This is a genomic window from Shewanella jiangmenensis, from assembly GCF_018596335.1.
Taxonomy (GTDB): Bacteria; Pseudomonadota; Gammaproteobacteria; order Enterobacterales; family Shewanellaceae; genus Shewanella; species Shewanella jiangmenensis.
Window position 1 is genome coordinate 341,514 of record NZ_JAHEPS010000004.1, and the last position, 56,561, is coordinate 398,074.

The 56,561-nt window shown below is 53.3% G+C and carries 53 protein-coding genes and 2 pseudogenes (2 of these 55 cut by a window edge); 29 read left to right on the forward strand and 26 right to left on the reverse strand.

Features of this window, described 5'->3' with window-relative positions:
* From KJI95_RS12550 to KJI95_RS12580, 7 genes and pseudogenes are all read left to right on the forward strand, one after another.
* Positions 1-1,227: the 3' portion of a glycosyltransferase family 4 protein gene (locus tag KJI95_RS12550; RefSeq protein WP_214507544.1), read on the forward strand. The gene continues 6 nt to the left of window position 1, outside the view; the window shows 1,227 of its 1,233 coding nt (coding positions 7-1,233); its start codon lies beyond the left edge, outside the window; its stop codon occupies positions 1,225-1,227.
* Positions 1,228-1,358: 131 nt separating this feature from the next.
* Positions 1,359-2,633: a discoidin domain-containing protein gene (locus tag KJI95_RS12555; protein ID WP_214507545.1), complete on the forward strand. Its 1,275-nt coding sequence runs from the start codon at positions 1,359-1,361 to the stop codon at positions 2,631-2,633.
* The gene (locus KJI95_RS12560) at positions 2,630-3,031 is read left to right on the forward strand and encodes an FAD synthase family protein (RefSeq protein ID WP_214507546.1); all 402 of its coding nucleotides are present in this window, start codon (positions 2,630-2,632) and stop codon (positions 3,029-3,031) included. The genes KJI95_RS12555 and KJI95_RS12560 overlap by 4 nt, the downstream gene beginning before the upstream one ends.
* Positions 3,028-3,897: pseudogene (locus tag KJI95_RS12565) on the forward strand (sugar phosphate nucleotidyltransferase). The gene KJI95_RS12560 and the pseudogene KJI95_RS12565 overlap by 4 nt, the downstream one beginning before the upstream one ends.
* Before the next feature lie 178 nt (positions 3,898-4,075).
* Entirely contained in the window at positions 4,076-5,242 is a 1,167-nt protein-coding gene (locus tag KJI95_RS12570) for a nucleotide sugar dehydrogenase (RefSeq protein WP_214507547.1), read from the forward strand.
* 174 nt (positions 5,243-5,416) lie between these two features.
* On the forward strand, positions 5,417-6,307 hold the full coding sequence (gene galU, locus KJI95_RS12575; RefSeq protein ID WP_214507548.1) for a UTP--glucose-1-phosphate uridylyltransferase GalU: 891 nt from the start codon (positions 5,417-5,419) through the stop codon (positions 6,305-6,307).
* A gap of 352 nt (positions 6,308-6,659) precedes the next feature.
* Positions 6,660-9,737: a glycosyltransferase gene (locus tag KJI95_RS12580; protein ID WP_214507549.1), complete on the forward strand. Its 3,078-nt coding sequence runs from the start codon at positions 6,660-6,662 to the stop codon at positions 9,735-9,737.
* A gap of 112 nt (positions 9,738-9,849) precedes the next feature.
* On the opposite strand, the gene KJI95_RS12585 is transcribed toward KJI95_RS12580, so the two are convergent.
* Positions 9,850-11,436, reverse strand: a complete 1,587-nt coding sequence (locus KJI95_RS12585; RefSeq protein WP_214507550.1) for a glycosyltransferase family protein — start codon at positions 11,434-11,436, stop codon at positions 9,850-9,852.
* Between the two features lie 85 nt (positions 11,437-11,521).
* On the opposite strand from KJI95_RS12585, the gene kdsB reads away from it, so the two are divergent.
* The 3 genes from kdsB to KJI95_RS12600 all read left to right on the forward strand — a co-directional run bounded on the left by kdsB (position 11,522) and on the right by KJI95_RS12600 (position 15,912).
* Entirely contained in the window at positions 11,522-12,298 is a 777-nt protein-coding gene (gene kdsB, locus KJI95_RS12590) for a 3-deoxy-manno-octulosonate cytidylyltransferase (RefSeq protein ID WP_214507551.1), read from the forward strand.
* 366 nt (positions 12,299-12,664) lie between these two features.
* On the forward strand, positions 12,665-14,701 hold the full coding sequence (locus KJI95_RS12595) for a capsule polysaccharide biogenesis protein (RefSeq protein WP_214507552.1): 2,037 nt from the start codon (positions 12,665-12,667) through the stop codon (positions 14,699-14,701).
* A complete protein-coding gene (locus KJI95_RS12600; protein WP_214507553.1) occupies positions 14,698-15,912 on the forward strand; it encodes a capsule polysaccharide biogenesis protein in 1,215 nt (404 codons plus the stop codon). Before KJI95_RS12595 ends, KJI95_RS12600 begins: the two co-directional genes overlap by 4 nt.
* A 41-nt stretch (positions 15,913-15,953) precedes the next feature.
* On the opposite strand, the gene KJI95_RS12605 is transcribed toward KJI95_RS12600, so the two are convergent.
* From KJI95_RS12605 to KJI95_RS12630, 6 genes are all read right to left on the reverse strand, one after another.
* Positions 15,954-16,478 carry an acyloxyacyl hydrolase gene (locus KJI95_RS12605; RefSeq protein ID WP_214507554.1) on the reverse strand — a complete coding sequence of 175 codons (525 nt, stop codon included), beginning with the start codon at positions 16,476-16,478 and terminating at the stop codon, positions 15,954-15,956.
* 218 nt (positions 16,479-16,696) lie between these two features.
* Positions 16,697-17,287 (reverse strand): peptide-methionine (S)-S-oxide reductase, encoded by a 591-nt coding sequence (locus KJI95_RS12610; protein ID WP_214507555.1) that lies wholly within the window; start codon positions 17,285-17,287, stop codon positions 16,697-16,699.
* A 191-nt stretch (positions 17,288-17,478) separates the two neighbouring features.
* Positions 17,479-18,273: a S1 family peptidase gene (locus tag KJI95_RS12615; RefSeq protein WP_214507556.1), complete on the reverse strand. Its 795-nt coding sequence runs from the start codon at positions 18,271-18,273 to the stop codon at positions 17,479-17,481.
* Between the two features lie 74 nt (positions 18,274-18,347).
* Positions 18,348-19,193: a S1 family peptidase gene (locus KJI95_RS12620; protein WP_214507557.1), complete on the reverse strand. Its 846-nt coding sequence runs from the start codon at positions 19,191-19,193 to the stop codon at positions 18,348-18,350.
* A gap of 54 nt (positions 19,194-19,247) precedes the next feature.
* Positions 19,248-20,456 (reverse strand): M56 family metallopeptidase, encoded by a 1,209-nt coding sequence (locus tag KJI95_RS12625; RefSeq protein WP_214507558.1) that lies wholly within the window; start codon positions 20,454-20,456, stop codon positions 19,248-19,250.
* Positions 20,449-20,844, reverse strand: coding sequence for a BlaI/MecI/CopY family transcriptional regulator (locus KJI95_RS12630; RefSeq protein ID WP_214507559.1), 396 nt, complete (start codon positions 20,842-20,844; stop codon positions 20,449-20,451). Before KJI95_RS12630 ends, KJI95_RS12625 begins: the two co-directional genes overlap by 8 nt.
* A gap of 358 nt (positions 20,845-21,202) precedes the next feature.
* On the opposite strand from KJI95_RS12630, the pseudogene KJI95_RS12635 reads away from it, so the two are divergent.
* From KJI95_RS12635 to KJI95_RS12645, 3 genes and pseudogenes are all read left to right on the forward strand, one after another.
* Positions 21,203-21,526, forward strand: a pseudogene (locus tag KJI95_RS12635) (YkvA family protein); the annotation flags it as partial.
* A 304-nt stretch (positions 21,527-21,830) separates the two neighbouring features.
* Positions 21,831-22,877, forward strand: coding sequence for an acyltransferase family protein (locus KJI95_RS12640; RefSeq protein ID WP_214507561.1), 1,047 nt, complete (start codon positions 21,831-21,833; stop codon positions 22,875-22,877).
* An 83-nt stretch (positions 22,878-22,960) separates the two neighbouring features.
* A complete protein-coding gene (locus KJI95_RS12645) occupies positions 22,961-23,530 on the forward strand; it encodes a hypothetical protein (RefSeq protein ID WP_250885801.1) in 570 nt (189 codons plus the stop codon).
* Positions 23,531-23,609: 79 nt separating this feature from the next.
* Here the strand turns inward: KJI95_RS12645 and KJI95_RS12650 are convergent, their stop codons facing one another.
* The 3 genes from KJI95_RS12650 to KJI95_RS12660 all read right to left on the reverse strand — a co-directional run bounded on the left by KJI95_RS12650 (position 23,610) and on the right by KJI95_RS12660 (position 25,729).
* Entirely contained in the window at positions 23,610-24,182 is a 573-nt protein-coding gene (locus KJI95_RS12650) for a YSC84-related protein (protein ID WP_214507562.1), read from the reverse strand.
* 190 nt (positions 24,183-24,372) lie between these two features.
* Entirely contained in the window at positions 24,373-25,263 is an 891-nt protein-coding gene (locus KJI95_RS12655) for a hypothetical protein (RefSeq protein ID WP_214507563.1), read from the reverse strand.
* A 76-nt stretch (positions 25,264-25,339) separates the two neighbouring features.
* Positions 25,340-25,729 (reverse strand): nitrous oxide-stimulated promoter family protein, encoded by a 390-nt coding sequence (locus tag KJI95_RS12660; RefSeq protein WP_214507564.1) that lies wholly within the window; start codon positions 25,727-25,729, stop codon positions 25,340-25,342.
* Positions 25,730-25,995: 266 nt separating this feature from the next.
* Between KJI95_RS12660 and KJI95_RS12665 the strand changes: the two genes are divergently transcribed.
* The 6 genes from KJI95_RS12665 (at position 25,996) to KJI95_RS12690 (ending at position 30,028) form a co-directional block, all read left to right on the forward strand.
* Positions 25,996-26,952: a hypothetical protein gene (locus KJI95_RS12665; RefSeq protein WP_214507565.1), complete on the forward strand. Its 957-nt coding sequence runs from the start codon at positions 25,996-25,998 to the stop codon at positions 26,950-26,952.
* Between the two features lie 154 nt (positions 26,953-27,106).
* Positions 27,107-27,409: a hypothetical protein gene (locus tag KJI95_RS12670; RefSeq protein ID WP_214507566.1), complete on the forward strand. Its 303-nt coding sequence runs from the start codon at positions 27,107-27,109 to the stop codon at positions 27,407-27,409.
* Complete coding sequence (locus KJI95_RS12675) at positions 27,406-27,714, forward strand: DUF3630 family protein (RefSeq protein ID WP_214507567.1); 309 nt, start codon at positions 27,406-27,408, stop codon at positions 27,712-27,714. The genes KJI95_RS12670 and KJI95_RS12675 overlap by 4 nt, the downstream gene beginning before the upstream one ends.
* Positions 27,711-28,688 (forward strand): serine/threonine protein kinase, encoded by a 978-nt coding sequence (locus KJI95_RS12680; RefSeq protein ID WP_250885802.1) that lies wholly within the window; start codon positions 27,711-27,713, stop codon positions 28,686-28,688. The genes KJI95_RS12675 and KJI95_RS12680 overlap by 4 nt, the downstream gene beginning before the upstream one ends.
* A gap of 132 nt (positions 28,689-28,820) precedes the next feature.
* Positions 28,821-29,435 carry a thiol:disulfide interchange protein DsbA/DsbL gene (locus tag KJI95_RS12685; protein ID WP_214507568.1) on the forward strand — a complete coding sequence of 205 codons (615 nt, stop codon included), beginning with the start codon at positions 28,821-28,823 and terminating at the stop codon, positions 29,433-29,435.
* 380 nt (positions 29,436-29,815) lie between these two features.
* A complete protein-coding gene (locus KJI95_RS12690; protein ID WP_214507569.1) occupies positions 29,816-30,028 on the forward strand; it encodes a DUF1107 domain-containing protein in 213 nt (70 codons plus the stop codon).
* Positions 30,029-30,039: 11 nt separating this feature from the next.
* On the opposite strand, the gene zapB is transcribed toward KJI95_RS12690, so the two are convergent.
* Positions 30,040-30,243, reverse strand: a complete 204-nt coding sequence (zapB, locus tag KJI95_RS12695; protein WP_214507570.1) for a cell division protein ZapB — start codon at positions 30,241-30,243, stop codon at positions 30,040-30,042.
* Between the two features lie 180 nt (positions 30,244-30,423).
* On the opposite strand from zapB, the gene KJI95_RS12700 reads away from it, so the two are divergent.
* Positions 30,424-31,926, forward strand: a complete 1,503-nt coding sequence (locus tag KJI95_RS12700; RefSeq protein ID WP_214507571.1) for a Na+/H+ antiporter NhaC family protein — start codon at positions 30,424-30,426, stop codon at positions 31,924-31,926.
* 92 nt (positions 31,927-32,018) lie between these two features.
* On the forward strand, positions 32,019-32,372 hold the full coding sequence (locus tag KJI95_RS12705; RefSeq protein WP_214507572.1) for a RidA family protein: 354 nt from the start codon (positions 32,019-32,021) through the stop codon (positions 32,370-32,372).
* 6 nt (positions 32,373-32,378) lie between these two features.
* Here KJI95_RS12705 and KJI95_RS12710 read toward each other — a convergent pair whose 3' ends face one another.
* On the reverse strand, positions 32,379-32,642 hold the full coding sequence (locus tag KJI95_RS12710; RefSeq protein WP_214507573.1) for a Rho-binding antiterminator: 264 nt from the start codon (positions 32,640-32,642) through the stop codon (positions 32,379-32,381).
* A 218-nt stretch (positions 32,643-32,860) separates the two neighbouring features.
* On the opposite strand from KJI95_RS12710, the gene KJI95_RS12715 reads away from it, so the two are divergent.
* From KJI95_RS12715 to KJI95_RS12725, 3 genes are all read left to right on the forward strand, one after another.
* Positions 32,861-33,589 carry a DUF1223 domain-containing protein gene (locus KJI95_RS12715; protein ID WP_214507574.1) on the forward strand — a complete coding sequence of 243 codons (729 nt, stop codon included), beginning with the start codon at positions 32,861-32,863 and terminating at the stop codon, positions 33,587-33,589.
* Positions 33,590-33,786: 197 nt separating this feature from the next.
* Positions 33,787-35,121 (forward strand): esterase/lipase family protein, encoded by a 1,335-nt coding sequence (locus KJI95_RS12720; RefSeq protein WP_214507575.1) that lies wholly within the window; start codon positions 33,787-33,789, stop codon positions 35,119-35,121.
* A gap of 212 nt (positions 35,122-35,333) precedes the next feature.
* Complete coding sequence (locus KJI95_RS12725; protein ID WP_214507576.1) at positions 35,334-36,875, forward strand: S8 family serine peptidase; 1,542 nt, start codon at positions 35,334-35,336, stop codon at positions 36,873-36,875.
* 213 nt (positions 36,876-37,088) lie between these two features.
* Here KJI95_RS12725 and KJI95_RS12730 read toward each other — a convergent pair whose 3' ends face one another.
* Positions 37,089-38,672 (reverse strand): DUF3300 domain-containing protein, encoded by a 1,584-nt coding sequence (locus KJI95_RS12730; protein ID WP_214507577.1) that lies wholly within the window; start codon positions 38,670-38,672, stop codon positions 37,089-37,091.
* 341 nt (positions 38,673-39,013) lie between these two features.
* On the opposite strand from KJI95_RS12730, the gene KJI95_RS12735 reads away from it, so the two are divergent.
* Positions 39,014-39,820 (forward strand): transporter, encoded by an 807-nt coding sequence (locus KJI95_RS12735; protein WP_250885803.1) that lies wholly within the window; start codon positions 39,014-39,016, stop codon positions 39,818-39,820.
* 164 nt (positions 39,821-39,984) lie between these two features.
* Here the strand turns inward: KJI95_RS12735 and KJI95_RS12740 are convergent, their stop codons facing one another.
* Positions 39,985-40,467, reverse strand: a complete 483-nt coding sequence (locus KJI95_RS12740) for a YkgB family protein (protein ID WP_214507578.1) — start codon at positions 40,465-40,467, stop codon at positions 39,985-39,987.
* A 78-nt stretch (positions 40,468-40,545) separates the two neighbouring features.
* Positions 40,546-40,821 (reverse strand): glutaredoxin 3, encoded by a 276-nt coding sequence (grxC, locus tag KJI95_RS12745; RefSeq protein ID WP_214507579.1) that lies wholly within the window; start codon positions 40,819-40,821, stop codon positions 40,546-40,548.
* 228 nt (positions 40,822-41,049) lie between these two features.
* Here grxC and KJI95_RS12750 point away from each other — a divergent pair, with 228 nt between their 5' ends.
* Positions 41,050-41,898, forward strand: a complete 849-nt coding sequence (locus tag KJI95_RS12750; RefSeq protein ID WP_214507580.1) for an AraC family transcriptional regulator — start codon at positions 41,050-41,052, stop codon at positions 41,896-41,898.
* A 245-nt stretch (positions 41,899-42,143) separates the two neighbouring features.
* Here the strand turns inward: KJI95_RS12750 and KJI95_RS12755 are convergent, their stop codons facing one another.
* The 4 genes from KJI95_RS12755 to KJI95_RS12770 all read right to left on the reverse strand — a co-directional run bounded on the left by KJI95_RS12755 (position 42,144) and on the right by KJI95_RS12770 (position 45,724).
* Positions 42,144-43,163: a transposase gene (locus tag KJI95_RS12755; protein WP_214507581.1), complete on the reverse strand. Its 1,020-nt coding sequence runs from the start codon at positions 43,161-43,163 to the stop codon at positions 42,144-42,146.
* Between the two features lie 215 nt (positions 43,164-43,378).
* Positions 43,379-44,761, reverse strand: coding sequence for an ATP-binding protein (locus KJI95_RS12760; protein WP_214507582.1), 1,383 nt, complete (start codon positions 44,759-44,761; stop codon positions 43,379-43,381).
* Positions 44,754-45,434 (reverse strand): response regulator transcription factor, encoded by a 681-nt coding sequence (locus tag KJI95_RS12765; protein WP_214507583.1) that lies wholly within the window; start codon positions 45,432-45,434, stop codon positions 44,754-44,756. Before KJI95_RS12765 ends, KJI95_RS12760 begins: the two co-directional genes overlap by 8 nt.
* Before the next feature lie 2 nt (positions 45,435-45,436).
* Positions 45,437-45,724: a PepSY domain-containing protein gene (locus tag KJI95_RS12770; RefSeq protein WP_214507584.1), complete on the reverse strand. Its 288-nt coding sequence runs from the start codon at positions 45,722-45,724 to the stop codon at positions 45,437-45,439.
* A gap of 327 nt (positions 45,725-46,051) precedes the next feature.
* Here KJI95_RS12770 and KJI95_RS12775 point away from each other — a divergent pair, with 327 nt between their 5' ends.
* The gene (locus KJI95_RS12775) at positions 46,052-46,885 is read left to right on the forward strand and encodes a choice-of-anchor H family protein (protein ID WP_214507585.1); all 834 of its coding nucleotides are present in this window, start codon (positions 46,052-46,054) and stop codon (positions 46,883-46,885) included.
* A 162-nt stretch (positions 46,886-47,047) separates the two neighbouring features.
* On the opposite strand, the gene KJI95_RS12780 is transcribed toward KJI95_RS12775, so the two are convergent.
* The gene (locus KJI95_RS12780) at positions 47,048-48,232 is read right to left on the reverse strand and encodes a CaiB/BaiF CoA transferase family protein (RefSeq protein WP_214507586.1); all 1,185 of its coding nucleotides are present in this window, start codon (positions 48,230-48,232) and stop codon (positions 47,048-47,050) included.
* A gap of 155 nt (positions 48,233-48,387) precedes the next feature.
* Here KJI95_RS12780 and KJI95_RS12785 point away from each other — a divergent pair, with 155 nt between their 5' ends.
* Positions 48,388-49,473, forward strand: coding sequence for a branched-chain amino acid aminotransferase (locus KJI95_RS12785; RefSeq protein WP_214507587.1), 1,086 nt, complete (start codon positions 48,388-48,390; stop codon positions 49,471-49,473).
* A gap of 86 nt (positions 49,474-49,559) precedes the next feature.
* Here the strand turns inward: KJI95_RS12785 and KJI95_RS12790 are convergent, their stop codons facing one another.
* The 5 genes from KJI95_RS12790 to KJI95_RS12810 are packed head-to-tail and all read right to left on the reverse strand — an operon-like array spanning position 49,560 to position 54,478.
* Positions 49,560-50,618: a hypothetical protein gene (locus KJI95_RS12790; protein WP_214507588.1), complete on the reverse strand. Its 1,059-nt coding sequence runs from the start codon at positions 50,616-50,618 to the stop codon at positions 49,560-49,562.
* 48 nt (positions 50,619-50,666) lie between these two features.
* Positions 50,667-51,407 carry a cupin domain-containing protein gene (locus tag KJI95_RS12795; RefSeq protein WP_214507589.1) on the reverse strand — a complete coding sequence of 247 codons (741 nt, stop codon included), beginning with the start codon at positions 51,405-51,407 and terminating at the stop codon, positions 50,667-50,669.
* 17 nt (positions 51,408-51,424) lie between these two features.
* Positions 51,425-52,558 carry a porin family protein gene (locus KJI95_RS12800; RefSeq protein ID WP_432653799.1) on the reverse strand — a complete coding sequence of 378 codons (1,134 nt, stop codon included), beginning with the start codon at positions 52,556-52,558 and terminating at the stop codon, positions 51,425-51,427.
* Positions 52,559-52,579: 21 nt separating this feature from the next.
* On the reverse strand, positions 52,580-52,948 hold the full coding sequence (locus KJI95_RS12805; protein WP_214507590.1) for a cytochrome c3 family protein: 369 nt from the start codon (positions 52,946-52,948) through the stop codon (positions 52,580-52,582).
* Positions 52,949-52,954: 6 nt separating this feature from the next.
* On the reverse strand, positions 52,955-54,478 hold the full coding sequence (locus KJI95_RS12810; protein ID WP_214507591.1) for a flavocytochrome c: 1,524 nt from the start codon (positions 54,476-54,478) through the stop codon (positions 52,955-52,957).
* Between the two features lie 300 nt (positions 54,479-54,778).
* On the opposite strand from KJI95_RS12810, the gene KJI95_RS12815 reads away from it, so the two are divergent.
* Positions 54,779-55,555 carry a TetR/AcrR family transcriptional regulator gene (locus KJI95_RS12815; protein ID WP_214507592.1) on the forward strand — a complete coding sequence of 259 codons (777 nt, stop codon included), beginning with the start codon at positions 54,779-54,781 and terminating at the stop codon, positions 55,553-55,555.
* A gap of 14 nt (positions 55,556-55,569) precedes the next feature.
* On the opposite strand, the gene KJI95_RS12820 is transcribed toward KJI95_RS12815, so the two are convergent.
* On the reverse strand, positions 55,570-56,561 hold the final stretch of the coding sequence (locus KJI95_RS12820) for an EAL domain-containing protein (RefSeq protein ID WP_214507593.1). 3,493 nt of this gene lie beyond the right edge of the window; only the last 992 of its 4,485 coding nucleotides appear in the window; the start codon falls outside the window, past its right edge; the stop codon is at positions 55,570-55,572.

Consider the following 56,561-nt stretch of genomic DNA (forward strand, 5'->3'; position numbering starts at 1 on the left):
AAACAAAAAATATTAATTATTGCCCATGGTCATCCTGATCATAGCAAAGGTGGTGCTGAAGTTGCGGCATATAATCTTTTTAAGGAATACCAAAATCAGGGTATAGACACTTTGTTTCTGGCAAGAACAGACAAGCCATCTCATGGTGGCTCGGCATTCTCGACCATCAACTCTGACCGGGAAATATTGTTTCACACCTATATGTCAGATTTCTTTTTGTTCCAATCCGGGCATAAAAAGCACATATGGCAAGACTTCAGAGCGCTGTTAAAGCGTTATCAACCAACAGTCGTACATTTTCACCACTATATTCATATGGGGCTGGAGTTGATCAGGGAAGTAAAAAATACCCTACCTGATTGTAAAATAGTACTGACACTGCATGAATACTTGGCTATCTGTGCCAATAACGGCCAAATGGTGAAGCCCGGCAAGCAAATGAAGCTATGCTATAAATCATCACCCGCAGAGTGTGCTCGTTGCTTCCCTGAACGTAGTCCAGCGGATTTCTTTTTACGGGAACAATATATAAAATCGATATTTGAACTCGTTGACATCTTTATCTCACCAAGTTACTTCTTGATTGACCGATACAAAGCCTGGGGGATCCCTGAAAGCAAAATGGTCATGATTGAGAATGGCCAGCCAGAGGTAGAAACTCCGGCGCCAAGGCCGTTGGCCGAAGGCGAAGTGCGTGGACGCTTCGCATTTTTTGGCCAAATCAACCCATTCAAAGGCGTTGATGTACTGTTAGAAGCCTTTAATCTATTACCTGAGGATATCAAACAGCAAGTGCACTTGGATATTCATGGCGCCAACCTGGAAATCCAAACGCCAGAATTTCAGGAGAAGATTAATAAACTGCTGGATGACTTAGGTGATCTAGTCACTATGCATGGCTCTTATGAATCCCATGAAATAGGTCGATTAATGGAAGCGACCGATTGGATGATTATCCCATCAGTTTGGTGGGAGAACTCACCGATTGTTATTCAGGAAGCCTTTAACCATGGTCGGCCGATTATCTGTAGTGATATTGGTGGAATGGCAGAGAAGATTATAGATAGTGAAACAGGGATTCATTTCAGAGCACGGCATGCTATGGATTTGGCTAAGAAAATTGAAAATAGCATCAATGGATGCATTTTTGATTCATTATGTCAGAAAATTCAGAAGCCTTTGACTATAAGAAAATGCAGAGAATTACATGATGAAGCTATTGCATAAAGGTAAGGTTTTTCTGACATGGTTTTAATTGAATTTAATATATGGTGAGTTAAAATGGATGGCAAATATATCCATATATTAGCCTATCACTGTAAATGATGAGTTTTTAAATTTTTTAGATCGGCCTAAACATGACTCAGTATACAATAGATGAAATAAACAAATCCTATGACATTGCTATAGATATTTTGAATGAAAATCCGAGCATTCATTTCAAAGGTGTAATAAGTAATACGCCTCTCACACTAAATGTTAACAGTGAGATGAGGTTTTTACTATTGAGTTTGCAAATAGAAACTTGTTTTCATTTGGACTTTATAAAAATATTTGATGTTAATGGGGAGCCAATACTTAGTAGTGTTCAAACAAAGATAAGTTCTTTTTTCAATGATGATGTAAAACATGCTGGGATAGATCTATTAAATGGACATCCAAACGGAGGTTGTGGATTTCATACGAAAAATGAGCACTCACCTTGGTTTTTTATTGATCTAGGTGAATTAAAGGAAGTAAAAGAGATTCAAATTTTCAATCGCGATGATAAATTTTACCTAAGGGCATTAAGTCTGAAAGTAGATATATCTAGTAATTTATCGCAGTGGACCAATATATACGATGCCCTTGAGAACGTTAAAAAAGTTCCAAATACAGCAGAGAATAAATTGGTTATAGCTTTCCTCGAATCAGATCTATTAATACCAACTAAGATCTCAAATATTCTAAGTGACAAGGGATATTTTAAAGATAGTGATGCCTGTAGAAATCATGTTTATACTTTAGTAAATAAGTTAGTCGAAAAATATAATGTTGCATTGTGCTCTCATGGGTTTGTTGAGACATTTAATTTTTCTTCTGACATTAAGAAAAATATAATATATTCAGAGTTAAGTACTCTTTTATCCTGGTTCAATAATGAATTTAATATCTCGGCGTTTGTTTCTTCAGGGACGCTTTTAGGAATAGTTAGAGATGGAAAATTTATTGACCACGATGATGATGTTGACATCTGTTATATAAGTAATGAAATTGATGAGAGGCTAATTCTTCAAGAAAGAATACAAATTATTAACCTACTGATTGATAAAGGGTGTGAGGTTCAATTTTCGAACGAAGCCCATTTGTGGTGCACAATGCCAAATGGGACTAGTGTCGATATTTTTACCGGTTTCATAGAAGATGGATTTTGTAGTATGAATCCATTTTCAAGAAAATCGATCTTGGCTAATGACATTCTGCCTACAAAACTGTTTTACGTAGACGAGTTCCCTATGTTTTTACCATCAAACCCAGAAGTTGTGCTAGATGCTAATTATGATAATAACTGGAGGGTCCCTGATCCATTATGGAGATTTGATTGGTCGAACGCATATCGAAGTTTTAAATTTTTATACGAGAAGCTATTATGATAACCGTTATTACTTTCGGTACTTTCGATGTTTTTCATGTTGGTCATGTTAATATTTTGCAACGCGCGGCCTCTTTAGGAGATCAGCTAATTGTTGGAGTTTCAAGTGATGAATTGAATTTCAGCAAAAAGCAGCGATATCCGGTCTATCATGAAAGTGACAGAATTAAAATAATTAATGGCCTCAGGTATGTTAATTTTTGCTTTGTAGAGGAATCTCTTGAATTAAAGAGAGAGTATATCTTGAAGTACAATGCAGATATTCTCGTTATGGGTGACGACTGGAAAGGTAAATTTGATTATCTTAAAGATATTTGCGAGGTTGTGTATTTACCCAGAACTCCGTCAGTTTCAACAACTGAATTGATTGAAATAATCAGTAGCACGAAGCAATCATGAAAGCCATAATACCCGTCGCTGGCGTCGGCACCCGTACGTGCCCATCATCGATAATTCGCTGAGCCAATATGTGGTGAATGAAGCGGTAGCTGCTGGTATTAAAGAAATTGTGCTGGTGACTCATTCCAGCAAAAACAGCATTGTAAACCACTTTGATACCAGTTTTGAGCTGGAAGCAACCTTGATGAAGCGGGTAAAGCGGCAACTGCTTGAAGAAGTGCAGGCAATATGCCCACCCTATGTGACTATCATCCATGTGCGCCAAGGGGCATGGGCATGCAATAAACTGCGCCAGAGGTGTCGTCGGCGACGCACCATTTGCTGTATTGCTGCCAGATGTAATTGTGGACGAATACCATAGCGACCTGAAGCAGGACAACCTTGCGAAGATGGTGGCTCGTTTTAAAAAGTCTGGCCACAGCCAGATTATGGTCGAGCCTGTACCGCAAGAATTGGTTTCAAGCTATGGGGTGGCAGATTGTGGCGGCGAATCCCTTACTGCTGGCCAATCCAAACCTATGACTGCCGTGGTAGAAAAGCCTGCATTGGCAGAGGCTCCGTCGAACCTTGCTGTGACAGGTCGCTATGTGCTCGATAAGGCGATTTGGGCATTGCTGGCCAACACCGCCCCTGGCGCTGGCGGTGAAATTCAACTGACAGATGCGATTGCTGCATTAATGCAAAGCCACACCACTGAGGCGTATCACATAGTGGGTAAAAGCCATGACTGTGGCAGTAAAGCAGGCTATATGCTGGCCAATATCGAATATGGCTTGCGCCATAAAGATGCTGCAGATGCATTGCACGGTTTTTTTGCGGTAGCAGTGTCAGGTCGCTCGAAAAATAGCATGAACGGGTATGTATGATTGTAAACGTTTTAACAATTAAGATACGTCAGCGTCAACTTAATAGAATATTGACACTTTCGCTTTAACCGTTGTTGAAATTAAATCTTTTGAATATGTTTTACATTTACCTTTCCCTTCTATTGTCTCGAAGACACAGGTGGCCAGATTACATAATTGATTAGTAAGAGTTACTTCAATGAAGATTGCAATTACTGGGATAGGTTACGTCGGTCTTTCTAATGCAGTGTTATTAGCGCAGCACCATGAAGTCACCGCTGTCGATATAGTGCCAGAAAAAGTGGCCATGATTAATGCCCGCCTTTCACCCGTTCATGACGCCCAAATTGAGCAGTTTTTGAAAGAAAAACCGCTTAATTTGACAGCAACCCTGGACTGGGAGGCGGCCTATCGCGATGCAGATTTTGTGATTATTGCCACCCCGACTGACTATGACGTAGAGACCAACTACTTCAACACCCGCTCTGTCGAAACGGTAATTGGTAAGGTGCTGTCGGTTAACAAGAACGCTGTGATGGTGATTAAATCGACCGTACCCGTAGGTTATACCCAAAAAGCTAAAGCGGCTTTTGCCTCGGATAACATTATCTTTTCGCCGGAGTTTTTGCGCGAGGGTAAGGCGCTGCATGATAACCTGTACCCGTCGCGGATTATTGTGGGTGAGCGCAGTGAGCGCGCCGAAACCTTTGCAAAACTGCTCGCCGAAGGGGCGATTAAAAAAGATGTGCCGGTGCTTTTTACCGACAGCAGTGAAGCCGAAGCTATTAAGCTGTTTTCCAATACCTATTTGGCGATGCGGGTGGCTTACTTTAATGAGCTTGACACCTACGCTGAAACCCATGGCCTCAATAGCCACCAGATTATTGAAGGGGTTGGGCTTGACCCGCGCATTGGCAGTCATTATCACAATCCATCATTCGGTTATGGTGGCTATTGTTTGCCGAAGGACACCAAGCAGCTGCTCGCCAACTATGAGGATGTGCCCAATAACCTGATCCGTGCCATTGTGGACGCCAATACTACCCGCAAGGACTTTATTGCCGACTCTATCGTGAAGCGTAATCCACAGCGGGTAGGGATTTATCGCCTCATCATGAAGGCCGGTTCGGATAACTTCCGCGCCTCGGCGATTCAGGGAATTATGAAGCGCATCAAGGCGAAAGGCATTGAGGTAGTGGTGTACGAGCCTGTGCTGCATCAAGACGAGTTTTTCCACTCAAAAGTGTATAAAGACCTGGCGAGCTTTAAAGCCGACTGCGATGTCATCGTGGCAAACCGTTTAGTAGATGAACTGCTGGACGTGCGGGACAAGGTCTATACCCGGGATCTGTTTGGCTCGGATTGATTGAGGGCGTCTCGCTGCCAGGTAGGTGAAAAGTGCCCGTCTAGAATGTGAGAAAGCTGACAGCATTCAAGCTTGTTTTTTTGACTTGAGTTTTTTTATTTTCCATTGGTGCGGCTTGTGGGGAGTGATACTTATGCTCCCTAAACGCTGAACCAGATTATTTCAGGATTTTTCATGAAAGCCATTATTCCCGTTGCCGGCCTCGGCACCCGTATGTTGCCTGCTACTAAAGCAATTCCTAAAGAAATGCTGCCCATAGTAGACAAGCCACTTATTCAGTATGTGGTGAACGAAGCGGTAGCTGCTGGCATTAAAGAAATTGTGCTGGTGACTCATTCCAGTAAAAACAGCATTGAAAACCACTTCGATACCAGTTTTGAGCTGGAAGCAACCTTGATGAAGCGGGTAAAGCGGCAGCTGCTTGAAGAAGTGCAGGCGATATGCCCACCTGAGGTGACTATCATCCATGTGCGCCAGGGCGAGGCCAAGGGGCTTGGGCATGCAATAAACTGCGCCAGAGGTGTAGTCGGCGACGCACCCTTTGCGGTATTGCTGCCAGATGTGATTGTGGACGAATACCATAGCGACCTGAAGCAGGACAACCTTGCGAAGATGGTGGCTCGTTTTAAAGAGTCTGGCCACAGCCAGATTATGGTCGAGCCTGTACCGCAAGAATTGGTTTCAAGCTATGGGGTGGCAGATTGTGGCGGTGAATCCCTTACTGCTGGCCAATCCAAACCTATGACTGCCGTTGTAGAAAAGCCTGCATTGGCAGAGGCTCCGTCGAACCTTGCTGTGACAGGTCGCTATGTGCTCGATAAGGCGATTTGGCCATTGCTGGCCAACACCGCCCCTGGCGCTGGCGGTGAAATTCAACTGACAGATGCGATTGCTGCATTAATGCAAAGCCACACCACTGAGGCGTATCACATAGTGGGTAAAAGCCATGACTGTGGCAGTAAAGCAGGCTATATGCTGGCCAATATCGAATATGGCCTGAGACATAAAGATACTGCGGATGCTTTGCGTCGGTTGATTGCAGACCAAGCAAAGCAGACTATTTGAAGCTGAGATAAAGACGGTCCAGAAGCGAGTGCCGTTAAAAAGCGCTTAAAGCATACACCACAGAGAACACTGAGGCGCACAGACAGGCACAGACAGGCACAGAGGAAGGTAACAGCAGCAAGCTTCTCTTCGCTTTCTCTGTTCTTTTTGTGCAGCGTTCTTTGCGTCGCGAAGCGCTCCGTGGTGAAAATGCTTAATTGTGCCTTGCTTTCCTTCGTTGGAGCTCAAAGCGAGTGGGCCGAACACCCGAAAAACAACTACTAATTTTGTTTACACACAGTAATATACCCCTCTTTTTTAAAGCGTTGCGCCGCGGCGGTGTAAGCGCAGCAGTGGTTTCCAGGTATCCAGCATGATTTTAGGCATAGCAGCCATCTTCAAAAATGAACATCCCTACATCATTGAATGGCTCGCCTTTCATCGGTTGATGGGCTTTGACCGCTTTTATATTGCAGACAATGAGAGCGATGATGGTTCGTCTGAGCTGCTTAGTGCGCTGCACCATGCTGGATTAATTACCTGCTTACGGTTTCCAACACCTAAGGACAGTGCGCCTCAGTTACCGGCCTATAATCGCCTGCTGAACACCTATGGCCGCGAACTTGACTGGTTAGCCTTTATCGATGCCGATGAATTTATTGTGCCTGAGCCGGGTTGGTCTGTGCGCGATGTGCTGGCCCCCTTGAGCAAAGACCCACAGGTTGGTGCCATTGGCATGAACTGGGCTGTTTTCGGCTCGTCAGGCCAGCAAAAGGCGGGCCCCGAGTTGGTGACTGAGCGATTTACCCAACGAGCATTGAAATCTCTGGGTGTAAATCGTCATATCAAGACCTTGGTCAAACCCGGCAGTTGCCGATTTATGAAGAATCCCCATAAGGCAGCACTGAATAACGGGCAGTATGTGTATGCTGACGGGACTGAGATGGTGTTTGATGCCAAGCATCCTGAAGGTATGAGTGCGAGGGTGAGCTGGGACCGGCTTAGGGTTAATCACTACGTGATTAAATCCTATGAAGAGTTTAAAAATCGCAAACAACCCCGGGGCCGCGCCACCACGAATGTTCAGCGGCTGGATGAGTTTTTTAGCCAGCATGATCTGAATGACGAAGCCTGTGATTGGCTGAAGCCCTGGCTGCCAGCCCTGAGTAAGGAAGTGGACAGCATATTGGCAACCTTGGCGCGACATAAAGGTGGTTCGGGCTTGCTGCCTTGGTTAGGCCGCCGTGGGGCTAGGTTATGGAGCAAGGTTGCACCATCGCCCCTGTTTGAACTGCAGCCTGTCAGTCACCTGTTGCGGGTTGGCGGTAAGTATCAGTGGCGTGTGGTGGGGGAGGACCCCGGCTTCAGGCTTAAACCCTTGGGTGGGTTTCGTGAAGGTTGGTTTATGTTGTCTGCACAGCTGCAGAGCTCTCTGGCACGCTTGGAGGCAAAACTCTATGTAGATTATGGCAGTGGCTTTGTTGAGGCGCAGGCCATTGTATTGCCGTTAACATCGGGTAAGCTGGCCAAACGGGTCGTGTATTTTAAAAATAAGCCCCTCAGTATCCGATTCGACCCGGTTGAACAAGTCTGCTTTTTATCGGTTGAACACTTTTCTCTGAAGCGGCTGACGCCGGGATTTGCCCGTAAGTTGATGCACAAGAAGCTGACTGCCCGTGGTATTGCCGTTAATCAGGGGTGTTCTGATAGGCAGTGGTTGCAGTTGTATGAGCAGTGCTTTCAGCCTGCTGGGCCGCGTATGAGCTATGACCAGTGGCGCTCTGTGCATGAGTCGCCGCCACTGTCGGCGGGTGAAGCTGCAGCCATTATCGCGTCGTTGCCTTTCAGGCCGGTTATTTCGGTGGTGATGGCGACCTATAACATCAGCGACGCATACCTTATCGCTGCAATTGAATCGGTCGTTGGTCAGTCGTATCCCCAGTGGGAGCTTTGCATCGCAGACGACGCTTCTACCGCCGGGCATGTGAGGCCGTTGCTGGAGCAATACAGCAAAAAAGATCACAGGATTAAGGTCTGTTTTAGGGAACAGAATGGCCACATTTCAGCGGCAAGCAACAGCGCGCTTGCTTTGGTCAGTGGGGATTATGTCGGGCTGCTTGATCATGATGACTGCCTGGCACCCGATGCCTTGCTGTCGGTGGTGCAGACCCTTAACCGCCAAAGAAGCGCCCGGGTGATATACAGCGATGAGGATAAAATTGATGAGTCAGGGCAGAGGAGTGAGCCTCATTTTAAACCTGATTGGAATCGTGATTTGTTTTATTCGCACAACTATATTTGTCATTTCACCGTGCTTGAAACGTCACTGATACGGGCTGTGGGTGGTTTTAGAACCGGTGTGGAAGGTAGCCAGGATTATGATCTGCTGCTGCGATGCATTGCCAAAGTAAAAGATGACGAAATCGTTCATATTCCGTCCATTTTGTATCACTGGCGTGCAATACAGGGTTCAACCGCGCTGAGTGGCAGTGAAAAGCGCTACACCCAGAAGGCGGGGGTTGCGGCGTTAAAGAATTTCTTTGAGCCCGTTGGAAGGGGTATCTTGGTTGATGAACATCAGTTAAACAACTGTTACCGGGTGCGCTGGCCTGTGCCAGAACCTAAGCCTCTGGTTAGTTTAATTATCCCGACCCGCGATGGTTATGAAGTGCTTAAGCAATGCGTTGACAGCATATACCGTTTAACGCGCTATCCTAACTTTGAAGTTTTGATCGTTAATAATCAGAGTTGTTGCCCCAAGACTCTGGCATATTTCAATGAACTGAAAGAAAATCGCCTTGCCAGCATCATTGACTTCGATGATGAATTTAATTTTTCAGCTATGAATAACATGGCGGTTAATCAGGCAAGGGGAAGCATTGTTGGATTAATCAACAATGATATTGAGATTCTGAATGAAGACTGGTTAGAAGAGATGGTAAGCCAGGCCGCTCGTCCTGATATCGGTTGTGTGGGGGCGAAGCTATATTATCCCGATGGCCGTATTCAGCATGCTGGCGTAATTCTTGGGATTGGCGGCATTGCCGGCCATAGTCATAAGTATTTTGGCAAACAACATTATGGATACCATTCACGCCTGAGTCTGGTGCAAAACTACTCGGCTGTGACCGCTGCGGCCTTGCTGGTGAGAAAGGACGTTTATCTTGAGGTCGGTGGTCTTGAGCCTGAATTAAAGGTGGCATTCAATGACGTGGACTTTTGTCTTAAAGTCAGGGATGCTGGCTACCGTAATTTATGGACGCCTTTTGCGGAAATGATTCATCATGAATCCGTGAGTCGTGGTTTTGAGGATACGCCGGAAAAAAAGGCGAGATTTTCGACAGAGATCACCTGGATGCAAAATCGCTGGGGTGATAAGTTGCAACGCGATCCTTGTTATAATCCGAATCTAACCTTAACCCATGAGGACTTTTCGTTTCGAGCAGTGTAAATTTGAGATTTTAGGAACGTGCGAATAAGTTATGCCATAGATTAACATGTATCTGCTGTAGCTTAACACAGAGCAAGAATTTGACTTATTCGCATCTGACTTATTTTTATTCTTACTTATTGCTTTTCTCCGCCTGGAGAGTTTCCTTTATTATATTGAAAATTTTCGAGTCCAGCCAAAATTGCTGAGGTGAGCGAAGCAGTTTACGTGTCTTTCTGAACAGTTTTTCAATGTTCGACATGGTAACTATGCTTGCCGATTCTGCTTTAGCAGAAAGCTGAGTTAATATCTCACTTTTCGATTCCGAAGAGATTTTTGTCCAATCGATGTGCTGGCTATCAAAACTTATTATCCACGGTTTTGTTTTTTCTTTTAACTCAGTCAGTTCTTTATGCTGTTTGTGGCATGGATTCAGCATTGTCGCTGGCCATGAATATCCAAATCTAGCTGCGAGTTGCGCATCGAGAAGCCATTCCTCCTCTGAATATTTCAAGGTTTCTTCATGAACTCCGTAAATATTTAATACAGACAGGCGTTCATCTGAAATACTGTCGAATAAGGCTAGAGTTGATGCTTTGTATATCATATCGGAGGCATGTTGGTAACTGGAATAGTCAAGCATCCTTTCCAAAAATGTTGTCCACTCAGCCATTGAGTCTGAAATACAAACTCCCTCGCAATTCATTCTTTGCATATCCGGCAACTGAGACGCGATAACAGGGATCCCCAATAGGCCGCTTTCCCATCCCTTTAGCCCGCTCTTGCATAAATTAAAGTCATTATTCACTAACGGCGCAATGGTAAGCCAGGAGTCGGCAATGAGTGCGGTTAAGTTTTCGAATTGAACCGACTTCTTGAAGGATACTTGTTCTGTGTGTTGGGCGAGTGTTCCCAATGAGATGTCACCAATCAGCTCAAACTTGATTTGTGGATATTTAATTAGAATATCTTCCAACCAGGGCTTTATCAGGTCGAAATCGTGTTGGTGATGGCTCGTGCCGGGGAGGTAACGGATTATTTTTTTGTTGAATCGAATGCTATCCGATATGTTTGGACTGTTAAAAATATGCCTTTTAGGCAGCTTGTTAAAACACACGGATACCTGCTTTTCTGGCATGGATTGCCGAACTTTGTCAGCAAGTGGCTGGGTCGAGCAGATAATGTGTGGGAACAGTTTAAGTGCTTTAAAATAATTGTCGGCAGAATTCTTAATGACTTCTACGCTGAGCTTCCCGGAAAGAATGGCTGGGCTTTCTTTCTCCATATTTGGAGAGAATAAATAATCGTCAATGTCAGCGTAGATATTAAAATTTAACTGGTCGGCCAAGCGAAGGAGATTGATAAGTCCTCGTCCATGTTGTGGGCGGTGACAGATTACATGGGTATAAGTTGATAGATTGATTTTTGATACTTGCGAAATATTTATCGCATGCGTTTTGATTCCCAGTGAATTAAAATATTCTGAGGGATAGATACAGCGATAGCGCACCGATGCGTCAGCATAGTAATTGAGTCCTCTTTTGGAAAAATTAACGAAGAGAATCTTCATGCTTATACCGTCTGGCCGTTGTGGAGGCGGAATGCTATCAAGAGACGGGATAAGCGAGCAATCAAAAATTCCACCTTCTCTGACAAGGCACTCGATTGCGCGGCAGTCATGTTTATGGCTGCTATGTCCGTCTGCCAACAAGGTTACCATAACGGATATCCATGCGGTTGTTCTGCTCTTTGGTGCTGAGTCCACGCGAGATTGATCTCCCGAGGTTAGATTAATAAGGGTCTGTATGAACTTTAAAATTGTTATTCCCGCCCGTTATGCTTCCAGCCGTTTTCCGGGCAAGCCTCTGGCGCTGATAAATGGTCGGCCTATGCTTTGGCACACTTATCAACGGGCGCTGGAGACGGGGGTTACGCCGCAGGATATTGTTATTGCGACCGATGATGCGCGTATTTTTGAGGCTGCGAGTGAGTTTGGCGCGCTGGTGAAGATGACCCGCAGCGACCATGTGTCGGGGACATCCCGCCTGGCCGAGGTGGCGCAGAACATGGGCTGGTCTAGTGACGACATAGTGGTGAATGTGCAGGGCGATGAGCCTTTGCTTGCGCCTGAGCTGATACTGACTACGGCTAAGGTGCTCGACCAGTCTGGCGCCGGTATTGCGACGCTGGCCTGTCCGCTGGTGAAGCTTGACGATGTGGCCAGCCCTAATATCGTGAAGGTGGTGTTCGATAGCCGCGGTAAGGCACTGTACTTTTCCCGTGCGGCCATCCCGCACGTGCGTGATGGTCTGGCCGGCCTGACCATAGATACTGCCAATACTCCCTGGTTTCGTCATATCGGTGTTTATGCCTATCGGGTGCAAACGCTGTTTGACTATCAGTGCTGGGACGGTTGTGAGCTTGAGCGTTTTGAAAGCCTTGAGCAGCTGCGTGCGCTGGTCAATGGCGTGCATATTCAGGTGGCGGTGGTTGATGGTATGCCGGAGCATGGGGTGGATACCCTGGAAGATTTGCTCAAGATAAGCAGCAAGTTTGCGCCGCCAGTGGATTTATCTCGCTGACGGAAAGTGTGTTTCTTAAGGGAAGGTGCGAATAGGTCTTGTGCTTGCTCTGCGTGAGCTTACGGCGGATAGATGCAAGGCACGGCGTGCAGCGAATGGCCCTAGTCCTTCGCAAGCGCTTTGATGTTGAAAGCAGGTAGCGTAGCAGATGCCGCTGTAAGTCACGCCCAGCGGGGCTTTGCTAACAACACCATGTGGGTGTAATTCTGCTTCAGTATGCCTTCACTTGAATGCTTTGACTGGCGTCATGATTTCAGCCAGAGCTGTGCGGGGACCTGTTCGCACCTTCCTTAGAGTAAAAACATGAATTCATCACGGGTTGCTGCTATTATCGCGGCCAAACTTTAGTGCAACTCTTGAGAATTGATGACTTTATATACAAATTCTGCAGGCATTTGGCGCCGCAGGCTCACGCTGCAGAAATGTCTCAATGTCTCCCTGGCTCGTTTCTCCCGTTGGCATACGCCCAAAGCCGGTGATGTGTATGTGGGTTGGGGCAATAAGCCCGCCAGTCGCCGCATGGCCGAAATTGCGGCGCGCCGGGGCGTGCCATTTGCCCGTCTGGAAGATGGCTTTATTGGCTATAGCGGCCATCCTGCCAGTGGTGGTACCTCGGTTGCCATCATCAAAGACGATGTGGGCATTTACTATGACAGCAATCAGCCATCGCAGCTGGAGTTGCTGATCCCCGTTTCCCTGTCAGAGGCTGAGTTGGCGCGCAGCCGTCGTTTGCAGGCTCAGATTGTTGAGTTTGGTATCACCAAATACAACTGTTACCCGTCTACATCTGCCCATCGTCACTGCCCTGAAGAACTGACGACTTTACTGAATGGCTCAGCCTACGTGCTTTTGGTTGACCAGGTTGCCGGCGATCAATCTTTGATTGGTGGCCAGGTCGGCAGCGACGACGCCTTAGCCATGGTCAGTCGTGCAAAAGCGTGCTTTCCCGATGCCAGATTGGTGATCCGCGCCCATCCCGACACGCTTCAGGGCAACAAATCCAGTTTGCTGTCGAGTCTTCGCGACCACGAGCTGCTCAAGGATGCGGTATGGTTTGCCGCGCCTTGTCATCCCCACGGAATTATTGCTGCCGCTGAGGCGGTATTCACGCTCACATCCCAGCTGGGCTTTGAGGCCTTGCTCCTTGGCAAGCCGGTATTTTGCTTTGGTATGCCTTTTTATGCTGGCTGGGGGCTGACACAGGACAGTAAATCATGCCCAAGGCGGCGTGAGGCCGCGCCAGAGGGCATCCTTATCGAGCAGCTGCTGCATGCGGCATTGGTGCGTTATCCCAAGTATTTCCATCCGGTGCTGAACCGTGCCTGTGAGGTGGAAGAGGCCATCGAGCTTATTCGTGCCCAGCAGTTGGGGCTGCCCAGTTACAACACCTTATATTTGCTCGGTTTCTCTTTGTGGAAACAAGCCTTTATCGGCGATTTTTGCCGCCATCTGGCGTGTCGGGTTCGCTTTGTCAGCCGTCCTCCTGGATCAGTTGAGCGCGATGACAAACTGCTGGTTTGGGGCAATCGTTTTCCTGAGCTTGAACAGGTGTTGCGGATTGAGGATGGTTTTATCCGCTCTGCGGGCCTGGGATCCAATCTTTGCAGGCCATCGTCGGTGGTTATCGATGATGAGAGCATGTACTTCAATGCCCAGCGCCCCAATCGGCTAAGACGCCTCTTGAATGACTATTGCCTGACACCAGAGGACTTGCGCCGTGGAGCCTTGCTGGTGCAGCAATTGGTGAGCGCCGACATTAACAAGTACAACCTGAGTGGCCGTGCTGCCTATGTGGCCGGCAATCACGAACGGCAAAGGGTGTTGGTTGTTGGCCAGGTCGATGGTGATGCCTCAACGCTGACCGGCAGCCCTGTGATTAAGAGCAATGAGGAATTGCTGTGGGCTGTGCGCAAGGACAATCCCGATGCCTGGGTTATCTACAAGCCGCACCCGGATGTGGTGGCAGGTAACCGTGAAGGCAAGCTGACGCCTGAGTGCGTGGCAGCGTGTGTGGATGAGTATGTTACCGATGTCACCCTTGCCGATTTGTACCCTCACATAGATGAGCTGCACACCATGACATCTCTGTCAGGGTTTGAAGCCTTATTGCGCGGTGTTTCTGTCGTGACCTGGGGCCAGCCTTTTTATGCTGGCTGGGGGCTGACGGCTGACCGCTATCCTGCCAGCGACAGATTGCGGCCTCTTAGCCTTGAGGCGCTGGTGTTTATTACGCTGGTCAAATACCCGATTTATATCGATTGGGGCAGTGGCCTTTACGCCAGACCCGAGTGGATGATTGAGAAGTTTGCCGGGCAAAAAGCATCGGCAGTTCAGCAGCAATCCCGCTGGAACCGTTGGCAACTTAAACTTGGTTATTTGCTTGAAGCGCTGAGAAAAAGATGAACCTTGTATTACTTCAGGGACCGTTAGGGCCTTTTTTTCAAACTCTTGGCAATCAGTTGATTGACGACGGCCACACCGTTTACAAGTTTTGCTTTAATGGCGGCGATGAGTGCTGGTCGACCAAGGCTCAGCTTGTCCGCTTTCAGCAGCCGCTAAAATACTGGCGTGACTTTTTTGCTGAGTTTTGCCAAGCGCATCAGATTGATGCGGTCGTGGTTTATGGTGATTGCCGCGCCTACCATCAGGTTGCTGCCAAGGTGTGCCGTAGTGCAGGCATCGCGTTTTGGGCGCTGGAAGAGGGCTACCTGCGCCCGGATTTTATTACCATGGAATTGGGCGGCGTAAATGCCAACAGCCCCTTGTTCCCGCTGCGAAGCAATCTGGCAAGCTACCGCCCGAGTCACGAGTATCAGTACCAGGTCATTGTGGGCAAGTCATTTGCTTCAAGAGCCTGGTATGCCACACGCTACCATGTCAACAAGCTGCTCGGGCGGGTGAGATACCGACATTTTGTCGACCACAGGCCGTGGACTATTGTCGAAGAAACCAAGGGTTGGCTTAAAAGTGGCTGGATCAAAATAACCCATAAGCAGCGCGATGCGGCGCTGTTACAGGCGCTGAAGGCCCACAAGGGACGCATTTTCCTGCTGCCGCTGCAGGTGTCTGAAGATTTTCAAATCCGTCATCACTCCAATTTCAATGATGTTGCCACCGTGATTGAAGAGGTGATCCGATCTTTTGCGCGTTATGCCAAACCCCAGGACAGGTTGCTTATCAAGCATCATCCCATGGATCGTGGCTACGTGGATTACGGACCCCAAATCAATAGGTTGAAAGCGGATTTGGGCTTGGAAACCCGGGTTGATTACGGCTATATGCTGCCACTGCCAAAGATATATCCCCTGCTTAAGGGAGTGGTTACCGTTAACAGCACTGTGGGCTTTTCGGCATTGCTGCACAAGGTGCCGGTTAAGTGCCTGGGTAAAGCGCTGTATGACATTCCTGGCCTCACAAGCTCACAGCCTTTATCGAAGTTTTGGCAGCAACAAAGTCCGGTTGATATGAAGGTATTTTCGGCTGTCAGAACGGCATTTCTGCATGAAACTCAGGTTAATGGCTGCTTTTACAAAGGGATGCAGAGCACTGCCAAACAGATATCCAGCAGGATGGCCCAAAAACAGCAGGAAAAAGCAGTATCAGCGGCAAGCTAATTGCCGGCAACTGCTTTGTCCCATTTTGCGCTGTCGGAATGTTAAAACATGACCCGGAAGCCGAGATTGTGCGAGTTTAAGGCTGGATTGAGTTCGTATCTGTTGCCATTGGACATGTGTTCAAAACGGTAGAAAAACTGCCAGTTTCTAGTCATTTCATAGCCGACTTCAGCACCCAGGAAAAATTGTACGTGGCCGCCGTAATCTTTGGTGTGCAATTCATTACTGCCAAATTCACTCTGTTCGAGCCACAGCAAGCCGGCCGGTATTGAAAAAGTAAGCTTGCCTATTTCTTTTGTCAGAAACAGCCCGGTGCCGAGCCGCAGGGTTGATTCATCATCCAAAGACAGTTGGCCGGCTCTGACATTGAAACCCACGTATGCCAGATCGTCACCAATCTCCCACATAGTATGGTCATAGCCCATGTCCATACTGCTGATTTCCTTGTTTTGTTCAGAAGCTGGAATGCCACTGCTGAACGCAATTCCATTTTCGTTTAACGCATAACAGTAAGCGGTACACAATCCCAAAGTCAGCACTATGCCCTGCAGCTTTAATTTCCGCATAAGAACCCCCGCTGAGGTTAACGAAATATCAGTAAGTTAGCTTGGATAGTTGGGAAGCTTCACACTGTTAACTCTAGTTCAAACTTCAAGGTGCACTAAAAAAAGCGTGAGATTTTTTAAGGGGATACCTGCATTTACTACTCGAGATTTTTGTATCCGATTGATAAGTCGATAAAAGTTTGTTAGGGAGCGGAGAAAAAACGGCGGAAAGTCTTATTTCATGCTTTCTGTTGTGTCTGCGCGCTGTGCCCGGCGGCATTTTTTTCCGTCAGCAACCGCACCTTTTCAAGTTTGGGGGCGATATATACCCGGCAGAAGGGGCGTTTGGGGTCGGTGTGATAGTAGTTCTGGTACTCGGCCGGTGAGGCTTTGAAGCCTTCGAGGGGCAAAATTTGGGTGATGAGAGGTTTGCAAAATTCGGCGGCTAGCAGTTGCAGCGCTGCATTAAGACTGTGCTGCTGCCGCTCATTATGGAAGTACAGCGCCGAGCGATATTTGCCGCGCATGCTGTGTGCCTTGGTGGCTGCGTGGGTATGCAGATGCACCCGGATAAGCTGCTCCTCACTTATCTTGTCTGGATCAAAACTCACCCGTACTGCCTCTGACCAGCTTTCATAGGGCGGCGTAGATTGTGCAAAGCCCTGTTCGACCTTGATGACCCCGGCAAGGCTTTGAAACACCGCCTCTGTGCACCAGTGGCAACCACCGCCGAGGGTGAGCTGGGCAAGGGCGGCAGCATCCGGCGCAGCTGTAACGCTGCGCTCGGCGGTGTGACTGGTGTTTGATGCATGCGGTGTGTTGCTGCTCATCTGTGTTGCTGTTCATCTCTGTTGAAGTTCATCTGTGTTGGCCGTGAGATTTGCTTCTTTCGCCTCGCGCCGTTACAGCTTTCTTTTATTGCTTGGCATGTCGCTAGATGCAGTTAGCTACACGTAGAAAGTGGCACAGCGGCGAATGTGGCGCTGTGCTACTCAAGTCGCAAGCTCGATAAAGCTTAACGTTAACCTGCGTCGCCGTTTGGGCAGGCTTCAGGTGCTGGCTGGGATTCCTGCAACATAGTCTGTTCTATCCAACTTTTGAAGTGGGAAATGCGGGAGTAGTTTTCGGTCACGCCATACTTACCTTCTTCCCAGCCGGTTGCTTCGGCATTCTGCCAGGAGCTTACGCCGAGAATACACACAGCATCATCAGAATAGAGATAGGCAGGCCCACCGGAGTCACCCGGGCCACTGATTCCTTCCAATGGCAAGGCATCAGTGCCACGGTCAAACACAAACCTCAGCCATTGCTCGTCTGCGGCAGTGACAACGTTATTGGCCGCTCTCAGTTGCTCGTCCGCCCCCACAACGCCGGTAACGCCATCGCCGTTATCACCGCGGCCAACAAAAGTGACAACCTTTCCGATTTCGTTCGATGAATCATAGAGTTTCGCGATAGTTGCATTCGTTACTGCTGAGGATAATTTCACCAGGGCGATATCATTTGGAAATTGCTGGTCTTTCCAAAGCGGGTGGCGGATGACCTTTTCAATGTGGTAAGTGTCATCCTTGAATTGCACCTTGCCGCCGATAACAAGATCTTTGGCAACGTGGGCTGCTGTCACTATCCATTGATTTGAGATGAGGCTGCCTGTGCCTGCAACGAATTCCTTTCCCTTATAAACACCATAAAAAGAGACCGTTGAATTATCCGTTTTAGCCAATTCAATATAGGCCGTGTCGGCAGCATCATGCCTTATAATAATGGCTTCGCTGGCGCAGCTGATGAGCAGCGAAATAAGTAACATCCATTTCATTTGAATTATCCTTCAATATATTTTTAACGTCCTTCAATTTATTTTCGAACGTCCAGCAGTTTTCGTGGTTAGATTTACATTGTCTTGGGTTTTAAACCGATTTCCGCACACACCTTGGGTAAAGTCTGAGGCGTGAGACCGGCAGGGAGTCGCTCCAGCGTTGACCGTGAAATAGCTTGCTTAACAGCGTCGCGGCCAGTGGTTATAGCTTCTATCCAGGGCCGAAAGAATGACACTCTGGAGTACACCTCTGTGACGCCATACTTGCCAATATTGCCCCCGGCAACTCTGGAGCTGATACCAAGCAAATAATGGGTACCGCTGCGCGTGATATAAGCCGGGCCGCCGCTGTCGCCCCCGCCTGATACCCCCTCAAGCGGTAAGGCGGCATCATGGCTATCAAAGTGAAAAGTTAATAGTGGCCCGTCGGCTTGAGTAATGCTGTTTTGCGCCTTTCTTAAAACGCCGGCATTCATACGATTATCAATTGTCTGTCCGGTTAGCCCATTGCCGGTACCGCCTGCGCCGATAAACCAGGTTATTTTGCCAAGTTCATCTGCTTCGGTGTAAATTTCTGCCGGTTTAACATTATTTATCGGCGTTACTAATTTTATTAACGCAATATCGTGACTTTTTCCAGGCTGATAATCCTGATGAATAAAAACACCTTCAACTTGATGTAATTCGTTATTCAGGCGGATATAGCTGCCTGGATTAATGCAAAAGGTGGCGTGCGCCGCCGTGACAACCCAATCGGGCTTTATGAGTGTGCCATGGGCGCCATCCGTGTAGAGTGTTGCCAATGGGGCGAAATCTGCTGGTTCAGCAAGATACTGCTTCGCTCCCACATCGTGACGGATCACGATTGCCGCAGCCGGAAAGCTCATCATCATGACTAAAAAGCACTGAGATATGCGCATAACTTCCCTGTGCACCTTGGCATTGGCTTTCTTTGGTAATCCTTTGCAGGCGGATTATTTTGCTTCGTTGTGGGGCAGCACTGAGAGGCGCTCGCGCTCATCGTCAGCGGATGTTTGACTGCTGGGCGCAGCTGGCGCCAGCGTGTAATCGAGTTGTACCTCAACCCCTTTGCTGGCCTTGGGCTCGTATTGCCATTGGTTCAGCGCATCGATTGAAACCTGATCGAACACGCCTTCGGGCTCAGATTTAATAATCACCACATTGGATACTGCGCCTTTGGCATCGATATCGAATCTTGCCTGCACATAGCCTTCTACACCTTCTTTTGCGGCGTTAATGGGGTACTTGGGCTCAATGGCAACCACCAGCTTGCTGAGGTCTTTGCTGTCGCCAGCCATGGCCGGAGCCTGCGCCCAAATACCTAAGGCGGCCACCAGTGCCAGTGGTGTCAGCAGTGATGCGGCGCTGAAACCCTTGCTGTGTTTAAGCTGCATGATTCTTTGTTTCATGGTGTGTTTATCTCCATAGTGGTGTGAAAGCGGCTGCCAACTCCGGGCAACCGTGGCGGCATTACCAATAAGCGCTCGGCCATAGGCAATGCGGTCGGCCTGGCTGAGTTCGATGGTGACATCGGCGTCGCAGGCCATTTCCTGATCCTGTCTGAAGCGGCGATACGCCAGCAGGCACAGGGGGTTAAACCAACACAGACACAAGAGCGCCAGCGCCAGTAAGTTGCAGTGCAAGTCGCCCCGGCGCCAATGGCTGAGCTCGTGGGCGAGAATAAGCTGCTGATCTTTATCGCTGAAACGTGTCTCGAAACAGTCAGGCAGCACAACAGTGGGGCGAAACACGCCAAACACAAAGGGGCCCTCGGTTTTGCTGGAGGTGAGCAAGCGCGCGCCTGTGCTCTTGGTATCGACTGCAGGTTTGGCGAGTCTTATGAGCTTGGTGAGGCGCAATAAGCTTAAGCCGATGACCGCGAGCGCAATCAAAAGACCTGCGATATAAGCCGCGCTCAGCCAGTCGGTTTTGCTGGCGCCGTGGGAAAGCTCGCCCAAAGTGACTCGATAGGTCTCCATGGCGCTGTTACCGACGGGGCTTGCCACAGGGATAAGCAGCGCCAGCAGCAGTACCGGCACACACAGCCACAGGCCATATTGGAAGCGGGCACCGAAGTGCTCAAGTACCCAGGGGCGCAGCAGCAGAAGCACTGCCAGCAGCAGTGTCAGTGGTGGCGTGAGCCTGAGAATGAGCTCAATCATGCTTTTGCTCCTTTTCCCACGCATCGATAAGCTGCTTAAGCTCGGCAACATCCTCTTGGGTCAGCTTGTTGCTGCCGGCAAAGCCCGCCACCAGTGGCGCCAACTTGCCGCCAAACACCCGCTGGATAAAGCTTTGGCTCTCCTTACGTTGGTATGAATGCTCCGCAAGCGTTGGGAAGTACAGATAGGCGCGGCCATCCTTTTTAAACCCCAGCGCGCCCTTATTCACAAGCCGGTTTATCAGGGTTTTAACGGTTTTTTCATGCCATTCGCCGCCTTGGTTAAGCGCCTCGACTATGTCGTTGGCACTGAGAGGCGCCTGCTGCCACAGCACCTTAAGTACTTCCAGTTCGGTGGGGCTGATGTCTTTTAATTCGGGTTGAGTCATGGCAATGCCTGCACTTTTGATTACAGATGTAATACCAAACCTATTACAGTTGTAATCGTTATTGCAAGCATAATTTTTAAGCAGGCAGTCTGGTATGCCTTCGCAAGCTATTGCGCGGCTGTGCAGCGCAGGCCCTTTAAGTGTCCTGAGTTCAGCGCCTTGAGCGCGCGGGTTTTAGCATCTGGATTGCAGGCAGGCTTTTGCGTGTTGAACGCATATTGATTTCTGCGCCATATGCGGGCCCTGGCGTTTGTGAGCTTGGCTCAGGCACTGACATCGACAGGCTTTTATCGTAAAGTAAGTCGGTATTTTGCAGTATCAACGGCCATTGTGCCTTTGATTTAAAGGAGGTTTTGCCGTGGCTGAAAACGAGTACAGTGAAAATGGCTTCTGGCGCAAGGTGCGGGATTTCGCCAGGCAAGCCGGCCGTGAAGTGATTGAAAAGGCGCTGTGGCTTTACTATGCCGCCCAGCGGCCGGAAACCCCTGCCTGGGCTAAAACCGTTATCTTCGGTGCGCTGGGCTATTTTATTACCCCGGTGGATGCTATTCCCGATCTGACTCCCTTGATGGGGTTCAGTGATGATTTGGGTGCCTTGGCAGCCGCGCTGACCATGGTGGCAGTGTTTATCGATGATAACAGTCGCAGTAAAGCCGCCGAAAAGGTGGATGCCTGGTTTGGAGCTGAAGGCGCATCGGCGTCTGAAGTCAAAGCCGAATCTAAATCTGAGTCAAAGTCAAAGTCAAAGCCAGAGCTGGACGCAGAATGAAACCGGGCCGCTGTGATAAGCCCAACAGTTTGATTTCATTTTGCTTTACAAATTTGATCCCATGCGGGGTGGATTCTTTGCCGCTCAACTATTCCCGTTTATTCGGCGCGGGGCTATAGTGGTGCCGTTTTGGATATTGTGATCCGACCTGTTTGCCCGAAGCAGAACGCTCCTGCCAGATGATAGAGCAAAGTTCCTGCCCGTTTAGGTGTTTGTCATGCGTAAGCAACAACTTGAATTTACTTATATGCGCGCCCTGGCCATTTTATGGATTGTGGCGGGACACAGTCTTTACAACGCCGGGCTGGGATTTCCGGTCACTATAGAAAACGTGCTGCGCGGCGGTACGGCGCTGTTTGTGTTTATCTCCGGTTACTTTTACCACCGGATTTTTCATCCGCGCATGGTGTACAAAGAGTTCATGCTCTCCAAGGTTCGCAACGTGTTGCAGCCGTTTTTATGGGTGTCGCTGGTGGGGATGATCCTGCTGGTCTGCCAGTGGGCATTTTTGTACAACCGGCCGCCGATTGAGCTTGCCAAGGGTGTGTATTACACGGTTCGTAACGGCTACATCCTGTATCCGCACTGGTATATCCCGTTCATCATGGCGGTATTTGCCATCTCGCCGGTATTCTCGGCCTACATTCGCTTAAGCCCCGCGGCGCGCTGGCTTATTTTTGCCGCCCTGTGTCTGGTATCGATATTTATCCACCGGCCGATTGGCAACATCAACGTGCTGCATTCGGTGGTGTATTTCACCCCGTTCTATCTGATGGGGATTTTGTACTCTGCCCATGAAGACTGGCTGAAAAGCCATGCTGCGCCGCTGCTTGCTGCGGCGGCCGTTGGTACTGTGGTCAGTGTGGTGATGCAGCAGTTGTCCGGCCATCACGGTAACTACCATAAGCTTGCCTTTGATTGGGGCGGTATCGACTGGCAGTTTATTCAGAAGTTTTCGCTGTGTGTGTTGGCGGTGGGTTTCTGTTTGTGGCTGTCGCATCAGCCGCTTAAAGAGCGCACTCAAAGCGCGCTCAATGCACTGGCGGAAATGAGCTTCCCGATTTTCTTTATCCATCCGCTGTTCTCCATCCTGTTCGATACCATCACAGGCGCGATGCATTTCCGCCTGGCGGCAGGAAACCCCTGGACAGCCATGGCGTTGTCGGCATTTATTTTTGTGTTCCTGATGGTTGGCAGCGTAGTCACCGCCCGAGCCATCAAGGCGCTGCTGAAGGATAAGTCCCGCAGTGTCATTGGTTGGTAACCCACAAAGGCCTTAAGGGCGGTGCCCTTAAGGCTGAATTCACCCCCGGCTGTTAGGCTGACCGTTTTGATGGGGAGAAAATAATGAATAAGCGATTGATAATATTGCCGTTGATCTTTGCAGCAGGCACTGCTTCTGCCAGCACGCCGCAGCAGGATTTTTTTGATTCACTCAAGGCCTTATGCGGTAAAGCCTTTGAAGGCAAGGTGGCCCGCAGCGATTCGAGCGACAACGCCTTTGCCAAATCACGACTGGTTATGCATGTGCGTGAGTGCGGCGACAGCGTCATCAAGGTGCCGTTTCATGTGGGCGAAGACCATTCCCGTACCTGGGTTATTACCCGCACTGACGCAGGCCTTCGTCTCAAGCACGACCACAGACATCAGGATGGCAGCGAAGACAAGGTGACCCAATACGGCGGCGATACTGCTGATATCGGCAGCGCCCGCTGGCAATCCTTTCCGGTGGATGCCGAGTCGATTGCCAATTTCAAAGCCAACGGGCTCGACAAATCCGTGACCAACGTCTGGCATCTTGGGCTTAATCCTCAGGTGTTCAGCTACCGTTTGACCCGCGAAAACCGCGATTTTCTGGTGGAATTTGATTTGACCAAGCCGGTCGAACTGCCGCCGGCGCCCTGGGGCCATGAGTAATAAAAAGCTCGGTTGAGTGATTAAAAAAGGCGACCCTCGGGTCGCCTTTTTGCTGCCGGCAAAGCCAGTTACCGAGTCATTACTTGGCTTCGTAATTGAACTTTTGCCCGGCCAGCGCGGCTTCAAACATCAATCCGCCCTTGGCGGCGGTGAATACGGCCATGCCATGGATATAGTTGGCTTTGGCTGACTGAGCGCCGCCGGACTGACCGGCGCTCGCCGAGTTGCCCGTGGTCCCGGCCTGGGCGCTGGCGCCGGCGTTAATCGCGACCGCCGAGGCCTGACCGCTGAATTCAAAGGTGCCGCTGGTGAAATCGTTAAAGGCAGCTTCATCTTTAAAGAAAATGATTTCACTGTAGGCCTGACCGCCAAGCTGCAGGCCTATCGACAGTTGGGTCATGCTGGAGTTGCCAACATGCACGCCAGCGCGAAATACCCGGCCCTTGCCGTAGGCGGCGCCTATACCTATGCCGCCCTTGCCAATGGTCGGAAACAGCGCGTAGCCGTAGGCGTTATCAAAAAACTTTTTGGTTTCTGAGGCCTGCTTAAAGTTTGCCATGGCTTCGGCGTAGCTTTGCTCATCGGCGGCAAAGGCCGGCGTCATGCCGAGTAACAGCAGGGTTCCAAGCAACAAACGTGTCAGTGATTTCATGGGTTTTCCCCTGTGTGGTAACGTCAAGGTGTTCTTGCCGAGCATATAGACCAGCGCGCAAAAGGGAATAGCACAGGGCAAAAAGCATGCTTTTCACTGCCTTTTCACACTGGCAGTCTTTTGGCATTTACTGTCTTTTCACAATACAGTCGTCTGAACGTCCCAGCCCTATGGTGCAATCCAAGGAGAGCTAGCGCCTTAAGTCATTCTCGCTTTCTGTTTTGCTATTCTGCGCAGGGCGCTCCTGCAGCAGTTCCTGCAGATAATTAAGCTCATCGGCACTTAGCAGCTGGGAGCTGCTTTTTTGCGCGAGAGCAGGCGGCAGCGCCAGCCTCCCGCGCAGATACGCGGCGTGTGTGATTCTGTTCAGACCGTAAAATGCCAGCAAATACAGGCTCAGCAGCAAAATTACCCGTGGCAGCATCAGCATCAGTTCGCTGACGCCATCGCCAAAATACACAGGCACCAGGGTCAATATCACCCGCACCAGCCAGTTGAGCATCAGCGCCATACACAGGGTCAGCAGCCAACGAAAACGTATGTCCTGCAGGCTTTCGGCGCGGGCGCGCTTGCTGCGGCTCCAGTGTTTGGCGAGCAGCCGGAAAATCAGTAAGTAATAAATGCAGGTTTGCAAAAACAGCAGCACGGTGAGGGTGGCGGCAAGCGGCGTGTAATCTGCAAGTGACAGCTTGCCGGGCTCGCCGGCGCGCATCAGCCCGGGCTCAAGCCATTGATCCAGCCCAACCCAGACCGCCACCAGTGGCGCGGTAAGGTAATGCAGCGGCGACATGTGCTCATCGTCACTTAGAGAGCGGCGGCAATAGTGATACAGCAGCGGCATCAGCAAAAAATAGCCGGGAATAAACAGGCTGTAGACCAGCGGCATTGGCAGGCTGACGGTTTCACGGCTAAGCAAACCCGAAAAAAACGACAGCGACAGCAAGGCAAAAATGCCCGCCAGCAAGTGGTGAGTGCCATTGGCGGCGCGGTAGATATAGCGTAGATAAAGCGCGAGGCCGAGGCAGTGAACACCGCCCAGCAGCGATAACCAAAAAAAGCCCTGCTCGAGAAACTCGGTCATGGAGGTGACTCATTCCGTTGAAAAATCCAGCGACTGCCTTGTTGTAACTTATCCGCAGCGTTGGGGCAATCCTGCCTTATTCTGCCTTGGCTTGTTGTAACCTTTGGTGGCGGTTTGATGCATCCTTGGGGGGCTTGCCCGGCGCGGGTTTACGCTCAAGCAACAAATGGCGGATGGCAAGAATAGGGTGGGGCAGCAACATGCGCGGGCCGGCGTAGCGCATGATAGTGCGGGCAAGCTCCCGGGGTTCGGGCTTGTAGCAGTGCACAGGGCACTTGTTGCAGGTGGGTTTTTCCTGACCGTAGGGGCAGCGATCGAGGCGAACCCTGGCATACTCCAGAAAGGCGCTGCAGTCGCTGCAAAGCTGCTTGCTGCCATGATGATCCCGGCAGTAAATGCCGACCATGGCGCTGATGGTGGCAAATTCCCGCCCCAGATTACCGTCCAGCAACAGCGTTTCGCTCATGACCAATACCCAAGTTGATTGCTTGGTTTTTATCTTAGTCCCCGCCCGCTCTCAACTCAAAAAACGATAGCCAAAGCATGAACAGGCGCACAAAAAGCAGCTTTTGAAAAGTTGCCATCCAATGGACTTTTAACGGATTTTGATAGATAAATGCTTGATCCTTGTGGGTGAATTGCTCTAATAATAACCACTTATATGTCGGTCTTGCATGGAGATCGGGTTTTGAACAGGGCGCGCGGGACGCCTGCGAAACACAGGATACAGTCATGAAAATCTTAGTGCTCATCCTCCTGGTTCTGGCCGGGATCTTTTTGTACCAGCGGGCCAAAAGTCTGGCCACCTCCGAGCGTAAAGGGCCTGCGCCCGAGCTAAAGCCAAAGCCAGAAGCAGAGACAACGTTCGACGCAGATGCAAAGCCAGAAGCTGAGACAAAGCCGGAAGCAACTGTAACGCCAGAGACCAGCAGCGAAGCTGCACTCAAGGCTGACAGCAAGGCGGCTGAGACTGACTCTAAGCCAGTTGCTGAACCCGCAGCAGAGCCTGCTGCTGTTACTGAAGCTGAACAGGCCGCAGAATCCGCTGCGCCTAAGGCCGAGTCGGCAGCTCCTAACAAGGAGTCAGTTGCTGTTGCAGATAAGCCAGCACCAAGTCAGTCAGCAGTTGAAGCCCAATCCAAGCCTGAGCCGGTGGCGGAGTCCAGGGTAGCCGCTGAGCAAAATACTTCATCTGCGCCACAATCGTCATCCGAATCGAAGTCCTCATCCGAGCTAAAATCCTCATCCGAGCCGAAACCAGCAGCCGAGCAAAAAGCGGCGCCTTCAATTCCTGCCTTTGCCTCCGGTGCGCTGGCATCGGCGCTTGCTGCCTATCATGGCGCCGATTCTGCGGCTGCGCGCCTCGTGCAGCTGCAAGCGGTCATTGCCGAGTGTTATCGGCAGCGTAAAGACGCCGACCACCTCAGCCTTGGCGCCTCCTTGGGCGATGACGCGGCCAAACTTCTCCTTGAGCTTACCGGTAATGGCACCGAACTTGCCAAGGGCGTTGAGCTAAAAGGCGCGCTCTTTATGCAGCTCTCGACGCTTCTCAATGACAAGGGCGAGTTTGATGCGGCCATTGCCCTTTGCCGTCAGGCGCTGGCACTTGGCCTGTCCGATGGCACGGTTACCGGGTTTGAAGGGCGGATCAGCCGGATTGAAAAGGCCAAAGGCAAAGCCGGCGCCTGATGAGTGCGGGGCTGGTAACTGCTGGCCCGTGCGGGATAAAATGCAAGGCGGCGCGTTGGGCGCCGCTTTTTTATTGCCGCGGCTTTTGCTTGTTGCTGCATCTATGGATGCAGCGTTGGTGACAAACGCAGGCCACGGCATACGGGGATTGAGAATGTACCTAAAGTCCTGCTTGCTCATGATTGCGCTGCTTGTCGCCGGGCTGCAGCTTGGCGGCTGCACCCAGGCGGGGCAGTGGACGCTCGCTTACCGCGATACAGCCACAGGCTCGGCCTGGCAGTACAGCGAAGTCGCCGGTTTTTATCAGACTCTGGAGCAGTGTCAGGCCAAGGGGGATGGTCTGGTGCGCCTTGGGGGCGATAAGGGCGAGTATCTGTGCGGTAGCGACTGCAAGGCTGAAAATGGGCTGCTGACCTGCCAAATCAGCCACGCCGGCAAGGCGGGAGATGTGCAATGAAACTTCATCAAATCACGCTCGACCGGGCAAATTTAAGCCTGGCTATTCAGGGCGATATCGATGTGGACCATTTTGAGCAGTTTGCTGAGCCGCTCGCGGCCGCGCTCGATTGCCGGGTGCTGGAGCGCCAGTGGGGCGCTGACCGTCATCAATGGCTGCTCGACTTTGAAGGCTGCCGCCTGTGGCTTAATTTTGAGTTTTATGGTGATGTGGCCTGGCTTGCCAGCGACCGCGAGCAGGACTGGGAAGTGCTTGAGTTTCTTGCCGGATTACTAAGGCCTCTGTGCCGCGGAGCCCAATCATGAGCAGTGCCTTTCATTTTCAGGAACTGACGCCGGATACCATATTGGATGCCATTGAATCTGTAGGCATTTACCCCGAAACCGGCCTTATTCCGCTCAACAGTTTCGAAAACCGCGTTTATCAGTTTCGCTGCGATCGCGCCCAGCGTTATGTGACCAAATTCTATCGTCCTGAGCGTTGGAGCGACGACCAGATACGGGAAGAGCACGCCTTTGCCGCCGAGCTTGCCGACGCCGAGTTGCCGGTGGCCGTGCCTGTGGCAATCGATGGCAAAACCCTGTTTGAGTTTAAGGGATTCCGCTTTGCGCTGTTTCCGTCCCTCGGCGGCAGGCCGTTTGAGATGGATAATCTTGACCAGCTTGAAGCCATTGGGCACCTGCTTGGCCGCATGCATCAGGTGGGGCGGGTAGCGCCTTTTGGCGAGCGTGAGCATATCGGGCCGCACTTTGCCCGTCGCGCTTTGACTGTGCTTGAGGAATCGACTCTGGTGCCCGGCCATCTGCATGCAGAGCTTTTGAGCGCCGCCAAAACGTTGACCCAAGCCATTGAGCAGCATTGGTTTGAGGCCAAGGCTCTCAGGCTTCATGGCGATTTGCACCCGGGCAACATCCTGTGGATGCCTGATGGCCCTGGCGTAGTTGACCTTGACGACGCCGTCACAGGTCCAGCGATCCAGGATCTGTGGATGATGCTCTCAGGGGATGATAATGACCGGCGCTTACAGCTCGACACCCTACTGCTGGCCTATGAGGAGTTCAGCGATTTTGACCACAGGGAGCTTAAGCTGATTGAGCCGCTTCGGGGCATTCGTATGCTGCATCATATGGCGTGGGTGCTGCGCCGCTGGGATGACCCGGCATTTCCGCAGCATTTTCCGTGGTTTGAGGATGAGAGTTTCTGGCAGCGTCAGTGCCGGGAGCTTATGCAGCAATGTCAGCTAATTGCGGCGCCGCCGCTCAGTTTGCAGCCATTCTGATGTCTTTTGTAACACAAAGTTGAACTCTGGGCTTGAGCTGGCATCAAAAAGCGTATTAGTTTAAGCATCGCCGCTCAGTGGTAAGTTTTATTTGTTATTAGGTCCCAAGGACCCGCAAACCAAGGAAACAAGATGAAAAAAGCTCTGCTGATGGCAGCCGCCCTGCTGGCTCTGCCCTTTATGTCTCTGGCCGCCGATTACAAGGAAGGCGTACATTACGAAGTGATCAACGAAGGTCCCGGCAGCGCCAAGCCTGAGATCACTGAGTTTTTCTCTTTTTACTGCCCACACTGCTACAACTTTTCCAAGACTGTGGTTCCTATGATCGAAGCCAAAAAGCCGGAAGGTGTGGCGTTCAATCAGGCGCACGTGGATTTTATCGGCCGTGAAATGGGCCCTGAAATGTCCCGCGCGTTTGCCGTGGCACACCAGCTGAAAGTGGAAAAGAAGATGGAGCAAGCCCTGTTTGCCGCCATCCACGATCAAAAGCAGCACTTCACCAGCCGTGATGACGTGCGCGCCCTGTTTGTGGCCAACGGCGTTGCTGCCAAAGACTTTGACGCTGCTGCCAACTCCTTTATGGTGAACGCGCAGATGTCCAAGATGAAGCGCGACACCGAAAACGCCAAGCTGTCAGGTGTGCCTGCACTGGTGGTTAACGGCAAGTACCGCGTGATGAACGACAACATCAAGAGCTACGATGAAATGCTCGACATCGCCTTCTTCCTGGCGAACAAGAAAGACTGATTGACGTCGGTCGGTAAAATCACAAAAAGCGCCTCTGGGCGCTTTTTTTATGCCTTGAGAGCAGGCGATAGGGATGATGTTAGCGGCGAGCGGGCAAAAAAAAACCGTACTCCCTGGTCGCAAGAAGCACGGCATAGAGCCAGATGGCTCAGTTTTACCCTGAGTAACGCGCTAAATGTAGCAAGGCGTCATAGACTTGGCAAGCGCCAGAGAATTGACGGATGAAAAAAAGATAATTTCTGTTGGCGATAAATCAGCAGCTTACGTTAACGGAAGACAAAATTTACAAATTTCTGCTTCAAGGGATGAAACTTGGCTGGTAAAACAGATGTCGAACTACTGTAATCCATAATAACCAGAACAAGTACAGGAGGGGTCAAGTGAGAGTTTTTCCTGTTTATGCTCCCAAACTCATCGTCAAACACGTACGGATTTTTTTGACGGGGGTTATCTGGGTAAAAGACCTGGGACGGCTGGAGTTTGAAAAAGGAAAATTTTTGTTGCCCAGAAAAAGCCTGCCTCAGGTAAAGCAGGCGATTCTGGAACTGAATGAGCTGATTGAAGCTCAGAATCAGGAGGCCAAAACGGCCTGATGTGATGCGGGTCAGTCAACCTGGTTATTCAGCAAACCAACAAGACCGGTGATCTTGTCATTCCAGGAGCTCAGCTCCTGTTTCAGGGTTTGGTTTTGCTGTGCCAGGTTGGCAGACTTTTGTTTTTCTTCCTCAAGCTCCATTTTCAGAAGCTCCAGGGTTTCCAGTGTGGTCTGGATTTTAGATTCCAGCTGGGACAGTAATTCAAGGCTCATGGGAAAGGTCCTGTAAAGGGTCTGGATAGAGCCAAGATTCTAGCAGGCTCGGCCCTTCGGACCTAGCGTAAATGCGCATTTTCGGCCTTTTGTTGACGATTTTTCCCACGCCGCCACGGCTTTCTTTGCCTTGTGTTCTTGGGCGGTTATTCTGTGTGCTATCCCGGTAAAAACCTTTGCATGGATGTATACAGTTTGCTCGAACTTTTCCCGCTTATCCTGACCTTGGTGCTGGCCCTGTGGCTGCGTCATACCCTGATTGCCCTCGGCGCCGGTGTGCTGTGCGGCGCGCTGATTGTCGGCGACTTTGCGCCGCTCCCAAGCCTTGAATTTTTGCTGCGCGCCGCTGCTGAGCTTGTGTATCGCGACGGCAGTTGGCGGCTTTGGAATATCAATGTCATTCTCGCCATGGTATTGCTTGGCGCCATGACTGCCGTATTGGCTCGAAGCGGCGTGGTGGCGGACTTTGGCCGGGCACTGGCGCTGCGCCTGCGTGATGCGCGTCAGGCGCGTCTTGGCATAGTCGGCCTTGGTTTTTTGGTGTTTATCGATGGCATCTTTAGCTGCCTCGCTGTGGGTAATGTCGGGCGTCCGATTGCCGGTCGTTACGGCATATCGCCGCCGCGGCTTGCTTATCTTGTTGATACCACGGCCTCACCGCTCTGTTCTCTGGTGCCGGTGGCGAGTTGGGGGCCTTATGTAATGACGCTGCTTGCAGCGCTGAGCTTCCTGCCTGTCACGCCCTTTGAGGCCTTTGTCAGCATCGCCTCGATGAACTTTTATGCCATCGCCAGTCTGGTGCTGGTGCTGGTGGGCACCTGGCTTAATTGGGGCTGGCGTTTTGATGAAACCGCAGTAACAGACTTAGCTTCTTCAGCTGAGGCGGATTCCAGCGCCGGGCCTGCGCGGCTGTGGCCATTGTTGGTGCCGCTGCTTGGGCTCCTTATCAGCGCTTTGCTGCTGATGCTCTACTCTGGAATGCAGCTTGCCACTAAGCCCGGTATCGCAGCTGCGCTGATGGCCGCCGATATCGGCAGCGCCATGCGCTATGCGGCCGCCATCGCCCTGCTTCTTGCGCTTGGGGTAAGCGTCTTTCACGGGCGTGGCACCAAGGTGTTGGCCGACCTGGTGGTTGGCGTAAAAGGCATGGGCTTTGCGCTCGCGGTGTTGCTGCTGACCTGGATGATGGGCGCGGTTATTCAGGCGCTTGGCAGCGCCGAGTTGATTGCTGGGTATGCCCGTGAATTGCTGTCGCCGTCGTTACTGCTTGCCGGGGTGTTTGTCCTTTGCGCCATTATGGCCTTTGTTACCGGCACCAGTTGGGGCACCTTTGCGATTATGATCCCCCTTTGCACCGCGGTGGCCCACGCTCTGGCGCCAGAGCTGCTTCTTGGCGCGATTGCCGCTGTGATGGCGGGGTCTGTGTTTGGTGACCACTGCTCGCCGATTTCCGACACCAGTGTGCTCAGTGCCAGCGCCAGCGGCTGCACGGTGCACGACCATGTGGTGACCCAGTTGCCCTTTGCCCTGATGGCGGCGGCATCGGCACTGCTCGGCTTTGGGCTGATGAATCTTGGGGTGTCTCAGTGGCCTTCGCTGCTGCTTTGCCTGCTGTTTGCGATGCTGCTGCTGAAACTCTTTGATTGGCGCCAGCAACGCAGCATGGCGCTTTTGTCTGGCTGAAACCGAAAATTACTCACGCAGCCGAGCGGGCATTGGGCTCGCTTAGCCGTTAGAATAGCGGCCAGTTTATTCAGGTTTTTTAAGGAGACACCATGAGCATTATCCGTATGGACACCGGCGCGCGTATGAGCAGCATTGTCATTCATCAGGGCACTGTGTACCTGTGCGGTCAGGTGGCCAAAGACAAATACGCCGACATCACCACCCAAACTCAAACCATGCTCGAAGAAGTAGATACCCTGCTTGCCCAGGCAGGCAGCAGCCGTGAACATCTGCTGAGCTGCACCATCTATTTGAAAAACATGGCCGATTACGATGCCATGAACGCAGTGTGGGATGCCTGGGTGCCAACGGGTCATGCGCCGGCGCGCGCCTGTGTGGAAGCCGCGATTGCCGAGCCTGAGTATCTGGTGGAAGTATCTGTGGTGGCAGCGCTTAAAAGCTAAAGGCGTTCAGGGGCTTATCAGGATCCGGCCGAATTCGGCCCCTTCGATATCCGGCGTGATGGCAATGATGCGATCAAGCCGGATGGCGCGGCTCGCGGTGGCGGTTTCAACCTGCAGCCATTCGCTTTTGTCGGCACGGGTCTCGAGGGTCACAGCCCGGCCGTGGATCCGGCCTTCGTCTTTAAGCTCCAGCAGCAGCGGGTAGCGCCGGATGCAGGCAAGCTCCAGAAAGTCATAGTGGCCGCAGGCGATGCCTCGATATGTTTGCATAAATCCTCTTCTTTTTATTGTATTGCAACTACTTGCGTTGCTATTTCTGATGTCGCTTAGTCTATCCCCGCTTAAACCTTAGCCCTTATCGCGCTGTTTTCAAGCACTAAGCTGAAATTGCCCGCAGCGCACGCCGGTCTGCTGTGGTATTCCCGATAGCTGTTAATGGTGCTGCCAATGTCACTGCGAATGATGGGTCGCTACGAATGATGCCGGCCATGCTTTTTCCTATGGCTTTGCTGCTTATGCTGGCCGCAATCCCGCTGCCGCGTGCTGCGGCGCTCGAGTTTCAACGCCAGAGTGATAACAAAGCGCCTGTAATTATCGAGCTTTACACCTCCCAGGGCTGCAGCAGTTGCCCGCCGGCCGAAGCCTGGCTGTCGGAATTTGCCGGGCAACCCGCGCTTTGGCAGCGCTACTTTCCGCTCGCCTTTCATGTGAGCTACTGGGATTACCTTGGCTGGAAAGACCCCTTTGCCGACAGCCGTTTTGGCAAGCGTCAGTATGCTCACTGGAATCAAAAGCACAGCAAGGGCGTGTACACACCGCAGATTTTTATCACAGGCAAAGAGTGGCGCGGCGGTGAGGTTTCTGTTTTGAATGAGGCAGTGGCAGCAAGGTTAGCGCTCAGCATCAGCGACGATAAACTCAGCGCCGACTATGAGGGCAAAGCGGCGACACTGAATGTGGCGCTGGTTGGCGTTGGCATTCGCACTCAGGTGGCGCGGGGCGAAAACCGAGGCAAGTTACTGGCGCAGGACTTTGCTGTGTTGTCGCTGCAACGCTTTGAAAATCAAACGCCAAACGCTGCGCAAAGCCGGTTTGGCGGTGAGTTTACGTTGAAGATAAGCGCATTTTCGCAAGTGGCACCGAGACTCGCGCTGGTGGCCTGGACCGAGCAGGATATGCGGCCGCTGCAGGCGGTCGGTGGCTGGCTGCAGCCCTGAGCCTCTGATTAAGCCCAGAGCCTCAGAGCCAGCCCTGATTTGTAAAGGCTGCGACCTCTTAGCAAACGAGTGATGAGGATAGTGCCTTGTACTGACCGCCGCTTTGTGGTGTCGTAGGCGGACTTTTCAGTTCAGGGAGGATGGCGCGTGAAGATCCAGACAAAAGCCGGGCAAACAAACATTTCCGGGGGCCGACCATGAAACTGCTGCTGGTCCACGGCTGGAGTGTTATCGACACCAACACTTACGGCGGCCTTGCCGATGCGCTCGCCAGGTTTGCCCCGCCCGGGCTTGAGCTCGAAATCAGCCACATTTACCTTGGCCGTTACATCAGTTTTGATGACAACGTGCGCATGGACGATCTTGCGCTTGCCTTTGAGCGGGCGCGGCGCGAGCTGCTCGGCGATGAGCCGTTTTCGGTGATTACCCACTCCACTGGCGCGCCTGTGATGCGAAGCTGGCTTAAGCGTTATTACCCCAACTCGCTTGCGACCTGCCCGCTGCGTCACCTCATCATGCTGGCCCCGGCCAACCATGGCTCGGCGCTGGCGCAGCTTGGCAAGTCGCGTTTGGGGCGGATTAAAGCCTGGTTTGATGATGTCGAGCCTGGGCAGCAGGTGCTTGACTGGCTTGAACTTGGCAGCGAAGGGCAGCGGCAGCTGAGCGATTATTGGCTCGGCCAGTCGCCGGTGGCCGAAGGTGTGTATCCTTTTGTGATTTCAGGCGAAACCATCGACAGCAAACTCTATGACTTTCTGAACAGTTACACGGCTGAACCCGGCAGCGACGGAGTAGTGCGCCTGGCTGCAGCTAACCTTAATTACCGCGCGCTGACCCTGCGCGAAGTGGATTGTGAACCCCCTGTCGCAAGCGACGGCGCTATTGCCTGCGTGCCCTTTGAGCTTGTCAGCGAGCGCGTTGCTCCCGCCTGTGCGTTTGAAGTGCTGCCAAAGGCCAGCCACAGCGGCAGCAAACTTGGCATTATGGCCTCGGTCAGTAGCCGCACCAAAGAGCCTCAGACGGTGGTCAGCAGTATTCTTGCCTGCCTTAAGGTGGCAACACCCACCGACTACGAGGCTGAAATGGCCGCCATGGCCGGACGCTCTAAGCAGCGCGGCGCCCGCTATTGTCAGCTGGTTATTCGGGTATGGGACGATGAAGGCCATAGCGTGCCCGACTTTGACTTTTTGCTGCTTGGCGGCCCCGACTACGACCCCAACCGCTTGCCCAAGGGCTTTTTTCAGGACAGGCAAAAAAACCAGCGTGTCGGCAATGCGCTGACCCTGTATCTCAACCACGACAAAATGCTGAAACTGGCTGAGCAGTGCTGGGGTTTTCGAATTGTGCCCCGCCCCGATAAAGGGCTGTGCCATTACCGGGCGGCAGAGTATCGCGCCTGCGCCAGCGTCGCCGATGAACTCAAACCCAATCAAACTCTTATGCTTGACCTTGTACTGAAGCGGCGGGTGCATGCCAATGTGTTCAGTTTTACGCAGGAAGGCGGCGATTTCAGGGATCTTGCCAAGGTATAGAGGTGGACTGGCCGAGCGGCAGAATATACTGCTGCCACTGCTTGAGTTTACCGATGATTGTGCGTATAACGAAAGTTGTGATGCAAAAGTATTACAGCTTGAAAGCGGTTTTGTAACATCATCGCGGTGCAGTCACGGCGGTCAATGCCTCAGTGTAAGGCGGTTGGCCGGGTGTCAGGCGGTGGGTCTCCAGTTCAGAACAGGAGTCGGCAATGCAATCCATCTACAAACCCCTGGCAGCAGCGGTCACTCTGGCCCTGTGCACCGGCGCTTACGCGGCAGAGCAAGCGCGTTATATAGTCAAATTCAAAGAGGGCAAGGGCCCGAGCGTGATGGCGCAGCTTAACGCTCAGGGCGGCAAGCTGGCGCTGGAGCTCGATTCAGTCAACGCTGCGGCTTTTATGTTGCCCGCGCAGGCGGTAAAGGGGCTGGCGAACAACCCCAACGTTGAGTATGTCGAGCCGGACGTGAAACGCTTCCCCATGGCGCAGCAGGTACCCTACGGCATCCCCATGGTGCAGGCCGATCAGGTCAGTGACAGCGCCACCTCCAATATGACGGTGTGCATCATAGACTCAGGCTATGAACTGGCACACGAAGATTTATCCGGCAATCAGGTTAGCGGCACCAATGACGCAGGTACAGGGAACTGGTTTACCGACGAAAACCACCATGGCACCCATGTCGCCGGCACCATAGCCGCCATGAATAACAGTGTCGGTGTGGTCGGGGTTAACCCCAATGGCCATCTTAACCTGCACATTATCAAGGTATTCAATGCCGATGGCTGGGGTTACTCTTCAACTCTGGTGTCAGCGCTGGACAAGTGTAAGGTCGCTGGGGCCAAGGTGATTAACATGAGCCTTGGCGGCCCGCTCAAGAGCCGTACCGAAGACACCGCCTTTGCCAATGCCGAAAAGGCCGGGATTATCTCGGTGGCGGCGGCCGGCAATGACGGCAACACCCGCCACTCGTACCCTGCATCTTACAACTCGGTCATTTCAGTGGCCGCCATCGACAGCAACAAGGTAGTTGCCGATTTTTCGCAAAAAACCAGTCAGGTTGAATTGTCCGGCCCCGGCGTTGGGGTGTTGTCCTCTGTGCCCATGGGTACAGCGCTGGTGGCCAGTGCCAATGTGGGCGGCAGCAACTACGACGCAATCGGCATGGATGGCTCGCCCACCGGCAGCGCCTCCGGCATGCTTGCCGACTGCGGCACAGGCGAAGCCACCTGCAACGCCAACGGTCAGGTGTGTCTTATCCAACGCGGGGTAATTTCCTTTGCTGATAAAGTACTTGCCTGCCAAAACGGCGGCGGTATTGCTGCCATCATCTACAACAACGTGGCCGGTGCGCTGAACGGTACCCTGGGCGGTGTGGCAACCACTATCCCATCGGTTGGGGTTACCGATGTTGACGGCCAGGCGATGCTGGCAAACGTCGGCAGCCTTGCCAGCGTCAATATCACCAATGGCAACTATGCCCTGTTTGACGGCACCTCGATGGCGACGCCCCATGTGGCAGGTGTGGCGGCTTTGGTGTGGAGCCAGTATCCCCAGTGCAGCAACACTCAAATCCGCGCGGCGCTGCGAGCCACGGCTGAAGATTTGGGCGTAGCGGGCCGTGACGATGCCTACGGCTATGGCCTGGTGCGGGCGAAAGCCGCAGTCACCTATCTTGCCAATGGTTGTGACGGTGGCTCAGGCTCCGGCGGCGGTGGTGGCGGCACCTGTAAGGGCCGCAACTGTAAATAACGCATTTGTTATGCTGTTGTCAGCAGTGCCGATGTCAGCAGTGCCGTAGAAACTAAAGCTGCTGAAACTTAAGCAGATGTAACATAAGCAGATGTAATTTAAGCAGATGTAACGAACGCGCCTGTCACTCAGCGCTGAGCTGGTACCGCTGAGGTGTCGGTATAAAAAACCGGTCTTTGACCGGTTTTTTGTTTCTGGTGGCGGCGCTGAAACTTACTGGCGCTCGCGTGGCTCATGGCGTTCACGGGGCTCCTGGCGCTCACGCTGCGCTGCCCGGTCGTGGTTCATGCCGCGCTCGCTTGACTGCTGCCGCTCACGGACCTGTGCCCGTTCCTGGCTCATGCCGCGGTCTCGCTCTGGCTGCTGGCTGCGCTGCTCACGCTGAGGTTCACGCATCTGCTCGCGCTGAGGCTGGCGCATTTGTTCGCGCTGCTGTTCACGCATCTGCTCGCGCACGGCGGGCTGTTCACGCTCGCGGCTCTGTTGCAGCTGGTCACGGGTACGGGCCTGATCGCGTTCTTTTGGCTCGTTGATGCGCCAGCCGCCGTTGGCTTTATCCAGACGTTCATCGCGGACGCGTTGCTCGTTTTGCTCCCGTGAGCGACTGTCGTTCAGCTCGCGGCTGCGGCTGTCATTGCGGGCCTCATTACGGGCATCGTTTCGCGCGTCGTTACGGGCTTCGCTGCGCATCTCATTGCGGTTGTCGCCCTTGTCTCTGGTGCGCAGCTCGCCTTGCTCTCTTGAGCCTGCATCCCGTGAGCGATGTTCGTTGCCGTTCATCCGTGCCTTGAACTCCTGCTCCCGCGCCTGGCTGATGGTGCGCGGCTGGATGTCGCGGCGGTCAAGGCCTCCGTTTTCACTGCTGATACTGCGGCGGGCCACTTCTTCACGGTGCAGATGCTGGCGCTCCATCCGGCTTGGGGTGTGGTCGTGGTAGCGTTTACGCACGTCCATGCTGCGATACTCCACCCCACGGCGATGGCCGGGGTTGTGGCGCCAGCGCTGGGCACCATGGCTGATGGCGTATCTTGGCTCCGGCGGACGCTTGTAGTGATGGTGGTGGTGCACTATCACGTGGCGGTCGTACCAATGGAAATTGGAGAAGTAAAAGTTAAACGAGATGCTGATGCCCGAATGCCAGCCAAAGTGACGATGGTAGCTCACATAGCCGGGGAAGGGCGCCCAGTACACAGGTGGGTACAGGTGCCAGCGCCAGCGGCCGTACACCACACGCGGGTCGTAGTAGGGCACATAAATCACCTCAGGGCGGGGCGATTCGATAATGATTTGAGTGGGTTGGCGTTTTACCACCAGATTTTCGCCGCCATCAAGGTTACCGGCTCGGTCGGCTTCGCGGCGCAGCATCTGAATGGTATCGAGCACGTCTTCTTCGTCGGCGAGGAAGGCATCACCCAGATCCCGGGTCCAGTCGAGGTCGTCGCTCATCCGTTCAAGCACATCGGGGAAGGCAACCAGTGCGGTTACGCTTGGGTCCCAGCCTTGCTTCTCGGCCTTGTCCATCATCTTTTTCGGGCTGAGCTTGCGGTTTTTTTCGCGCCAGCGGCTCGCCTCAACCACTTCGAGCGGGTAGCTCGAGGCAATCAGAATGTGGGTCAGCAGGGTGTCCGGATACAGAGCGACCGGCGCCAGCAGCCGGGCCAGTTCGGCCTCGGAAAAACGCTCGGAACGGATCTCGCTGTCGTCGGGATATTCTGCCTTCGCCACTGAGGTGCAACCGGCAAACAGCGGCAGGCAAATCAGGGCTGACAGCAGTTGAATTCGAATAGACCTGTTCATAGGGCCTCCTTGACAGTACCGGCAGTTCGCCAGTTTGTGTCAGCTTACAAAGCCCAAGATGAACAAAGGCTGAAGAGTCTCAGGCTCATCACGCGGATTAAAAAAGCAGCAAGACAGATGGCCGCAGAGGTAGATGCGCTGTGGCTGCAGTGGTTGTCGGTAGCGGCTGCAGAAATTTGGGCTGTCAGTACTTGGTTGTCATTTCGGCGGTCGCCTTCTCATGATTTCAGATATCCGTTACAACTACTCATCTGCACCTTGCTGGCTGGCCGAATAGCCCTTAGATACCTGCATAGGCTCGGGGCTGCAAAGTACTCAATCGATAATCAAAGGACTGATTTATGACCACCAAAGCTACCCGGGGACTGCTGCCAATCGCCCTGCTTGCGGCCACCACATCGGCCTCGGCTGTCGCCGACAACAAAGAAGAGCTGGCCAAGCAGTTGGCCAATCCGGTCGCTTCTCTTATCAGCGTGCCGATACAGGCAAACTACGACACCAACCTTGGCTCGAATGACGGCGGTGAGCGGCTGCTTATCAATGTGCAGCCGGTGGTGCCTTTTTCCCTGAATGATGAGTGGAACCTGATTTCCCGCACCATCTTACCTGTGGTGTCGCAGCAGGATATTTTCCCCGGCGCCGGCGACCAGTTTGGTCTGGGAGATGCGGTGCAAAGCCTGTTCTTTTCGCCCAAGGCGGTTGGTGCCAGCGGCTGGATTTGGGGCGCAGGGCCGGTGATGCTGCTGCCAACGGCCAGCGAAAAACTGATCGGCGCCGATAAATGGGGGCTTGGCCCGACCGGAGTGATGCTGAAACAGCAGGGCCCCTGGACCTATGGCTTGCTGGCCAACCATATCTGGTCGGTGGGCGGTAAGGGTAACGCCGACATCAATGCCACCTTTTTGCAGCCGTTTTTGGTGTACACCACGCCAAGCGCCTATTCCCTTTCGTTCAATACCGAATCCACCTACGACTGGGAGTCACAGCAATGGGCTGTGCCGCTGAACCTTAACCTGGCAAAGATCACCAAGATTGGCGATCAACTGGTCAGCTTTGGCGGCGGCATACGTTACTGGCTCGATGGCCCTGAAACCGGCGCCGAAGGCTTTGGTGTACGCCTCACTTTTACCCTGATGTTTCCGAGCTGAAGCTAACGCTGAGGCTCGTGATAAGGTTCAAGCTGAGGCGCATGGCGAGGGTGGGCTTGACTGTTCCGGGGAGCCGAACTTTCGTAGGGGATCCTTCGCAGGCGATCCAGGCTGATGCAGGTCAGCCTGGTTGTCGCAGATAAGCCCAATTGTCGAAAGTGAGATTAGTTTTCACGGACAAGGGCTTTGCCAAGCAGGCTGATAGCCGCTGCGAGCAGCACCAGATCTTTCAGCAAAAACTGTCCCGGTACCACCGAAATGGCCGGAAAGCCACCAAGGCTTGGTTCGGTGATGGGGGCGCTCAGCAAAAAGCTGCTGGTGACCGCAAAAGTCAGGGCTGCGCTCGCGGCGCCGACAATGGCTATTGAGCGGTGAAGCGGTGCCAGCAGCAGTGCCAGCGCTGTAGCCACTTCAATGGTGCCAATCAGGTTTGACGTTGCCTGCAAACTCAATATGCCATAAAGCCAACTGGTCAGCGGGCTTGAGGCAACCAAACCCTCAATGGCACCGGCCTCGTAACCGGTGAATTTCATCGCTCCAATCCAGCCAAGTACGATAACGATGGAATATTTAAGGCCTTGGTCGGCAAACTTATTGATGCTGTGGCCAAGGGCGCTGCCGGCGCGGTGTGAGGTAAAGTCAGTCATGATATTGCTCCTTGTTGATAAATCGGGTGTTGCCGGGGTGCGAAACGCAGCCTGCCAGCCCGGGGTTACGGGTGCTTGTTAACTGCGGCGCTTGATGCCCTGAGCCTGTAAAACCCGCTCAAACTCGCCTGCTTTAATGGCGTCCATCAGGTCCTGATTGCCGCCGATGTGCACCTTGCCAACAAAGATTTGCGGCACGGTTTTGCGCTCGCTGCGGCGCAGCATTTCGTTCAGCAGCTCGTCATCGTCGGTCACATCAAACTCGCGAAATGTCAGGCCCTTTGCGGTCAGGGTCTGTTTGGCGGCTTTGCAGTGCGGGCAATAGCCTTTGGTGTAAATCTCAATCTGTGCCATGTCGGTACTCCGGTGTGGTTTGGGTGTGTGACTAATTTAGCCATTGCGACCTATACTATCTATGCGTGATAATCTCGAATTGATACATTGATGGTCTTGTTGGTGCCGATGATTGCGAGCCCCGCTCTGAGCAAGAGCGCTGCGTCAGGGCTTTGAGTCAGGGCTTTGATTAATCGCGGTACCAATTGATTAGCCAGATAAGCCGGGCGGCGGAATGAGGAGAGGTGCATGGAAGTATTGAGCGACATTCTGCGGGCCATTCGGGTGGTCGGCAGTGTGTATTTTTGCAGTCAGGTAGAAGCGCCCTGGAGCAAGAGCTTTACCGATGTCGAGCATGCCAGTTTTCATATGATCCGCCGCGGTGCCTGCTGGGCGAAAGTGGATGGCGTGGTTGAACGGCTGGAAGAGGGCGACCTGATTTTTCTTGGCGCGGGGCAGGATCATCTGCTCACCAGTCAGTCGCCCGGGCCCGGGTTTGCCGACATCAGCGAGCCGATACTGCTGCTTTGTGGCTCATTCAGTTTCAGTCGCAGCGCCACCACGCCACTGCTGGATGTGTTGCCGCGCGTTACCATAGTGCGCGATAAGGATCTGGCCAATTATCCCTGGCTTCGCAGTACCTTCAGTCAGTTAAGTGCCGAGTACATGGCTCAGGGGCCCGGGTCGGAGCTGATTGTGAATAAGCTGACCGAAATCATTCTGGTGGAGCTTATCCGCATCAATTTTGGTCGCAGCCAGCAAAGCCCATTTCTTGATGCACTCAACGACAAACGCATCGCCCGCGCGCTGCAACTGCTGCACCAGCGCCCCGAATTTGGCTGGACCTTACAGTCACTCGCCAGCGAAATTGGCATGTCGCGGGCTGCCTTCGCCAGCCGCTTCAGCGCTCTGGTCGGCCGCCCCATGTTTGAATACCTGACCCAACTGCGGATGCAAAAGGCACAGGAGCTACTCAGCGAGTCTTTACTGCCTATCGACGATATTGCTGAGCGCGTAGGCTACGGCTCCGAACGTGCCTTTACCCTGACATTCAAAAAGCACACGGGCACCACGCCCACCCGATTCCGAGGCCGGTAGGGATTAAGGCCGTATCCCATAAGCAATAGCCAGAGAAATGCCAAGAAATGCGGACAGCCAGATCTCTTTTCCTAACGGTGGAAATCGATTGCTGCCGTTTGTGATGGCTGGATTCAAAGCCAAGATCGCACAAAGCCCCTGGTTTTGGCTTGTTGCAGGCGGATGCCAAGTGAATAGGCTGAATTTGGTGCATACCAACCCCCTGAGTTGGCCAGCGTTGGTAAAGATATCGGGTGAGGTTTGGACTAGTTGGGGTGTATTGCACAGCTGTACTGCTTACCTCTGCACCATTTGCCACCGGTTTTGGCTTTCATCGTGCACATGGCCTCCCACCTGCCGCTGATGCCACTGTATTGGCGGCGAAACTCTTTTGCTGAAGTAATCCAGGCGTCATCGCTAATGCCAAGTTCGAGCAGCAGCCTTGGTCTGGAGGCGGCGATAAAGCCACGTTTGTCGCTGCGCACCGCGCGCCCCGTCCAGTCAATCAGTTCAAGGTAGTCGGAAAAGTGAAACGGAATACCGCTTTGTTCGGCCGCCGTTGCGGCGCCATCGAATGGCAGCAATGGTTTGAGCGAGGTGGAGTTTTCCTGAGCGGGGCCTTTTGAAGAATTGGCTGATTGGGGTTCTTTAAGTTCTGCAATCCGTTCCTGAATCGACGTGTAATCTGAGGATTGCAGTGAGTCAGCAACGCCTGCGCGGATGGGGTTTAAATCGACGTACATCATGCAGGCGAGCAGTGCCTGTTCATCAAGTAGCGCCTGTGATTTAAAGCGCCCTTCCCAAAATACGCCTTTGCAGTCATCTTCCCGATTGGCCTTGCGGGCAATCTCTTCGTTCAGGCAGCGCATAAACCAGCTAATACTGCCAAGTCGCTCCTGCCAATCGCTGATTAAGCTATCGACTAAGATGCGCTCACTTTCTGACAGACTCTCGCCGTTGAGGAATTTTGCGGCCGCGGGATTGCCGCAAAAGAGTCGTGTCCAGCGTTCAATTATCTCGAATGGTGATAGTGCCTTTTGAGCCATCAGGTCGATTTTAAGTACCAAATGATAGTGATTTGACATGATTGCGTAGGAGCAGACATCAATACAGAATACCGAAGACAACTGCCTGATTTTATCCACTATCCAGCCACGGCGATGCTCATAGCTACGGCCTGAAAGCGCATCCTCGCCACACAAAAATGCCCGTCTGACACAACGATTAATCACATGGTAGAAGGGCGTACTTTCGGCATCAATCAACTGACGGCGGGCAGTGGTCATGGCAAAGCTCAACTGGTTCAAAGGAGGTATTTCAAAGCCTAGTTGAGGAAGGTGGGTTTATCAAAAAGGTCTGGCTGTCCTCACACGGAAATATTCCAAGAGGGGATTGCTGTAGATCCCCTCTTGGTCGGGTGTGGGTTGAAGACCCACGACTTCAGTCGCTTGCAAAGCGACTTCGAACAGACTTTCAGTCGTTAAGTCAAACGACAAAGAAGTCACTGGTGAAACGACACCTCAAACTTCGCTCCACCGAGCAACTCACTGCGTTCGACCCGCAGGCGTCCCTGATAGGCATCGGTCAGATCCCGCACTATCGCAAGCCCAATTCCATGGCCTTTGTCGTAGGTGTCGGCGCGCATGCCGCGCTCAAAAATCTTCTCCCGCATAGATTCATCCACCCCGGGGCCGTCGTCTTCCACACACAGGCGCAGGCTGCCATCGAGCTTACTGGCAGAGAGGCGTACCCGTTTGCTCGCGGCCTTGCAGGCGTTGTCGAGCAGGTTACCCAAAAGCTCGGTCAAATCGCCCTTATCGCCCTTGAACACCAGTTCTGGGGTGAGCGCCAGCTCGATGTCGATGGCCTTATCACGATGGATTTTGCCAAGGCTGCGGCTTAAGCGTTCTGCCTGGGGCAGGATTTCTACCCCCTGGTGCCACGAGGCGGCGCCGGCGCTTTGGGCACGTTTAAGCTGATGGCTGATGGAGTGGCTGATGCTGTCTACCTGCTCCATCACCGCATCATCAAGGCCCGGGTGGCTTTGCAGTACCGCCAGCGGGGTTTTGAGGCTGTGGGCCAGATCAGACAGGGCATTGCGGTAGCGCTTGCGCTGGTTTTGCTCTGTGGTGAGCAGCGAATTGAGCTGATGCACCAGCGGCCCGAGTTCTTTAGGATAGTCGCTGTCGATGCGCTCTTTTTCGCCAAGCTCCACCGCTTTCAGTTCGGTTTCAAAGCGGCTGATGGGCTTGATGGTCCAGCGCAGCCACAGGCCAAGCACCAGCGCCAGCAGTATCATGGTGGCGAGCAGATAGCGCCACAGCCTGCCTTTGAAAGAGTCGAGCGCCTCGTGAAAGCGCAGCTGTGATTTAAGAATATGCACAGTGACCGGCACATCGCGGCCGTCGCTCTCATACAGGGCGGTGTAGCTCATCACAAACAGCGGCTCGCCGGTCAGCGAGGTGTCGCCAAAGCTGCGGGCATCGAGGCCCGCTGGCGGCGGGGTTAAATCGGGCAGCGGGTCGCGGGCGATCAGCGAGCCTGAGCGCCATACCACGTCGTGGTCGGGCAGGGTGACTATGGCATAAAGGCCTGAGCTGTCGACGTTGAACAGTGGGTCGGGCAACATGGCGGGCATTTCCAGCTCGCCTTCGATGACGTCGGCCTGAGCCAACACCGAATACACCAGGGCGCTCATTTCATCGCGGCTGGAGGCAAGCACTTCGCGCTCAAACGCCTGATACAGCGCAAGCCCGAGTGCCGGCAGCAGCAACAGCATCAGCACGCTGGCGCTGACAAAAAGGCGGGTTTTCAGCGACAGCCGTTCAAGCCGGCGCTGCAGCGGCGCGAATTTCGCGGTCTTACCGGTAATTGTTTCAGGCATCGCCAAGTACGTTCAGGCGGTAGCCCTGTCCACGCAGGGTTTCAATCAGGCCAAGCTCGTTGTCGGGGTCGAGCTTTTTACGCAGGCGGCGGATAAAGACTTCAATCACGTTGGAGTCGAGGTCAAAGTCCTGATCGTAAATATGTTCGGTGAGCACGCTTTTGGACTGCACTTCGCCCTGATGCAGCATTAAAAATTGCAGCAGGCGAAACTCGGAGGCCGAGAGGCTGACCCGCTCGCCGCCAAGCAGCACTTCGCCGCTGGCGGTGTTGAGGCTGACCGGGCCGTTATGAATGACCGGGCTGGCCTTGCCGGCGCTGCGGCGGATAAGCGCCTTTAAGCGTGACGCGAGCTCACGGGGATGAAACGGCTTGGTGAGGTAATCGTCGGCGCCGGCATCGAGTCCCTCGACCTTGTCTTCCCAGCCATCGCGGGCGGTCAGAATAAGAATGGGGAAATCGCGCCCGGCCGCACGCAGTTTGCCGATAAGGCTGATGCCATCGAGTTTGGGCAGGCCAACATCGATAATGGCAGCGTCGTAATCGTACTCAAGCCCCTGAAAAAGCCCGAGTTCGCCATCGGCAGCCATATCCACGCTGTAGAGGTTTTCTCTTAGGTGCTCGCTTAAGTTTGCCGCAAGCTGAGCATCGTCTTCGACCAGAAGCAGGCGCATGGTTAGTCTCTCCATACCCGGCCGGTGCGGGCGTCCACGGCGACATTGAATACTTTACCGTCGCTGCTGATCATCTTGACCCGATAGCCCGGGCCGCCGTTAATCTGGCTGCGGCTGACCTTGAGCACTGTGCCCTGAAAGCGTCCGGCGGCCATGCTGGCGGCCTGATCGGCACTGGTCACGGCCAATGATTGCTGCTCGCGGTTATTGGCCTGCGCTTCAGGCAGCAGCGGCGGCGTCAGGTTCAGGCTTAAACCCAGCAAAAATGTCAGCAAGATCCGGTATTTCATATCTTTTATCTCAGCTTCGGCTTAGTGCCAGTGTAAAAGATCCCCCGCCGATAGGAAAGCTGCGGATAAGTTCGCGCCTGCCTATTTCAAAGCCTGTGGCCGCCGATTTGTTTACGGCGCTCAGGCATTGTGGGCAAACCTTAAGCGCCGGTGGCTGAACATTGGCTGAAAGGCGTGGGCGCGCCAGGCAAGTGTCAGCCACAAGTTGCTCATGTACATGTCGGCAAGCAGAAAGTTGCCCGGCAGAAACCCGCCCAGCGTGTTCAGGAGGCGTTCATATTCGCCTTGGTGTAATGGCGTCAATTACCCAAACCTGAGGTCTGTATCATGTCAGTATTCCCATCTTCCGCAGCCCTGTTTGTTAAAAAGCTTTCTGTGCTGGCGCTTGTTGGCGCCTGCTTTGGCCTGTACGCCAACGCCAGTGACTTAAACAGTGCCGGCACTGAGCCTGCGCCCATGGCCGCCTCGGTCGGCACCAAGCTGACCGAAAAGCCGCGCGATGAGCGTTACGTGGATGAAACCACCGCCGAGGCGCTCAAAGCGCGGGTGCAGACCATTCAGGCGCTGCCTGCCGAGCCCAAGCTCCGCTCTCAAGTGATAGCCGAAACCGAGCGTTCGGCCAAACTGCAACGCAGCCGTCAGCAAAGCTATGGCGTGTATCATGATTTCAGCTTTTACGGCGCCTTTTCGCGCCTGTTTGAAGACCGCGACTACGATGGCTTTCACCGCAGCTTTTCGGTGACCTTTGATGCGGATCTGTACTCCAACATTCCGAACGAAGCTGTGCCCGTGTACGCCGAGCTGTACCTGAGCCGCAATGGCGGTGAGTGGGTGCGCTATTTCAGCACCGAGACTTTTTATATCAGCGGCGCCAATGAGCTGGATGACTACGAGGTGGTCACCACCCTGGCCCAGGGCTATGTGACCGGCCATTACGACGTGCTGATTGACCTGTATGAAGTGGGTTACAGCGACATAGTGGCCACCATCAGCTCGGACGATACCAACGGCCTGTATGCCCTGCCGCTGGAGAGCGCCAACTACGACCGCGAAGAAGAAGTGGTGGTGGAAGTGGAAGCCGGTGGCAGTGTGGGTGCCGGGTTGCTGGCCATCCTTATCTTCGCCCTGCTGGCCCGCCGCCGCGAACGCGACCGCGATTGAGGCTGAGCTGAAAACCAAAGATTTTGAAATTCAGGGCCTGAAATCAAGAACCTCAAACTCACACCCAGACCCTAAACCCAGACCCCAAACCCAGACCCAAAACCCTGAAGTGATAAAAAGCCGCTGACTCAACCACAGCGGCTTTTTCTTTGATAAAGGCGATTAATCAAGGCTGTCGAGCCAGTCGAGCATTTGCTGCTGATGTTCACCCAGCAAGGGCGGCGGCAGCGGCGAGTTCAGCGCCTCGCCATCTATCCTGAGCGGGCTGCCGACAAAGGGCAGCGACTCGCCGTTAAAGTCGCGTCTTATCTGCATTTGCCGCGCCTGTGCCTGAGGCTCGGCCAGCGCCTCTTCGACCGAATTGATGGGACCGGCGGGTACCCCTGCGCCGTGCAGCAGGGCAAGCCATTCATCGCGCCCTTTGCCAAGCAGCGCCTTTTTGATAAGCGGCAGTAACTGCTCGCGGTGCTCGACCCTGGCGCTGTTACTGGCAAAGCGGGGATCCTTGATGAGCGCATCCAGCCCTGCCAGCTCGCAAAAGCGGGCAAACTGACCATCGTTGCCGACCGCCAGAATTAAATGTCCATCGGCACAGGCAAAGGCCTGATAGGGCACGATATTGGGGTGAGCATTGCCAAGTCGGGGCGGATTTTTGCCGCTGGCGAGGAAGTTTTGCGCCTGATTGGCGAGCATGGCGAGCTGCACATCAAACAGCGCCACATCGATATGGCAGCCGATGCCTGAGCTTTGGCGCGCCACCACAGCGGCGAGAATGGCGTTTGATGCATAAAGTCCGGTAAACAGATCGGTAATGGCAACGCCGGTCTTCATTGGCTCGCTGGCATTATCTTTGCTGTCATCATCTTTGCCGGCAGTGCCGGTGAGGCTCATCAGGCCGCCCATGGCCTGGATCATAAAGTCGTAGCCTGCGCGGGGCGCATCCGGTCCGGTTTGGCCAAAGCCGGTGATGGAGCAGTAAATCAGCCTTGGATTGAGCGCAATAAGGCTTTCATAATCAAGGCCATATTTGGCAAGGCCGCCTACTTTGAAGTTTTCCAGCACTATGTCGCAGTGGCGGGCCAGTTTATAGAGCCGCTGCAAATCCTCCACCTTGCCAAAGTCGAGTACCAGGGACTTTTTGCCGCGGTTGGCGGCAAGAAAATAGGCCGCATCGCCCTCGCTGTGGCCACCGGCAAAGGGTGGCCCCCAGTGGCGGGTATCATCGCCGCAGGGGCTCTCAATTTTAATCACCTCGGCACCCATGTCGGCCAGCAGCTGGCTGCACCATGGCCCGGCCAATACCCGCGATAAATCCAGTACCCGCAGGCCTTTGAGTGGTTGTTTCATGCAGTATCCCTTGGGCTGCGAAGCGGCGGTGGCGCGAGGCAGTGATTGCAGTTTTATGGCCGGTTTACAGCTTCTTTTTGTTGGAATTAGCGCCACTATTGACTTTATCCCTGTCGCTCCCTAGTCTGCAAGGTCAGTTATCAAGGTGGTATGCAATGGATATAAAGTACAATTTAAAACCCGCATCAGAGCGCCGCACTGAACCTTTTGTCCCTCAGGGAGAGGTGGGCTTTGGCAAACTCAGAACCGACCATATGTTCATGATGGATTACAAGGACGGCCAGTGGCAAAACGCCCGCATCCTGCCTTACGGTCCGTTTGAAATGATGCCCGGCGCCATGGCGCTGCATTATGGTCAGTCCATCTTCGAAGGCGCCAAGGCCTTTATGCATGACGATGGCGAGATTTATACCTTCCGTCTCGACAAAAATGCCCAGCGGCTCAATCGCTCTGCGGACATTGTCTGTATCCCGACTATCCCTGAAGAAGTGCAGCTTGAGGCCATCAACGCCCTGATTGATGTGGACCGTTTGTGGTTCCCGCGTCAGGCCGGTGCCTGCCTCTACATTCGCCCTTTTATTTTTGCCACTGAAGACAGATTGTCGGTAAGCCCCGCCAGCCAGTACACCTTCTGCGTAGTTCTGAGCCCAAGCGGCGCTTATTACGGCAAAGATTTAAGCGCTATCCGCCTGCTTATCACCACTAAGTACCACCGCGCGGTATCGGGCGGCACGGGTGCCTCCAAGGTGGCCGGTAACTACGCTGCGTCACTGCGTGCCGGCAAAGCCGCCGCTGAATACGGTGCTGCCCAGGTGCTGTATCTGGATGCCTCTAACCAGTACATTGAAGAAGTGGGCGCCATGAATCACTTCCATATCCGTAAAGACGGCACCTTGGTGATCCCGGAATTTACCGACACCATTCTGCGCTCCATCACCTCCGAGTCGATTCTGGCGCTGGGTGAAGAGCTTGGCTTTAAGGTGCGTCAGGAAACCGTAAAACTCACGGATTTCATTGCCGATATCGAAGCCGGTGAAATCGTCGAGGCCGGTGGTTTTGGTACCGCCGCCGTGGTATCGCCGGTTGGCTCCTACATTTTTGAAGACGGCCGCATCGTGACCGTGGGTGACGGGCTGGTGGGCGAGCGTATTCGCCACATCTACAAGGTGTACACCGAGATGCAAAAGGGCCTGCGCCCTGCACCGGCTGGCTGGGTGCGTAAAGTCGAGCGCCGCGGCTGACAGGCAACTGACAACTCAGTCAGACAGTACTGTTCAGAAAGTGCAAAAGGCTCCCTCGGGAGCCTTTTTGCTGGGCGCAGTTTGCCCTAAAAGTGCAGTATCGAGCTTAGCTGCACATAGCTTGAGTCGCCCTGGGCTTGGCTGCGGTAGGGGTTGGCCTTATCGCGCACCAGATAGTGGCCGAGTTCAATTCCGATACTGAGATTGGCGCGTAAATCGTGAAACAGATTGAGTGCCAGGTGGCCGCGGCGGTTTTGCTCCGCTTCGGTGTCAATCAGCCCCAGATACAGGTTACTGCGGCTTGACTCAGTCAGATGATGCCGAAGGGACAGCATGCCGCCTCGGGTCAGCTCCGGCTGGTTATTGAATACGTCCGCCGCCGCCGAGGTGCCGATGTAGCGGCCAAGGTGTCCGTAATGCAGCTGCCACACCAGCTCGCTCTGTGGATTAATCCGCAAAAGACCCGAGAGCGAGGTACCAAAGGCAGCTTGCTGTGAGCCGTCGATGGGCAGGCTGCGAGCCAGCGCGGCAACAGAGACATTGCCCCAGTCCGCATCATGGCTGTATTTGACTATCAGGTCCGGCAGCGCCATATCGGCCTCGGGTGTGGCCGTTTCGTCATAATCCCGGGTGAGCCAGGCCGGGTTTTCCAGCGCAAATTGCCAGCTGCCCCGGGTGAAGCGCAGCTGAGCCTGACGTACCATGGCTTCGCCCACCAGCGCACCGCCAAGGTTGGCCGATTCGGGAAAGCTTGCGGTATTGACGAGGGTTGACCAGGTTTGCCCGGCAGTAAATCCCTGGTAGCTCAAGTAAGCGTGCCGCAGCCGGGGCGAATAGCTGTTGGAGACGTAAGTGTTGCCCTGAGCAGAGCCTGCAAAGTCGATTTCGGCGTAGGCCCGGAGGCTATCATCGGGGTTGCTGCCTTGATTGATGCTCAGGTGAAAACGGCTTTCCTGGGCGCTGAACTGGGTTTGAGTGTGGCGCTGGGCTATGCCTCCGGGGTTGCCATCGAGTATGGGTTTGAAGGCAAGGGTGCCATGGGCCAACTTGGCGTCGGCCTTGATAAAACCGCCACCACTGAACTCAGCCGCAGCAGTCGGCAGGCTTATCAGGGCGCACAGCAGGGCGCTGACAGAGTATTTCATGGTTTGGCGAGTCCGTAAAAAAGGGGGCCGAGGCCCCCAAGGGGAGTGTTACTTTTTGAAGATGGCTTCGTTGCTGCCATAAGGGCCAAGGCCGAGATCGCGCTTGCGGATAACATCGACACGGTCGAAGGCCTCTTCGGCAACCCGCAGGTTTTTCACGTCTTTGCGCCAGTAGTATTTGAAACCATCGAAATGGGCGTTCTTGGGATACCAGTACATCACGCCCAGCCCCTGCTCACTCATGATGGGGGTGTTGTGGATATGGGCGCCGGGAATGTAAAAGTACTGACCTTTTTTCAGTGGCTGGAATTTGTTGTCGGCCAGGGTCGGGCTCTCGCCGGTGACCACGTAGTAGCACTCGGGCTGGCCGTGGAAATGCGGCTCATGGTCGGACTTGCCGCCATTGGTGATGCCAATGACCACCGGGCTGTCGGACAGCTCTTTCCACAGATAGCCCACCGGCGCGTTTTTCAAATCGCAATCCTTGGCTTCAAGGATGTTGCCGTTGTCGTCCATGGTTTTACAAAAGCGCTGGTCGGCGGCAATGCTGTCGTTGGCCTGGATGCTGTTGAAATCGACCTTACCCGCTTCCCAGTCGCGGATGTAGGCCTCTACCTGCGGATCGCGGCACTGCTCGGGCATGGTGTCCTGCGGTGCGTAGGGCGAGCTGTCGTATGGTACCGGCGTCATCTGCTGATAGGGCAGCTGGGCATGGTTGCACTGGGGGCCCTGCGCCAGGGCGCCTGTGCTGATGACGGCTAAGATGGTGGCAAGCATGGATTTATTCATGGTGATCCCCTTTTGGCTTAGAAGTAGTAACCGAAGTTGATGTTGACGCGCTTATCCCAGTCGTCGCCGATTTCCGGCAGGCCTACGTGGTCGTTATTCAGGGTGGAGAAGGTCATGTTTTTGCCCATCACGAAGTCCACCATGGTGTAAGTGGCGCCTGCGGCGATGGCGCAGCCGGTGACGTTCTGGTAGCTGTTGTCGTAGCTGTCGTCGTCCACATCCGGGGTCATCACACCGAAGTCGTTGTAGCATTTGACGCTGCCAAAGCTGGTGGGGAAGGTCTTGGCCAGATTCAGGTTGTATACCTGGCCTTTGCTGGCAATTTCGTACTGCCAGCTGACCACGGAAATCCCGATTTTATTCGGGTCGATGGCATCGGCGGCATCGTACTCGTACTGCATGGCCTGCAGTTGCAGGTTCCAGCCCTTGTAACTGCTGTCCAGGTGCAGCGCGGCGGCATAACGGTCGCCGTTGTTGCCTGTGCTGCTGTTGTAAATCTGGCCGACTTCCACCGAGCCGCCGAAGGTGGTCTGGCCGCCTTCATGTTCAAGGGTGTAGGTTTGGCGCAGGTTAATCTGATTGGTTTCTTCGTTGTGGTACTCGGTGCCGTTGATGGTGCCGGTATAGAGGTCGGCAGCGTATCGTTTGTTTTCACCGGCGGCGTATTCCGGGTTTTTGTAGAAGGCGATATCCGTGTGCCAGCCGTTTTTCTCGTAAACGGCCTTGATACCTATGTCGTGGTTATCTTCAAAGCCCAGATAGTAAGGCAGGCCAAACCACCAGCTGTTGGAGATAAACTCGCGGTTGCCAAAAGGCACCTTGTTAACCCCGAATTGCAGCTGCCAGTCGTCATTGGCCTGGTAGTAGCCGTAACCGTACTTGATGTAGTCGGTTGATGAGGTGAAGCGGTATTCCGCCGCCAGACCCCAATCGCCCATCTTGCCGTCGAACTTGATGGCGGCCATGTCGAAGTTGAAGTCGCCGCCCTTGTCCTTGGATTTTTCATCATAGTCGCGATAGGCGTAGTTGACCCTGACGGCGCCGCCCACCTTGATGCCATCCTCCGATGTCTCGGCACTGGCGTGGAATGTTGGCAGGCTGAGCGCTGCCACAATGCAAAGCGAAAGTTTGGATTTGGTGTTCATCATCATTACTGCTCTTTATTGTTGGAATTACATTTCAGCGAACCAGCTGCGGTGGCAGTCAGTGCACAGCGGGGTCTTTTTCTTGTGTTCGGCATGGCAGGCCAGACAGCTGGCGCCTTCGCCGAAGTGAATTGATTTGTGAGGGTGTGCTTCTTCGATGGGCAATGCCTCGTCGGCAATGGCTATCTCAGTGATGGAGCCATGACATTCGACGCAGGCGGCATCTGTGGTGTTTTTCTTGCCGGCTTCCTGATGGCAGGCTTTGCAGCCGTCTTCGTAAAGGAAGCTGTGATTTTCGCGGCCCTGGAGTTTACCTTTGACCGGAACCAGCTCTCCAGCCACCACAGGGCCAAACAGTGACAGGGTTAACAGCAAAGAGGTGATGGATGTTTTCATTTGTGATTACCCCCGAAGATCGCTGGCAAGGGTTTCGGCCACGACAATGCCCATGACCAGGCATTCGAGGCAGGAAGTGGAACTGAGACGGGTTTCACCGTGGATACCGCCGGTGGATTCACCAATGGCATACAGGTTTGGCATGGGGTTTAGTGTGCGCGACGCCAGCACCCGGCCACCGAGGTCGGTTTTGAGGCCGCCCATGCAGTAGTGCACCTTGGGCCAGACGCGGGACACCACAAAGGGTGGTTTAAGGAGCTGCGCCGTATCCATTTTGCGGTTGAACAGCGGGTCGTGCCGCGCCTCAACATGCTGGTTGTGTTCGGCAATCGACGCCTTGAGTGCGGCTTCATCGATGTTGAACTGCTTGGCCATGGCCTCGATGCTGTCGACTTTCCAGGCCATTTTATCGCGAAGGGCGCGCACCACGCGGTCATCATCGGGATGATCCAGATAGTTGAAAAACGCAATCGGGTAGGCGGGAGAGCCGTCCGGGTGGCGGTTTTTCATGATGGCTTCGGAGCAGGTTTTGCGATCGGCACGCTCGTCCATATAGCGGCGGCCATTTAGCACACTGACTGACATGCCTTCGTGCCAGGTAATGGACAAGAGCGCATTGGACCAGCCAAAACCGCCTTCATCCGGGCTACCCCAGTGGCCGGTTTGGATCATATTCATGTGCACCGGCAGCGCGCCGTGGTGCATGGCGGTCAGGGTGACTTCACCTGTGGCACCGGCGGCATTGGTGCAGTCCAGTGTGGGATCCAGTGACGGGTCGAACAGGGCGCGCAGTGCCATGTTCTGGGCAAAGCCGCCGTGGGCGAGGATGACCCCTTTGCTGGCCTTGATATGGCGGATTTCACCTGTGCTCATGTCCGGATAGCGGTAGTTGCTGCGAACCTTTACCCCGACAATACGGCCAGATTCCATAATGAAATCTTCAACATATTGCTGCAAGCGGGCCTCAACGCCTTCGGCTTTCGCCACCTCGAGCAGCTTGGTGGTGATGTCGCCGCCGGTGCCGTGTTGGGTGCGGATGGCTCGGGCTTTGTTGTGGCCGCCGACCTGAATATTAAAGCCCTCGCGGAATTTTACCCCCGACTGGACACACAGGTCGTAGGCTTCCAGCGAGCGACTGGCAATTTGCTCCAGCATGGGTACATCGGCCATGCCGCGGCCGGATTTTATCTGATCTTTCACCAGCTCTGCCGGTGAGTCATCGTTGACGCCCTGCGCCAGTTGGATGGGGTTTTTCGGAATGGCCAGCCAGCCGCCGTTGATGGCCGAATTGCCACCAAAGACCTGCATTTTTTCCAGCACCAGCACCTTGCCGAGTTTCTTGCGGTTTACATTCACTGCCGCCGACAGCCCGGCAAAGCCCGAGCCTATGATGACGACATCGACCGTCTCATCCCATTGAATGGTGGATTGGCAGTTGTCGGCCGCGTTCGCCCCGGTGGTGAACATGGCACCCAGGCCGCCCAGGGTGACCCCGGTACCCAGTTTCAGAAACTGTCTTCTGCTTTGCATCGAATCGTCCTTCTTGTTGAACTGAGAAGGACAATAACGGTGCGGGTGGCGGCAAAAGGTGAACCCGGTCACGGCCGAATTGGCCGGAAAAACTTATTCGTGACCCAGGTGGTGAATAAGTTTTCAGCGCTCGGCGGTGACAGATTTTGCCGCCGCAGTGGGCTGCAGTTCACGTTTTGGCAACCCCATATCTCTTTAGTGTGAGGCGCATGAAGTTATCGCGGTTGCAGCACGGCCATGGGCGGCCTGTGCTGGCATAATCAGCTGGCCTACTTTGTTGGAGCTGTTGGAGAGATACCGGTGAAATGTCCGACCGATGCCATGACGGCCTTGCGATGTAACCAAATTCTGGATGCGGCAGCCGTGCTGGTTGAACAGCAGGGGATAGTGTCATTCAAGTTTTCGCAGCTTGCGAAAGAAGTCGGCTGTTCAACCGGAACCCTTTACCGGTTTTTTCAGGGTAAAGAGGACATTCTGGTGTGTTTGTTTTTACGCCATGCCACCTCCAACTACCTGGCGGCCTTTGTTCGCCGCCACCCCGAGCTCACAGCTCAGCAGCGATTGTTGCTGCCGGTGATCTTTACCTTTGAGACGATTCGGCGCAGCAAGGTGTTTTTTACCTTAAGGTCGGTCTCGGTCAATAAATTGGTGTGGCAACTGGCCAGCGAAGAAAAGGTTGGTAAGTTTAAGCGGCGGATCAATGCATTCTGGAGCTGGTTTCATCGATCGATTGATTTGGCCATCGCCAGCGGCGAACTGAGCGCCGGAGACCGTGAGCGCAGCGAGCTGACCCAGTCGCTGGTGTTTTTCCTCACCGGCGTGCTGACCCAATTTGAAAGCGAGCTTATCCCGGTGGAATTTCTGGGTGAGCGGCGGGAAACCTGTTATCGGCATCTGGCTTTGTTGATGTCTCGCTACGGCTGGCAACAGCCGCTTACTCAGGCGCGTTACACTGAACTTGAAGCGCAGGTTGCGCGGTTTTTTGATGCCGAGGTCAAATCCCAGGGGAATTGTGACAGCTGCGCGGCGCTGGATTCTCAGCTGCAGCAAGATTGCTGCAGCTTCAAGGCGCACTGATAAGGTACCGGGAGTTACAGCTGCTTTACTGAGTCCTTCAGTCGCTTAAGCGCATCGGCGGCACTCAGGGGTTTGCCGAGCAGATAACCCTGTACTTCGTCGCAGCCGTGGGCGCGCAGGTGATTGAGCTGCTCTTCGGTTTCCACCCCTTCGGCGACGACGTTCAGCTCAAGGCTGTGGGCCAGCGCTATGATGGCGCCTGTGATGGCGGCATCGTCGGGATCTGAGCTGATGTCACGCACAAACTCACGGTCGATTTTGAGGGTATCGAGCGGGAAGCGTTTAAGGTAGGCAAGGCTTGAGTAGCCGGTACCAAAGTCATCCACCGCCAGTGATACCCCTAGCGCCTTGAGCCGCTGCAGCACGGCCACCGACTCCTGCGGGCTTTTCATGATCATCGACTCAGTGAGCTCAAGCTCGAGGCAGTGGGACGGCAGGCCGGACACCGCCAGTGCCACTTCGATGGTGGACAGAATATCCGCCTTGAGTTGACGCGCCGACAGGTTAACCGCCACGTGTAAATCGTCAAATCCTTCCGCCAGCCAGTTGGCCATGTGGCCACAGGCTTCGTTGATGACCCAGTGTCCAAGCTGATTGATAAGGCCGATTTCTTCGGCGAGCGGAATAAACTCTGCAGGCGATATAACCCCAAGCTCTTTACTGTTCCAGCGCAGCAGCGCCTCAAAACCTGTGATTTGGCCATCACGAACCCGGAACTTGGGCTGGAATGCCAGACTGAGTTCGCGGCGGTTGATGGCCTGTTTAAGGCCTGCCTCGAGCTGTACATGGCGCATGGCGTATTCGTTCAGGCGCGAGGTGTAAAACTGGAAGTTGTTCCGCCCCAGTGACTTGGCGTGATACATGGCGGTATCGGCGTATTTCACCAGCGAGGTACTGTCTTCGGCGTCCAGCGGAAAAAGGCTGATGCCGATGGAGGTGGAGATGTTAAGCACCTGCTCTTCAAGGATAAAGGGTGTCTGGAAGGCGCGGATAAGCTTTTCGGCAA

Coding starts and splice junctions, on each gene's coding strand:
- KJI95_RS12560 (WP_214507546.1), top strand. CDS start 2,630: ATGATAACCGTTATTACTTTCGGTACTTTCGATGTTTTTCATGTTGGT.
- KJI95_RS12800 (WP_432653799.1), bottom strand. CDS start 52,558: ATGATGATGAACACCAAATCCAAACTTTCGCTTTGCATTGTGGCAGCG.
- KJI95_RS12640 (WP_214507561.1), top strand. CDS start 21,831: ATGCGTAAGCAACAACTTGAATTTACTTATATGCGCGCCCTGGCCATT.
- KJI95_RS12710 (WP_214507573.1), bottom strand. CDS start 32,642: ATGCAAACATATCGAGGCATCGCCTGCGGCCACTATGACTTTCTGGAG.
- KJI95_RS12605 (WP_214507554.1), bottom strand. CDS start 16,478: ATGCGGAAATTAAAGCTGCAGGGCATAGTGCTGACTTTGGGATTGTGT.
- KJI95_RS12765 (WP_214507583.1), bottom strand. CDS start 45,434: ATGCGCCTGCTTCTGGTCGAAGACGATGCTCAGCTTGCGGCAAACTTA.
- KJI95_RS12655 (WP_214507563.1), bottom strand. CDS start 25,263: ATGACCGAGTTTCTCGAGCAGGGCTTTTTTTGGTTATCGCTGCTGGGC.
- KJI95_RS12700 (WP_214507571.1), top strand. CDS start 30,424: ATGGATGTATACAGTTTGCTCGAACTTTTCCCGCTTATCCTGACCTTG.
- KJI95_RS12585 (WP_214507550.1), bottom strand. CDS start 11,436: ATGGTAACCTTGTTGGCAGACGGACATAGCAGCCATAAACATGACTGC.
- KJI95_RS12595 (WP_214507552.1), top strand. CDS start 12,665: ATGACTTTATATACAAATTCTGCAGGCATTTGGCGCCGCAGGCTCACG.
- KJI95_RS12630 (WP_214507559.1), bottom strand. CDS start 20,844: ATGACTCAACCCGAATTAAAAGACATCAGCCCCACCGAACTGGAAGTA.
- KJI95_RS12785 (WP_214507587.1), top strand. CDS start 48,388: ATGGATATAAAGTACAATTTAAAACCCGCATCAGAGCGCCGCACTGAA.
- KJI95_RS12780 (WP_214507586.1), bottom strand. CDS start 48,232: ATGAAACAACCACTCAAAGGCCTGCGGGTACTGGATTTATCGCGGGTA.
- KJI95_RS12620 (WP_214507557.1), bottom strand. CDS start 19,193: ATGCGCATATCTCAGTGCTTTTTAGTCATGATGATGAGCTTTCCGGCT.
- KJI95_RS12790 (WP_214507588.1), bottom strand. CDS start 50,618: ATGAAATACTCTGTCAGCGCCCTGCTGTGCGCCCTGATAAGCCTGCCG.
- KJI95_RS12725 (WP_214507576.1), top strand. CDS start 35,334: ATGCAATCCATCTACAAACCCCTGGCAGCAGCGGTCACTCTGGCCCTG.
- KJI95_RS12645 (WP_250885801.1), top strand. CDS start 22,961: ATGAATAAGCGATTGATAATATTGCCGTTGATCTTTGCAGCAGGCACT.
- KJI95_RS12775 (WP_214507585.1), top strand. CDS start 46,052: ATGTCAGTATTCCCATCTTCCGCAGCCCTGTTTGTTAAAAAGCTTTCT.
- KJI95_RS12795 (WP_214507589.1), bottom strand. CDS start 51,407: ATGAATAAATCCATGCTTGCCACCATCTTAGCCGTCATCAGCACAGGC.
- KJI95_RS12685 (WP_214507568.1), top strand. CDS start 28,821: ATGAAAAAAGCTCTGCTGATGGCAGCCGCCCTGCTGGCTCTGCCCTTT.
- KJI95_RS12680 (WP_250885802.1), top strand. CDS start 27,711: ATGAGCAGTGCCTTTCATTTTCAGGAACTGACGCCGGATACCATATTG.
- KJI95_RS12615 (WP_214507556.1), bottom strand. CDS start 18,273: ATGAAATGGATGTTACTTATTTCGCTGCTCATCAGCTGCGCCAGCGAA.
- KJI95_RS12760 (WP_214507582.1), bottom strand. CDS start 44,761: ATGCCTGAAACAATTACCGGTAAGACCGCGAAATTCGCGCCGCTGCAG.
- KJI95_RS12730 (WP_214507577.1), bottom strand. CDS start 38,672: ATGAACAGGTCTATTCGAATTCAACTGCTGTCAGCCCTGATTTGCCTG.
- KJI95_RS12580 (WP_214507549.1), top strand. CDS start 6,660: ATGATTTTAGGCATAGCAGCCATCTTCAAAAATGAACATCCCTACATC.
- KJI95_RS12625 (WP_214507558.1), bottom strand. CDS start 20,456: ATGATTGAGCTCATTCTCAGGCTCACGCCACCACTGACACTGCTGCTG.
- KJI95_RS12810 (WP_214507591.1), bottom strand. CDS start 54,478: ATGCAAAGCAGAAGACAGTTTCTGAAACTGGGTACCGGGGTCACCCTG.
- KJI95_RS12735 (WP_250885803.1), top strand. CDS start 39,014: ATGACCACCAAAGCTACCCGGGGACTGCTGCCAATCGCCCTGCTTGCG.
- KJI95_RS12715 (WP_214507574.1), top strand. CDS start 32,861: ATGCTTTTTCCTATGGCTTTGCTGCTTATGCTGGCCGCAATCCCGCTG.
- kdsB (WP_214507551.1), top strand. CDS start 11,522: ATGAACTTTAAAATTGTTATTCCCGCCCGTTATGCTTCCAGCCGTTTT.
- KJI95_RS12660 (WP_214507564.1), bottom strand. CDS start 25,729: ATGAGCGAAACGCTGTTGCTGGACGGTAATCTGGGGCGGGAATTTGCC.
- grxC (WP_214507579.1), bottom strand. CDS start 40,821: ATGGCACAGATTGAGATTTACACCAAAGGCTATTGCCCGCACTGCAAA.
- galU (WP_214507548.1), top strand. CDS start 5,417: ATGAAAGCCATTATTCCCGTTGCCGGCCTCGGCACCCGTATGTTGCCT.
- KJI95_RS12555 (WP_214507545.1), top strand. CDS start 1,359: ATGACTCAGTATACAATAGATGAAATAAACAAATCCTATGACATTGCT.
- KJI95_RS12675 (WP_214507567.1), top strand. CDS start 27,406: ATGAAACTTCATCAAATCACGCTCGACCGGGCAAATTTAAGCCTGGCT.
- KJI95_RS12750 (WP_214507580.1), top strand. CDS start 41,050: ATGGAAGTATTGAGCGACATTCTGCGGGCCATTCGGGTGGTCGGCAGT.
- KJI95_RS12770 (WP_214507584.1), bottom strand. CDS start 45,724: ATGAAATACCGGATCTTGCTGACATTTTTGCTGGGTTTAAGCCTGAAC.
- KJI95_RS12705 (WP_214507572.1), top strand. CDS start 32,019: ATGAGCATTATCCGTATGGACACCGGCGCGCGTATGAGCAGCATTGTC.
- KJI95_RS12670 (WP_214507566.1), top strand. CDS start 27,107: ATGTACCTAAAGTCCTGCTTGCTCATGATTGCGCTGCTTGTCGCCGGG.
- zapB (WP_214507570.1), bottom strand. CDS start 30,243: ATGAGCCTTGAATTACTGTCCCAGCTGGAATCTAAAATCCAGACCACA.
- KJI95_RS12665 (WP_214507565.1), top strand. CDS start 25,996: ATGAAAATCTTAGTGCTCATCCTCCTGGTTCTGGCCGGGATCTTTTTG.
- KJI95_RS12650 (WP_214507562.1), bottom strand. CDS start 24,182: ATGAAATCACTGACACGTTTGTTGCTTGGAACCCTGCTGTTACTCGGC.
- KJI95_RS12720 (WP_214507575.1), top strand. CDS start 33,787: ATGAAACTGCTGCTGGTCCACGGCTGGAGTGTTATCGACACCAACACT.
- KJI95_RS12805 (WP_214507590.1), bottom strand. CDS start 52,948: ATGAAAACATCCATCACCTCTTTGCTGTTAACCCTGTCACTGTTTGGC.
- KJI95_RS12740 (WP_214507578.1), bottom strand. CDS start 40,467: ATGACTGACTTTACCTCACACCGCGCCGGCAGCGCCCTTGGCCACAGC.
- KJI95_RS12600 (WP_214507553.1), top strand. CDS start 14,698: ATGAACCTTGTATTACTTCAGGGACCGTTAGGGCCTTTTTTTCAAACT.
- KJI95_RS12570 (WP_214507547.1), top strand. CDS start 4,076: ATGAAGATTGCAATTACTGGGATAGGTTACGTCGGTCTTTCTAATGCA.
- KJI95_RS12755 (WP_214507581.1), bottom strand. CDS start 43,163: ATGACCACTGCCCGCCGTCAGTTGATTGATGCCGAAAGTACGCCCTTC.
- KJI95_RS12610 (WP_214507555.1), bottom strand. CDS start 17,287: ATGAGCAGCAACACACCGCATGCATCAAACACCAGTCACACCGCCGAG.